Raw genomic sequence first — 55,936 nt, forward strand, 5'->3', positions numbered from 1 at the left:
TGATCATCAAGCTCTTGAAGACCACAAACGTTGAGCAAACAGATCGAAATCCGGTCCAGTTCCGATAGGCATTACCTTGAGAAAGGGCTACATTAGGGTAACGCGTTATAATAAAAGCAAGGCATGGACACTCCCAAACGTCCCCGCGGCCGCCCCCGCAAACCCGACGCGCTGAGGCAGGCGGAGAGACAGCGGGCCTATCGGACCCGACTGGCAGCGGCGGGCAAGGCGGTTCGAGTCGTTCAAGCGGGTGTCGCTCCAGGTTTCGATCCAAAGCTTCATGTCATCATAGATCGCGCGTTTTTCGAAGAGCAGCGCGAGAATTATCGTCACGCGATACTGAAATTAGAACTGCTTGAAGAACGGTGGGTCAGGTTGGAGGAGCGCAATAGCTATCTGGAAAGCGAACTGAAGCGCGTCGAACAGGTGCATACCGCGACGCTGAAGGAGCTTATCGGCTTGAAACAAATGACCAAAAAAGGAAGAGAGTATGAGGAATCGTGAGGGGCAGGAGCCAAATCCATGTCGTCCGAAGCGCCGTCTCAATCGACGTGGCATCGGTCAGGCGGATCCTCTCGCATGCTTCAAAGGCCAGCGGCCTTGGTGAGGTTGACGCGGAAACGGTCGCGGCGGCGCTGGTATTTGCGGGTCATTTCGGCGCTGGCGTGGCCGAGCTGCTTCTGCACATGGCGCTCTTCGACCTCGGCCGACGAGGCGAGACCCGCACGCAGCGAATGGCCGGCAAAGAGCTTTCCGCGCTCACCTTCAGGCAGGTCGCCGCGGACGCCGGCCGCCAGCGCGGTCCGCTTGACGAGGCGGGCGACCTCCTGGTCGTTGAGCCGATCGGCGCCGACCGCCTTGCCCTGGCCCGTGACGCGCCGGAAGAGGGGGCCGTGACCGATGCGGCCGAGCTTCAGCCAGGTCTCGATCGCGACGACAGGGCAGGTGGCATCGGATGAGCCGCGGCCGATCTCGACCTCGCGCCAGCCAGTCTTGCCACGCAGCGTCACCAGCACGCCCTTGTCCAGAATCTCGATCCAGCCGCGGCCGTCTTCGGTCTGGTCGCGGCCGCAGTCCAAGCCGACGATCTCGGAGCGGCGCAGCCCGCCGGCAAAGCCGATCAGCAGCATGGCGCGATCGCGCAAGCCGCGTAAGGTTCCGCGGTCCAGCGTCTCCAGCATGGCGATCAGATCTTCGGGAAGGATCGCCTCCTTTTGCCGGGGCGGCGATGCGTGCTTGTTGCGGATGCCGGCCATGACGGTGGCGATATGGCGGTCCTTCCTGTCGAGCGGCTGGCCGCGCTGGGCACAGTTCCACGTCAGCGAGGACAGCCGGCGTTCGATCGTCGCCACGGAGTTCGGTTTCTTGTCACCGGTCGCTTTTCCCGAGGCGCAGGCGGTGATGTAGAGGCCGACCACCTGCGGATCGGGCGGAAACATCTCGACGCCTTGTCGACGGCACCAGCTCGCAAACTGCTTCCAATCCGACGCGTAGGCCCGACGTGTGTTGGCCGAACTCGCCGCCTCGACATAGTCTCGGGCGCGATCGGCGAGTTTTTCCAGATGCGCTGGAAGGCGCGGCTTCGGCCCGACAACGGGAAGGGGAGGGGAGGGGGCTTCGGCCGGCAGCTCCTCCGGAGCGCGTCCCATCTCCATGACCACATCGATGATGTGGGGAAAATCGCTCTCTCCAGCCGGTGATCCTTGACCTTCGTCAGCCATCCTTATGCCGCCTCCACATCCGTCTGGGAGAAGTCCTTGCCGATGAACAGCAGCGGTTCGTCTGCGCGCTTGGCCAGAGCGTAGGAAAGACAATCGGCAAAATTTAGCGCCGCCGGATGGCGGCCCTTGCCGTAGGTCAGCCAGGCCTGGGTGGCCAGATCGACCAGCTCGGAGTCGACAGGAATGACGTCGGCCTCGATCTTGCGGAGCCAAAGATCGATCTCGGCCAACGCGTGTTCGCCGCGCCTGCTGACCAGCACCATGCGCGCCTCGAGAACGCAGGTTGCCGGGACCAGGCGGATTGGATCGGAGACCAGCGCTCTTTCAAGCCTTTCTGCCTCGGGCTCGCTACGCAGGATCGCCACAACGGCCGAGGTGTCGATCACCATCAGTTCGGAATTCCATGCTCGTCGTAGCCAATGATCTCCTCGTCACTGCGACGATCAAGTTCAGGCAATCGCGCGACTCGTTCTCGGATGCCGCGCAATTCTGCAAGCAGACGCTCTTGGGCGGTATCACCGAAGCCCATGCGATGCAGTCGCTCGCTCAGGGCCTGATGAATGGCTGCCGTCTTGGTGATACCCTGACGACGCGCGAGTTCGTCGGCGAGCGCGACAGTAGCCGGATTTTTGATGTTCAGGGACACGAGAGGCTCCGAATTTCTACCTTTCTGGCATTTTCTACCTGCGTTTTTGAGTTCTGTCAAATAAGAACGATAATGCAAGATTATCAGTCATAATGCGCTCAAGACAAGCTGTGCGGTTATAGTCGATAAAAAGGCGATAACCGCACATTTCATTTGCGCCCCAGATAATGAATCGGTCCGTTTTGCAGTCCACCGGCTCGGTCCAGAGCCGCTGCCAAGCCAGGCTAAGCAGTCTCAATTCAGCACTCGTTGACCGGCAGGGTCGCCGTCTCCAACTGGACAGCCCTTACAGCTTCCAGTGCCATTAACGCAGCGGCGACCTTAGCGCGCGCCTCCTCAATGTCGGCCATGACTAGACAGTCGTTCCGCTGGATGGCCGCCAGGAATGCAGCGAGCACGGCGGGGCAGTTTGCTGCCAAGCCTAGAAAGTGATCCCCGCTCGGCGCGCGCTCGCCGGAAAGCCAGTTTTTCACGGTCCGCTCGTTCGCGCCGGTCCAAAGAGCTACCGTCTTGATTTTGGACGACTGCCCCTTGAGCGAGCTCCGTAGGGCTGTCGACACCAGCCTGGCGAATGAGAGCTTGCTCTGCTTCCCGCGCGGCCGATTGGGCAACATGTTGCCCGACTTTGGAAAGGACATTCCACCACCTCCGCACTGTAGTGTTGTTCGAATGCGCCGACACGGCGCAAAGAGTGGAGCGTAGGCGTTTGAATGGGCATCACGGACCATCGCGGACGGCTAGAGGCGGCAAGGACTGGTCTAACCGTGCTGCCGCCTATGTGCGGATGTCGACCGACCATCAGCGCTACTCAACCGAGAACCAGCTCGCCACTATCAGACGGTTCGCCGAGGCTCGGGACATCGAGATCGTGCGGATCTACGAGGATGCCGGCAAGAGCGGCCTGAACTTGGAAGGACGCGAAGCATTCCAACGCTTGCTCGCTGATGTCGAGCGCGGTGCCGCCGACTTTGGGACGATCCTGGTCTACGATGTTAGCCGCTGGGGACGCTTCCAGAACGCTGATCACGGTGCGCACTTGGAATTCCTGTGCTCCCGGGCCGACATCGTTGTCCATTACTGTGCCGAGCAGTTCGAGAACGACGGCAGCATCGGATCCAACCTGTTGAAGACCGTGAAGCGGGTTATGGCCGGCGAGTACAGTCGAGAACTTTCCGTGAAGGTCTTCGCCGGTCAGTGTCGCCTCGTTGAAAAGGGGTATCGCCAAGGCGGGACGGCTGGCTACGGCCTGCGGCGGCTGCTAGTCGACGAGAACCGCGAGCCCAAGACTGAGCTTTCGATTGGCGAGCGCAAAAGTCTCCAGACCGATCGCGTGATTCTTGTCCCCGGACCAATCGAGGAGGTAGAGGTCGTCCGGAGCATCTATCGCCTCTTCGTCGAACTCGGCATCCAAGAGGCTGAGATTGCGGCCCGGCTCAATCGCGAAGGTGTGGTAACCGACCTGGGGCGGCCTTGGACGCGCGGCACGGTCCATCAGGTTCTTACCAACCCAAAATACATCGGTGACAACGTCTTCAACCGCGTCTCCTTCAAGCTGAAAATGCGCCGGGTCATCAATACCCAGGAACATTGGGTGCGCGCCCGTGGCGTGTTTACGGCGATCGTCGACGTCGCAACCTTCGAGCACGCCAGGAGGATCGTGGAAGAGCGAAGTCGAAGGCTCGGCGACGACGAACTCCTCACCTTGCTCCGCTCGCTTCTGGAGGTGCAGGGGTCCCTTTCCAGCATCGTCATCGATGAGCGCGACGACATGCCGTCGAGCAGTGTCTACAGGAACCGCTTCGGCAGCCTGCTGCGCGCCTATCACTTGGTCGGATACAGCCCGCAGCGTGACTACCGCTACATCGAGATCAATCGGCGCCTGCGGGCTATGTACCCTGACGTCGTCGCCACTGTGATTGACGGCCTGCGCGCCGCCGGCGGCGACGTCCGCGTCCATCCCGAAACGGGTCTGATCGACGTCAACGACGAGTTCACCGCTTCGGTCGTCGTAGCCCGCTGCGGTGAGACGCAAGCGGCTTCGCCACGGTGGCGCATTCGGCTTGACGCTGGCCTGGCGCCCGATGTCACCGTCGCCGTCCGCATGGACCGCGGCAACGTGTCCCCGCTCGACTACTACCTGCTCCCGCGTCTCGACATGACCGAGCCGAAGCTTCGGCTCGCCGAGAGCAACGGCCTGTCCCTGGACGGCTATCGTTTCGAGACGCTGGAGTTCCTATTCTCTCTTGCGGCTCGAGCCCAGTTTGAGGAGGCAGCATGACTGAAGCGAAGCACACTCATGTAGAGATGATCCCGATCGATCGGATCGTCATCCTGAACCCGCGCGCCCGCAATCGGCGTAAATTCCTGGAGGTGGTCGAAAGCATCAAGACGGTCGGGCTAAAACGCCCGATCCGCGTTAACACCATGATCGGCGCAGACGGCCAGCGATCTTACGGACTCGCGTGTGGCCAGGGGCGCATCGAGGCCTTCCGCGAGCTCGGCCGGACCGAAATCCCGGCCATAGTCACGGAAGCATCGGAGGAGGAATGCCTCGTCATGAGCCTGGTTGAGAACTGTGCTCGCCGGCAACACCGCTCCATCGACCTTCTCCAAGATGTCGCGACACTGCGCACACGCGGCTACAACGACCGACAGATCGCAGAGAAGATTGGCACTTCGCCGGAGTGGGTCAGCATGATGGCCACGTTGATCGAGAAGGGCGAGCAGCGCCTCATTGAAGCCGTCGACGCGGGAACCATTCCCATCTCGGTTGCTATTGAAATCGCCCGCGCGGACGACGAGACAACCCAGAAGATGCTGGCTGAAGCCTACACCGAGGGCAAGATCTCCGGCCCCCGACTGATAAAGATGCGACGCCTGATCGAGCAGAGGACGCGTCGCGGCAAGCACATGTCCACGAACCCTTTCGGTAAGAAGCTCGGTAAGGCCAGGACGTCCGAGGCTTTTGTCCGCGTCTTTCAGCAGGAGGCAGACAAGCAGCGCCTGCTGGTGAAGAAGGCCGAGGTGACACAGACCCGCCTACTCTTCGTTGTGGAGGCCTTGAAGAACCTGCGGGCCGACGAGAACTTCGTCACACTCCTTCGGGCTGAACGTCTTGATACCCTGCCTAAGGACTTGGAAAACCGCATCGCGGGAGAGGCAGCATGACAGACGTTGAAACCTTGACGAGGATCGCCTTCGAGCCCGATTGCATCATCGTGCCAATCGGCTCCCTCCTGCCTGTCCGGCCGCCTCGGGCGACGGTCAAGGCTAGCCACAAGTATCAACAGATCCGCACATCAGTTATCGAGATCGGGCTGGTCGAACCTCCCGTGATCGCTAGGATCGACGGCAATCCTAACAGCTATCTCCTGCTCGACGGCCATGTCCGCGTCGAGATCCTGAAGGACCTTTGCACGACCGAGATAGAATGCCTCGTCTCAACCGACGACGAGAGCTTCACCTTCAACAAGCGTATCAGCCGCCTCTCCGCTGTCCAGGAGCACTCCATGATCCTGAAGGCGATCGCCCGCGGCGTCTCCAACGAGAAGATCGCTCGAGCGCTCAGCCTCCATGTCAACAGCGTGCGACGGAAGGCGACCCTGCTAGACGGCGTCTGTCATGAAGTCGTGTCGATGCTGAAGGACACGATGTGTCCGATGGCCGTGTTCGAGATCCTCAAGCGGATGAAGCCGCTGCGCCAGATCGAGGCCACCGAGCTGATGATTGCTGCGAACAACTATACGTCGGCCTACGCCACCGCGCTTCTCGCTGGTACGCCGACCAATGAACTTGCCGGCGAGAGGAAGTCGAAGAAGGTGCGTGGGGTCACGCCGGAGGCGATGGCTCGGATGGAGAAAGAACTTGCCCGGCTCCAAGAATCCATGGCTGCGATTCAGGATACCTACGGCAAGGAGCATCTCCAACTGACCGTCGTAAAGGGCTATCTCAGCAAGCTGCTCCGCAATCCGCGTGTCGTGCGTTACCTTCTTCAGCACCGACCGGAATACCTTGAGCAATTTCAGGCGATAGCCGATGTCGCCTCCTTCACTGATCAGGCGGCATGATCTGTTTCGCGCGCCGCTCAGCCGTCTGCGGATGGTCCGGTTTCGGCCGATTGATTGCTGAACCGGACCACCAAGCGCTTGGCGCAGGGCATGTCAGACGTATTTTGACGGCCAACGCCAGTCAGTCTGCGGCTTGCCATAACAGTTGGTGTCGTAGGTAAAGCGACCGGACGCGACCTCTCGGCAAGCCCAGACAATTTGACCATACTGGTTGTAGAAGGCATCCCAATCAGCGCCTTGGTAATAGCTGGGGCGATAACCCCCTCCACCCCCGCAATCGTTGTTGGCGCACACCGCCACCGCTGCGCCAACCGCCGCAATTGCGACGCCCGCTGCGATAGCGTTGTTTTGGTTGTTGACCATCTCCACGCGCTGGAGGGCCGTGGCCTGCTGCAGGCCAACCAGGGGCCCTCGCATCAGCGCACCGAAGGCCAGCGTGTCCGAGGAATCGGCCAGGACCCGCAGCAGGGCAAGAATGTCCTGCGTTTCCTGCCGTCGCATCAGCGTCTGGCCTGCTTGCGAGGATACCGCGAGCCCGCGCTTCTCGAGCGCTCGCTCGTAACGCCATAGCTCCGTGTGTCCAGGCGAAAGCAGTGCGATGTCGCCAGCCTGGAGCGGCGTGCATGTCTTGTCTGTCCGTTGTATCGACACGTTACCGATCAAGGCCGCGCAAATGTCGGCAACCCGCTCGGCCTCGGCATCTCGGGACATTTCCGCGTAGATGCGCCCGTCGGTCGCGACCTCGATGGTGAAGCGCGCCACGCAAGGGAGTGGATGTGACGTCTCGAACAGCGTGGGTGCGAGCGCGACGTATCGGGGCTGCGAGGGCTTGGCAAAGACCGACTCGAAGCAGGCGTTCACATGATCGATGATCGGGCTCAGCGACCTGAAATTGGCGGTGATCTCGATCACCGCGCCATGATCCTGGCCGTCGATCAACTGGCGACAGAGTTCGTAGGCTTCGATGTCGGCGCCGCGAAAGCGATAGATCGCCTGTTTCGGATCGCCGACGAGGAAAAGCGCTCCGGGCCGTAGCTCCGACTTCTCCCATTGTCCTGGCCGCGTTTCGGTCGCGGCGATCGAGAACAAGATCTCGTTCTGGATGCCGTCCGTGTCCTGGAACTCGTCGACCAGGATAAAATGATAGCGCTGGCCGATGGCCTGACGCACCTCTTCATGGTCGCGGACCAGGGTACGAACGTGGATCAGCAGGTCGTCGAAATCCAGGACGGCGGCAGCCCGCTTGCGTGCCTGATAGCTTTCCAGCAAGTGGTCGAGGGAGACCGACAGCGAGCATACCAGCGTGCTGGCGATATGACCTACGAGCTCGCTCCAGGCGATGACGACGGTTTCGTAGAGCGTCCGGCCGTCACCGGGACCAGCATCATTGCGGTGAGCGCCGAAGCCCCGCGCCGCCTCATAGTAGGTTTTCAGCTGCAGGCCCTTGCGCTCGAAGAGGCGACCGGCTCCCGGATTGCAGAGCCGCCACAGGGCTCGGAAATCCCCTTTGCTTGCGAGACAGTCCTGATAGCGCTCTGCAAGCCCGCGCAGTTCATGTGCGATGTCGGAAAGCCATTTGTCGGGTTCGGCATTCGCCTGCCACCGGTCGAAATCGGCGACCGCTTGGACAAAATCAATGTCGGGCCGTGCGTCGGCAGACGGACGGATCGGTTGCGCATCTGGGTGTTTGCGCCGGAGGTTCGCGAGTTCGCGAATAAGGCCCACCACCTGAAGCGGGATCTCTTCCGCCAATACAACAATCGGTCGTCTTCCGCCGCGTCGGCCGCAAGCCGTTGCGAGAACCAGGCCGACAGCTCGGCCATGAACAGATTGTCCGCGACCGTCGCGTCGACCACGCGGGCGCCGGGGTCGAGCCCAGTCTGCACGCCATGGCTGCGGATGATTGCTTGGCAAAACCCGTGAATGGTGGTCGCTGTCAGCTCATCAAGCCGGGGAGAGGCGGCGATCAGCGCCTCGCGCTGTTGCTCCGAAAGCCCCTGCGGAAGAACCGTCTCAAGAAAAGCGGGAACATCCCCCGACAGCAGCGTGTCGAGCGTCTCCCTGATCCGGCGCGCGAGTTGGCTCGCCGCAAGCTCCGTGAAGGTGATGGCGGCGATCTCGCCAGGCCGGCGGCCGTCCGCCAGCATCATCGCCACGCGACCCGCCATGAGCGAGGTCTTGCCGGTACCTGCGGCCGCCTCGACCAGCAGAATCGAGGAAAAATCGGTCATTGCCCGAAAACGGGCGTCCTGATCGACGAGCGTCATGTCGAGGCGCTCCAGAGCCGGTTGAGCGGCTGATTTGCCGCCCGGAACTCGGAAGCCTTGCAGCGCAAATAACTCTCGCGATCGGCCGGCATCGCGAGGCGCATATCGTCATAATCGGCGTCCTGCTCCCAACGCGGCGCGATCCGGCCGCTGCGCAAGATCGTCATGGCAGCCGACAGATATGGGCGCCACGCCAGCCAGCGGGAGGAAGGCGAGCTGTCCGCGCAACTCATGGGGTTCCTCAACGCCTCGCTCGCAAGCACCGAGACGACCCACATCTGGCTTCAGCGCTTTTCTCGTGAGCTCGTTACGTCGTGGCGCAAGATTGCGCGCAACTCCGAGCAGGAATGGGACGTCTGTGCGGAAATGATCGCCAATACCGATCCAGCCCGCGACCTGGATCTTTCCCTTGCGCACTTCACGGGGCGCATCGAGGGTACGCCTTGCGCTTCTGCGACAGAAATGGCGCGGAAAAAACATCAGATAGCGCCAAACTGGTCGCAGGTTCAATGAACTGACTTCAGTAGAAAGTCTCGGAAGCACCGTGCGGCAGGCGAAAGGGAACGCGTCCGTTTCTGGATCAGGCTGACCTCGCGCTTAATGTGCGGCTCGGTCGGTGTGCGAACAACGAGGCCCATCGAGGTCGCAAGGCGCGTGACGGCCGAGGTCATGATCGCGACGCCGAGGCCGCCTTCAACCATGCCGATGATCGTCAGCGGCAGCGCCACCTCTTGCATCGACTTGTCGAGCGGCAGAACGATGCCGTTGCGTGCCAGTTCGTTTTCCAGCCGGTCGCGGATCGGGTTGCCCCGCTGCGGGCCGATCAGCTTGCACTCGGCAAGGTCGGTCCAGCGCAGTTCGGGACGTTTCACCAATGGGTCCTCGGCATGGAGCACCACCAAAAACTCATCGGTGGAGAGCCGTGTGCCGACGAGTTCCGGATCGTCTTCCGGTACTGTGCCCAGTCCAAGGTCCACCAAACCATTGGCGACCTGCTCCAGCACGGTCTTCTCTGCGACATCGTGCAGCTCGACAGTTATCTCGCTGTGGAGCTTGGTGAAGGCGTTGACGAGCTGCGGCAGCATCAAAGCAGCCTGAACCGTGCCGGCGGCCATCGTGACCTTGCCGCGCCGCAGCGCATTCAGTTCCCGCGAGCTCTCCACCATGCCCTCGATATCGGCAACGGCGCGGGCTGCGATCGGCAAAATATCCATGCCCGCCTGAGTGAGGCGCAGCAGACGGGTGTGCCGGTCGAAGAGGCGAAGATTGAGATTTTGCTCCAGCTGCCGCACCAGTGTACTGACGGCCGATTGCGACGAGCCGAGCTTGTCGGCGGCTAGGGTGAACTGCCCAAGATTGGCCACGGTGACGAAGGCCCGAAGCTGTTTCAGCGTGATGTCCATGCTGATCCATTCATTCAGTTATTAGATGAATAAATATCATTATGCCGATTGTTTGCTGATTTGCCCAGCCGCATGATCCCTCTTGTACGGCGTGCGGTGTTAAAACATGAGGCCAAGATGCCCCCCACCGCGCCGGAGCACTATTCGCTGGGAGGATAGCGAATGTCCAATCTTGATACGACGGATCCCGTCGAGAAGAAGTACCCGTTCCCGAGCCTTTTCGCTCTAGGTCTGCAACACGTTCTGGTCATGTATGCCGGCGCTGTCGCCGTGCCGCTCATCGTTGGCAGTGCGCTGCATTTGCCCAAGGATCAGATCGCGATGTTGGTCAGCGCGGATCTGTTTTGTTGCGGCATCGTCACCCTCATCCAGGCCCTTGGTTTCGGCCGCCACGTCGGCATCCGGCTGCCGATCATGATGGGCATCTCGTTTACCGCCGTTCCCTCGATCATCGCGACGGGCACCAATCCGGACCTCGGTATGCCCGGTGTCATCGGAGCGGTCATCGGCTCCGGTGTCTTCACCGTCATCGCCGCGCCCTTCTTCGGGCGGTGGGTGCGGTTCTTCCCGCCGGTCGTCACCGGCACGGTCATGCTGGTCATCGGCCTTTCGTTGATGCGCGTCGGCGTGAACTGGGCCGCCGGCGGCCAGCCGATGCTCCGGGGGCCGGAAGGCATGATCCCCAACCCCGCCTATGGCGCACCCTTCGCGCTCGCCGTCGCGGCTATCGTGCTGCTGTCGATCCTGCTGCTCACACGAGTTCTCAAAGGCTTCTTGTCCAACCTTGCGGTGCTGATGGGCATAGGCATCGGCTTGCCATCGCGATCGCATCCGGCAAGGTTGATTTCCATGGCGTTGCGGACGCCGGCTGGGTGCGCATCATCCACCCGCTCGCCTTCGGCTGGCCGGTCTTCGAATTCTGGTCGGTCCTGTCGCTCTGTGCGGTCATGACCGTCATGATGATCGAATCGACCGGGCAATTCCTGGCGGTCGGCGACATGGCCGGGCGCAAGATCACCCAGGCCGAGCTTACCCGCGGCCTCAGAACCGACGGCGTGGGTAACATCATTGGTGGCTTGCTCAACACCTTCACCTACACGACCTATGCACAGAATGTCGGCCTGCTCCAGATCACCGGCGTCTTGAGCCGCTTCGTGGTCGCGGCGGGCGGCGTCATCCTGATCCTGCTCGGTTTGCTGCCGAAGGTTGCCTTCATCAGCGCGTCGATCCCGAGCTATGTCGTCGGCGGTGCCGCCATCGTCATGTTCGGCATGGTCTCGGCGACGGGGGTGAAGATCCTGGCGAAGGTGGATTTCGTCGCCAACCGCCGCAACCTCTACATCGTCGCGGTCAGCGTCGGCCTCGCCATGGTGCCGGTCGTTGCCGACAACATCTTCGCCCAGCTTCCGGTCGCAGTCGGAAAGTTCCTGCACAGCGGCGTGCTCGTCGGCACGTTTGCGGCAGCACTCCTCAACATCCTCTTCAACGGCGTGCCCGCGAAAGAGCCTGAGGACAGCGAGCTGCAGAACCATACGCCGGCGACCGACCTCGCTTGAACAGCAACAAATATGAGTCCGGCGGCCCTCGCGCCGCCGGAGCCCCGAGCCGCGCAGCCCAAGAGGCCAAGCGGCCAGAATCCAAGAGGAATGCCATGAGGCGCTTTGAATACCATCGGGCGGACACGCTGGAGCACGCCTCCCGTCTTCTCACCGACCTCGGAGACGACACCTTTTTGTTCAACGGTGGTACGGACCTTCTGGTCGAAATCCGCGAACGGCTGCGCCGCGTACGCAACGTCGTCGACATCAAGCAGATCCCGGGCCTGTCAGACATCACCTATGACGAAACGCGCGGCCTGACTTTCGGCGCGCTGGTGACCGTGGGCCGGCTGGAGCGCCTGGCGCTGGTGCGTCAGCGCTACCCGAACCTGTATGCGGCCTTCGCCTCGCTCGGCTCCATCCAGGTGCGCAACCGTGCAACGGTGGTAGGCAATGTCTGTCGTGCCTCGCCGTCGGCCGATACGATCCCACCGCTGATTGCCGATGGCGCGTTCATCCACATCTACAGCCGCACCAACATGCGCGTCGTGCCGCTTGCCGAATTCTTCACCGGCCCCGGCAAGACGGTGCTGGCCAAGGGCGAGATCGTCACCGGCATCACCGTGCCGCCCGCCAGCGACAACTCCGGCAAGGCCTATCTCAAGCACGGCCGCCGCAAGGCAATGGAACTCTCCACCGTCGGCGTCGCTGTCAGCCTCACCATGGAAGATGGCCTTTGCAACGACATCCGCATCGCGCTCGGCGCGGTCGGTGCAACCGTGCTGCGCGCCCCCGAAGCCGAGGCCATGCTGCGCGGCACGTCGCTCGACGCGGCAACAGTCAAAAACGCCGCCAACAAGGCGATGGAAGAATGTACGCCGATCAGCAACGTGCGCGCCAGCGCCGATTACCGCCGCGACATGGTGGGTGTGCTGACCGGCCGCGCCATCAAACAGGCATTGGAGGCTTTCGCATGAAGCGGATCGTTGAACTCACCATCAATGACGAGCCGCGCGACATGACGGTGGATAGCTGCCGCTCGCTGCTCGATGCGCTGCGCGACGATGTCGGCCTGACCGGCACCAAGAAGGGCTGCGATGTCGGCGATTGCGGTGCCTGCACCGTCATCGTCGATGGCGAGCCGGTCAATGCCTGTCTGATGCTTGCAGTGGAGGCCGAAGGTCGCTCGGTCGAGACGGTGGAGGGGCTTCAGCCGGGCGTCGATACCCTGCATCCGTTGCAGGATGCCTTCATGCGCCACGGCGCCTCGCAATGCGGCTTCTGTACGCCGGGTATCCTGATGATGGCCAAGAAGCTGCTCGACGACAATCCGCGACCGACGGACGAGGACATCCGCTTCGGCCTTAGCGGCAATATCTGCCGCTGCACCGGCTACACCAAGATTTTCGACGCGATCAAATCCGCCGCGACCGAGATGGAGGCTGCAAGATCATGAATGTGACGACCCCGATCGAACAGCGCGATTTCAAGATCGTCGGCAAGAGCGTTCGCCGCGACGACGTGCTCGAAAAGGTGACGGGCGAGGCCGAGTATACCGGCGACGTCAAGCTGTCGGGCATGCTGCACGGCAAGATCAAGCGTTCTGCCGTCGCCCATGCGCGGATCAAGAGCATCGATGTCAGCAAGGCGCTCGCCTATCCCGGCGTCAAGGCGGTGCTGACCCATGAGAACGTGCCGCGCGTGCTGCATTACGGCTCGCCGCACCCGCGTTCGGCCTCCTGCACCAAGGACCAGTATATCCTCGACGACAAGGTGCGGTTCTGGGGCGAGGGCGTCGCCGCCGTCGCCGCCATCAGCGAGGAGATCGCCGACGAGGCGCTCGACCTGATCGAGGTCGAATACGAACCCTTGCCGGCCGTTTTCGAGCCGGAGGATGCAGCCCAGCCGGGTGCGCCGCTGATCCATGAGGTCGGGCCGGGCGGCAACCTGGTGATCGATCCGGTGCGCATCAATCGCGGCGATGTGGACGCAGCTTTTGCCGAGGCTGATTTCGTCCTCGAAGGCACCTTCTCCGGAGGGCGGCCGCATCCGGCCTATATGGAGCCGAATGTCTGCATTGCGGACTGGGACGGCTCCAACAAGCTGACCTTCTGGACCTCCACCCAGACCTCTTTCATGGTGCGCGGCATCCTTGCCGAAGTGCTCGGCCTGCCGCTCACCAAGGTCCGCGTACTCGTCGACCATATGGGCGGCGGCTTCGGGGCCAAGCAGGACCTGTTCCAGCACGAATTCCTGTGCGCGCTGCTCGCGAAGGAAACGCGCCGGCCGGTGAAGATGGAGTTCACCCGCCACGAGACCTTCGTTGCCGGCCGCTCGCGCCATCCCTGCAAGATCTGGCTGAAGCAAGGGTTCAAGAACGACGGCACGCTCGTCGCTCGTGACATGAAGCTGGTCTACGACTCCGGCGCTTATGGCTCGCATGGTCCGGGTGTCACCATCGTCGGCACGACGGCTGCCACCTCGCTCTATCGTTGCGAGAACGTGCGGCTGGAAGGGCGGTGCGTCTACACCAACACGCCGATCAACGGTGCCTTCCGCGGCTATGGCGTGGTGCAGAGCTACTATGCGCTCGACATCCAGATGGACGAGGCGGCCGAGCTGCTCGGAATGGACCCGGCGGAGCTGAAACTGAAGAACGTGGTCCGCGCCGGCGATATCGCGCCGTCGGGCCATCCGATCCTCGGCCACGGCCTGGAAATCTGCCTCCAGCACGGCATCGACGTGCTCGACTGGAAGAAGCTACGCAACCGCGACCGCATGCCGGATCCCAAGCAACCGCATATTCGAACCGGTTGGGGCATCGGCTGCGAAATGCACGGTTCTTCCGCCTATCCCGGCATCAAGGAACAGGGCAACGCCACGGTGAAGGTCAACGAGGACGGCACCGTAACGCTGCTTACCGGTGCCGCCGGCCTTGGCACCGGGGCGCACACCGCGCTGGCGCAGATCGTTGCCGAAGAACTCGGCGTACGCTTCGAGGATGTCGGCACGATCCATGGCGACACGGATGTGGTGCCGTGGGACATCGGCGCCTTTGCCAGCCACACGACCTATCTCGTCGGCACGGCCGCCAAGATGGCCGCCGGCAAGGTGCGCGCGGCTGTTTTCGATCGCGCGGCGATGAAGCTGCAGGTCTCTCCGGCCGAGATCGACCTTTCCGAAGGTAAGATCTTCGTCATCGGCGATCCAGGCCGCTGCATGACGGTCGCCGATGCGATGGGGCCGTCGCGTGGCATTCCCGCCGCCAACATCGTCGCGAACGGCACATACGAGCCGACGAAATCCTATTCCTTCGCCGCGCATTTCGCTGAGGTGCATGTCGATACGGGAACCGGCATTGTCGAGGTCAAGCGCGTCATACCCGTTCACGATGTCGGCCGGGTCATCCACCCGATCGCTGCGCAGGGCCAGATCGAGGGCGGAATCCAGCAAGGCATCGGCCACACGCTGACCGAAGACTACATCATCGACAAGAAGACCGGTCGGTCGCTCAACGCCGGTCTCGTCGATTACAAGATGCCGCTCTCCATGGACATGCCGGATATCGAGACGATCATTCTCGAGGCGGCACCCGATCCGGGTGGCCCCTGGGGCGCGAAGGGCGTGGGCGAGGATCCGATCATCGCCATCGGCCCGGCCATCGCCAATGCCATCCACGACGCCATCGGCGTCCGTTTCCGCCACTATCCGATCACCCCGGAAGACATCCTGAAAGCCTTGAGGGAGAAGGGCGCATGAACATGCAAGTCGAACCTGTGAGCCAAAAACTCCCTATAACGATCCTGACCGGCTTCCTCGGATCGGGAAAGACGACGCTGCTCAACTACATCCTCACCGAACGCCACGGCCACCGCATCGCGGTGATCGAGAACGAGTTCGGCGAAGTCGACGTCGACAGTGACCTGGTGCTCGCCTCCGACGAGGAAATCTTCCAGATGCAGAACGGCTGCATCTGCTGCTTCGTCGACGTGCGCAACGACCTCATTGACGTGATGAAGAAGCTTTTGAGCCACAAGGACAAGTTCGACCACATCATCGTCGAGACTTCGGGCCTGGCGGACCCGACCCCAGTCGCAACCGCCTTTTTCGTCGACCGCAGCGTCGCCGACGAGGTCGAGCTGGATGCCATAGTCACCCTGGTGGATGCCATGCATATCGACCAACACCTCTACGATCCGGTACTGGACGGCAGTGACAACCAGGCAGTCAACCAGATCGTGGCGGCCGACCGCATCATCGTCAACAAGATCGACCTTGCCGGCGAAGAGGCGCTAGGCTCGCTGCAGGCGTCGCTGCGCAAGCTCAACCAGACAGCGCCCATCCTGCGTTCCAGCTACGGTGTGGTCGATCTTTCCAACATCCTCGGCGTCAAAGGCTTCCGTCCCTCCTACGTCCGCGAGCGGGCGGAAATACTCGACATCGACATGGACAATGATCATGACGCGCATGGCCACCACGAATGCCACGATGCGGCCTGCGACCACCTCGACCATGACCACGGGCACCACCATGACCATGGTCAGGGCCACGCGCCTGCACCTGCCCTGCGCCCACACAGCCATGACGCAACAGTGAAGTCCCACTCCTTCGTCTACCCGCATTCTTTCGACGGCGAGAAGCTCGCCACTTTCCTGAAAGATTATCTCGGCGAGCGCGGCGACGACATCTTCCGCACCAAGGGGATCGTTTCGGTAGCCGATGACGAGCGCTTCTTCGTGCTCCAGGCAGTGCACAAACTGGTCGATTTCCGCCCGGACCACAGCTGGGGCGAGGACACGCGGAAGTCGAAGTTCGTCTTCATTGGCCGCAATCTCGACCGTGACGGCATAGACAGGAACCTGCGCGCATGCCTGGCGGCCTAGCAGCGCTTCTCCCGTCCTAATACGCCCGCTCAATTCCTGTGTCCAACACGCCCGCGCATTTTCCCGCGCGGGTGGCCGCCGCCGCTCGCTATAAAATATCGTTTAAAAAGAATTGGTTAGTGGCTTTTTCCGTTGACAGAAAGTCGGACTCATGGTTTCTTCAGAGTTGAGTAGAAGCGCCGACAATTGCTCACCGTCTGTTGGACGATGAGGCCGTGATGTCGATGCTCGCTACGGAAGAAACATCTGTCGGTTGCAGCCGCCCTGCGGCATCCGCACCGACTTTCCTTCCCTGTCATCGGCATTTCCTGAGATCGCGCATCCGTGCCGGCTTTTGGCAGGCATGGGGTCCATCGCGCGGCCCCGCATCGACCGGACCCTCTACGACAGGAGAATAAGGATGATCATTGATCTAAGCTGCTACCCCACCGATCTGGTGGACCTGGCTTGGCGCCACGACGGACCGCCGTTCACTGGCGACAAGCTTTTGAAGATGATGGACGGCCCGTATTATGTGAACGGCAAGCCGCGCCGCATCGACAAAGCCTTCATCCAGCCGCCGCAAGGCAACACCATCTACACCCATGAAGTCATGGACCTGGAAGGCAAGGCCGCCATCCGCCAGTACATGGCCTATACGGAAAAGATGGTGACGGAGCACCCCGACCGTTTCCTCGGCTGCTTTGTCTACAACCCGCGCTACGGCACGCAGAACGGCGCCGAGGAAATCGAACGCTACGCCAAGGAGTTCGATTTCAAGATGGTGCAACTGCAGGCGAACATGCACGCCTATCGCCCCGACCGCGCGCTCGACTGGCTGCGTCCGGCCCTGAAGAAGTGCGCCGAGCTCGGCCTGATGGTGAAGGTGCACACCGGCGACGGCCCGTACTCGATCCCGACGGAGTTCTATCCGATCATCCGCGAGTTCCCGGAAGTGAACTTCATCCTCGCGCATTTCGGCGTGCAGACCGGCGGTGTCTACGTGTTCGAGCCGATGCAGATGGCGCTCGACACGCCGAGCGTCTACGTCGAATCCGGCTGGTGCCTCCAGTCGCGCATCGTCGAATTCGCCAAGGTTCTGCCCAAGCACAAGATCCTGTTCGGCTCCGATACACCGCCGAACGAGCCGGGCATGTGGATCAACCTGCTGGAAGTCCTCTGCCACGAGCCACCGCAAGGCCTCAACCTCGATGAGGATACGCTGGAGGATTACCTCGGCAACAACACCGCCCGCATGATCGGCCTCGAGCCGACCAGGCCTCCGGCGAGCGTCGAGGAAGCCGAAGCGTATCTGCGCCAGCACGGCGTCGCGCTTGCCGCGTAAAACTGAACGGAGTGAACAATGATCATCGATACCCATCTTCACCCGACGAACCTCGTGGACGAGGCGTGGCGTCATACCGGTTCGCCCTTCACGGGTGAGCGCATGCTGAAACTGATGGACGGCCCCTACATGATCAACGGCAAGCCGCGCCGGATCGACATGGGCTTCATCCAGCCGCCACCGGGCAACACCGGCTACCGCGACGGCAACCGCAAGGGCCGCGACGGCATTCGCGACTACATGGCCTACTGCGCCGAGCTTTGCCAGACGTACCCGGACCGCTTCATCGGCAACTTCAACTACAACCCGCGCTGGGGACCTGAGAACGGCGCGGCGGAGCTGGAATTCCACGTCAAGGAATACGGCTTCAAAATGCTGAAGCTGCACGCCAACATGCACGGATATCGTCCCGACCGCGCGCTCGACTGGCTGCGGCCGGCGATGAAAAAGTGCGCCGAGCTCGGCGTGGTCGTGCTGATCCACACCGGCGACGGCCCGTACACGATCCCGACGATGTTCTACCCGATCATCCGCGAATTCCCGATGGTCAACTTCATCATCGGCCATTTCGGCATCCAGACGGGCGGCAACTACTCGTTCGAATCTTTCTGGATGGCGATGGATACGCCGAACGTCTATTGCGAATCCGGATGGTGCTTCCAGTCGCGCATTGTGGAGTTCGCCCAGCAACTGCCAAAGAACAAAATCGTCTTCGGCACGGACAGTCCGCCGAACGATCCGGGCATGTGGCTGCGCGAGCTGGAAGTGCTTTGCAAGGATCCCCCGCATGGCATCAACCTCTCCGAAGACGACCTGGAAGGCTACCTCGGAAACAACATCGCCAAGCTCGTCGGCATCGATCCTTCGCCGCCGCCGCGTGACGTGAAGGACGCCCAGGCACGCCTGAAGGACTCTTACGCCGGCGTCGATCGCGTCACCGGCAGGCATCTGGAATTCGCCTGATCTGACGACTGCGGCGCCCTTCGGGGCGCCGCTATCCACGCGCAGCAACCCGAGGCCGAGATATGACCCAGTACCACAGGCAAGACGTCCGCTGCTTCCTGGCCGACTACCGGGCACAGCATCCCGAGGACGTCATCACCATCGACCGGCCGGTCTCGGACGATCAGGACGCAACTGCTCTGATATGGAACCTTGCGGACAAGGGGCAGCATCCCATGCTGCATCTCAAGAATGTCAGCGGTATCGGCGCGGAAGTCGTCTGTAACATTTTTGCCTCGCGCGACCGCATCGCCCGTCTGCTCGGCACGACCGCCGACAAGCTGCACGAAGCCTACCAGGCCCTCTCCAACCGTCCGTTCACGCCGGAGATTCTGGAACGCGGCCCGATCACCGAGGAGATCATTTCCGGCGATGCCGTCGACCTGCATGCATTGCCGATGCTCAAGCATTTCGACACCGACCGTGCGAAGTACATTACGTCAGGCATCATCATAGGCGAGCACCCGGAAACCGGTGCTGGCAATCTCAGCTATCACCGCGCCATGATCCATTCGAAGAATTCGCTCGCGACCTCGCTACATTCGCGCGGCCATTTCTGGCGCCTGATGAACATGGCAAAGGAGAAGGGCGAGCCGATGCCGGTCGCCATGGTGATCGGCGGCCATCCGCTGTTCATGATCGCCGCCTCCGCCCGTCTTGCCTTCGGCGAGGACGAGCGCGATGTCGCCGGCGGCCTGATGGGCGAACCCCTGCAGGTGGTGCGCACCCCGAAATACGGCATCCGCGTGCCCGCCCATGCCGAGATCGTGCTGGAGGGCGTGCTGGATCCCGAGGCCCATGTGGAGGAGGGGCCGTTCGGCGAGTTCACCGGTTATTCCTCCGACCGTTCGACCAACAACCTCTTCACCGTGGAAACCATCATGCGCCGGCGTGATCCGATCCTCGTTTCCGTTGCCGGTGGCAATTCGGCCGAGCATCTTAATCTCGGCCGCGTACCGCGCGAGGCAGAGGTAGTGGAAAAGCTGAAGGCGCGTTTCCCCTCGATCACCGCCGTGCACTACCCGTCCTCTGGCACCCATTTCCACGCCTATATCGCGATGAACCAGACGCGCGAGGGCGAGGCGCGGCAGGTCATGCTCGGCCTGCTCGGCTGGGACCAATACCTCAAGACCGTCGTGGTTGTGGACGCCGATGTCGACATCACCCGCGATAGCGAAGTGCTCTGGGCGCTTGCCACCCATTTCCAGCCGCACAAGGATGTAGTGATCATCGAGGGCCTGCCGGGCAACGCGCTCGATCCTTCGGCGAGCGGCATCGGCACGACCTCGCGCATGGGCCTCGATGCGACACGCGGCCCGAACTTCCACGGCGTTCGCGCCCGCATCAGCGACGAGGCCTCCGCCCGCGCTGCCGCACTCCTCAAAAGCGTGGGATAGGTCATGACGACGCGGCCAAGACGCATGATCGTCGGCATTTCGGGCGCTTCCGGCATGGTCTACGGCAAGCGTATCCTCGAAGTGCTGCGCGACCTCGAGATCGAGACGCACCTGATCATGTCGCGCGCCGCCTGCATCACGCTCGCGGCCGAGGTGGATTTCACCAAGCAGGATCTGGAAGCGCTGGCGACGACCACCCATTCCAACAAGGATATCGGCGCGGTCTGTTCCTCCGGTTCCTACAAGACACTCGGCATGATCGTCGCCCCTTGTTCGGTGAAGACCATGGCGGAAATTGCAACGGGCACGACTGACAACCTCCTCTCCCGCGCCGCCGACGTAGTGCTGAAGGAGCGCCGCCGCCTCGTCTTGATGTTGCGCGAGACACCGCTGCATCTCGGCCATATCCGCAACATGGCGCAGGTCACCGAAATGGGCGGCATCATCTATCCGCCGGTTCCGGCCTTCTACGCCAAGCCGCAGAGCCTTGAAGAGATGGTCGACCATACCGTCGGCCGGGTGCTCGACCTCTTCGATCTCGACCCCGGCATCGTACGCCGCTGGCAGGGAACGCAGGGAGGGGAATGATATGGCTACCCGCATTGCCAGCGAGCTGAAAACGCTCGCGCCAGAACCCAGCGCCGCCTTTCTCTCGGATGATGCCATGGATGTACTGGCGTTCGCCGCTGAGGCGCTCGAACAGGGCCAAGACGCAGCCCTGGTCACGCTCGTTGAAATCCACGGCGGCGCTGCCCGCGCCATCGGCGCGCAGATGGCGGTGCGCGATGACGGCCTTTATTGCGGTTTCGTCTCCGGCGGCTGCACCGAAGCGGCCGTGGCCGCTGACGCCGTAACAGCTCTCCAGAAAGGTAACGATCGCAAGCTTCGCCTCGGCGAAGGCTCGCCCTTCTTCGACATCGTGCTGCCCTGCGGCGGCGGCATCACGCTGGCTACCCACGTCCTGCGAGATGCCATCGCGCTCCGCCACATGCTTGCAACGCTGCACCGCCGCGCACCCGGGCGCCTCCGGTACCATCCTGGCAGGCAGGCTCTTTTCTTCGAGCCAGGGGAGGGCTTGAGTGGCTGGGAGGGAGAGGAATTTGTGCGCGTCTACCACCCGCGGCAGCGGATGCTTCTTGCCGGCACGCCCCTGGAGGCTGGAGTGGTGGCGCGTGTGGCGGAAGTATCCGGTTTTGAGATCGTCAAGGTCGAACGGGGCCAAGCTCCATCGCCGGACCAGCTGGACGCGGACACGGCAGTCGTGCTCCTCTTCCATGACATCGACCGTGAATTGCCGCTGCTCGAGGCCGCGCTCGCCTCACCCGCCTTCTACATCGGCGCTCTGGGAAGCCGCCGTACCCACGCAAAACGTTGTGAGACCTTGCGCGAGCGCGGTCACGGCGAAGCCACGCTTGCCCGGATCAAGGCGCCTATCGGTATCTTCGACAAGGCGACAGATGCAAACTCGCTTGCCCTTTCGGTGGTCGCCGACCTCGCGCGGGCAAGATTGTTCCACATCAAGGGCAAGATCCCGACCGACCCGACGGTCGCCCGGACGCTTGCGCTCAACACCATCAACAACTGCTTAGACCCCGTCCACACACGTGGACGCATCACAAATGCGGTGGTCGACTAGCGATACGTCCGGGCTTTCCGCGGGCCGCAAGCCTCCCAGCTTGTCCAGCGTGTTCCCAAAGCCCGGCGTAGGCCGGCGACGCATTCGGGGGCTCCCACAAGGCTTCCTTGCGTCGCCGGCTCCTTATCCTGCCCTGCCTGCAGTCACAGCCAATCGTTTTGAAAGGCGAACCGATGAAGAGCGTTTCCACGCTACGAGCGAACGGCAGTATCCAAGGTGCCTGTCCTGAAGGGGCGGAGCTGTCCTTCTCAAATCGCATCGAACTGACATCTCGCGCGCTGATCAGGGATGAGCGCGGCAGCGTCCTGCTGGTCAGGTCCAAGAATTCGGCCGACTGTCTATGGCAGATGCCTGGTCGCCAGATAGGGCACGGAGAAAGCTGCGCCATGTCGATTGTTCGATGCCTTCACGACGATCTGGGAATCCTGGCATGGCCAGTCTCGGCAGTTTTCATAAATGACCAGTTCGACAACGTTGCCGGCCACCACACACTTTCGATCACCTATGCGGTTTCCATACTCTCCGGAGAACCGCGTGTGACAGCCTCTGGGCAATTGGATGAGGCGCGATGGTTTGGTCAACCGCCCGAAGGTGTCGCCGAAGAGACTGTCTGCGCGCTGGGGAGTCGTGACATCGTAATGTTCAGAGCGTCCTGACAGGTCGAGGCCAGCCTTAGGCTCAACGAAAACCATGTGACGACGCCTGGATCGTACACCTAAGTGTGACCGAGCGTGCTTGCGCCAGCATTTTCGGTTTGCATCGCCGCCACGAAGGCCGCTTTCAAATGTTCTGCTGCCGGCGACAGGCTGTGATGGCGCCGCTGCAACAGGGAGACATTGCGCATTACGGTCGGGTCGACGAGATCCACGGTGGTTACGCGCACCGCTGACGCCAGTTGGCTGGAATTCTCCGGCAACACGGCCACGCCCATGCCGGCGGAGATCATGCTGATGGCGGTGGTCGAGAAGCGCACTTCGTATTTTGGCTGGAAATTGGGCACAACACGGATCAGGTTGTGCTCGACAATGCTCCGAAGCGGATTCGCGGCTGCGAGTGTAATGAGAGTCTCGTCCTTCAACTCGGCCCAGCGCACGGATTTTTGCCTGGCGAAACGATGGTCTTCCCGGCAGACCAGCATGAGCTTGTCGCGCATGAGAGGCGTAGCGGTGATTTCGGGATCGTCTTCCGAGAGCGTGCCGATGGCGATATCGACCTCGTTACGCTTGAGCGCCGGGCTGATTGCCTCTTCCGGCATGTCGCGGATGCTGACCAGGATTTCGGGATGCATGCTCACGAACGCTGCGATGATAGGCGGCACAATGGTGGCAGCGAGCACGATTGCGGCAGCGATTGTCACCTGGCCGCGCTTCAACGAGGCGTTGTCGCGCATGTCGCCAACCGCAAGCTCCAGGTCTTTCAGTATCTTGCGGGCCTGCGGCAGGAACTCCTGGCCCACGAGGGTGAGCGAAACCATGCGGGTGTGGCGGTCAAACAGGCGGACGCCGATCTCCGATTCCAGGTCTCGAATGACTATGCTGACGGCCGACTGCGTAAGGTGGAGGCTTCGGGCGGCAAGATTGAATTGGCCGAGTTCGGCCACGGCGATGAAGGCCCTGAGTTGCCGCAGCGTTATGTTCATTTAGAGCCACTCACCTTTCGGGACTCGGAGGGTCCGCTACCCATGTCGAATGGTTTGTTGTCACCGAACGATGTCATAGCCCTCCTGTCTAGCTGGCATGTGTCGGTAGTACTACATTCGCCGTCTCGCCGGCCATCAGCAGGCCAAGTTCGTCAAGGCGGGTGCGGTCCGGCGGCAGTTCGCCGAGGAGTTCGCCGTGGAACATCACGAGGATGCGATCGCAGATCGCGAAGAGTTCCTCGAGTTCAGTGGAGATGAGCAGAATGGCGCGGCCGTTGTCGCGCTGTTTCAGCATCTCCTCCATCACGAATTCCATGGCGCCGATATCGATGCCTCGGGCGAGCTGGTTGACGAGGATGAAATCCGGGTTGCGGGCAAGTTCGCGCGCTACCACCAGCTTCTGCTGGTTGCCGCCAGAGAGCGCGCCGATCGGCTGATCCTCGTCGCGGCTTTTTATGCGAAACCGCTTGATGAGATCGCGAGTGTGTTCGCCGATGACCCCACGGTTCAACATACCGTGGCTGGCGAAAGGCTTCTGATCGTAGCGCTGGAGGATTGTGTTTTCGCTGAGCGACATCGAGGCCACGATGCCGTGTTTGTGCCGGTCCTCTGGGATGTGTGAGAAGCTGCTGGCATTGATGCGGGCCGGGTCGAGGCCGGTAATGTCCTTGCCGTTCAGCATCACGCGGCCGCTGTCGACCGGCAACAGACCGGAAAGCGCTAACGACAGTTCCGTCTGACCGTTGCCGGACACGCCGGCAATGCCGACGATCTCGCCGGAGCGCACGTTCAGGCTTACGCCGCGCACGGCGGGAAGGCCGGTCTCGGCGCGGCAGGTGAGGTTGTCGACCGACAGCACAATGTGGCCGGGCGGTTCGGGGCTACGCGGCAGCTCCATGCGCACGTCGCGGCCGACCATCATGCGGGCAAGCTCGCGCGCATTCGTCTCGCCGACATTGACCGTGTGCACGACACGCCCATCGCGCATGACGCTGATGCGATTGCTGACGCGCATCACCTCATCGAGCTTGTGCGAGATGAAGACGACCGTCTTGCCGTCCTTGGCGAGGTCTCCCATCAACGAAAGCAGGCGGTCGGTCTCCTGTGGGGTGAGCACGGCTGTCGGCTCGTCGAGGATGAGCAGGTCGATGCCGTGGAACAGGACTTTCAGGATTTCCACTCTCTGCTGCTCGCCGACCGAAAGGTCTTCGATGACGGCGTCCGGACGCACGTCGAGGGCGTAGCGATCCGAAAGCTCGCGGATTTTTGCGTGGACCTCGTCCATGTCGTTAATGACACGCAACGGAGATCCCTGGCCGAGAATGTAGTTTTCCGCCACCGTCAGGTTCGGCACGAGCATGAAATGCTGGTGCACCATGCCGATGCGCTGGCGGATCGCCTCGCGCGGGCTGTCAAAGCGAACTAACTGGCCCTTGAAGACGATCTCGCCTTCGTCGGGCCGAACCATCCCGCAGATCATGCTCATCAGAACGCTCTTGCCCGCACCGTTCTCGCCAAGCAGCGAGTGGATCTCGCCCTCCTCGATTTCCAGTGACACGCCATCGCTGGCAACGATCGGCCCGAAGCGCTTGCGGATGTTCTCGACGCGCAGGAAGGGTTTCTGAGACATATCCGTCACCTCATCTCGTAGGGCTGGCCGAGTTTGCTGGGCGCAGCGCCTTTGCCACGGACCACGACGAGCGTGACGATCGTCATGATGTAGGGAAGCGCCTGCAGCAGCTGATAGGGCACAACGATGGATGCCTGCGCCTGGAGCATCAGCTGCAGCGCGTAGAACAGGCCGAAGAGCAGCGAGACGAAGAACGCTCCCATCGGCGACCAGCGTGCAAAGACGACCACGGCGAGCGCGATGAAGCCGCGGCCGGAGGTGATGCCCTCGACGAACTGATTGGAATGCCCGAGCGTCAGGAAGGCCCCGCCGAGGCCAGCGAGCCCAGTGCCGACCAGCACCGCGGCATAGCGGTAGCTCGCAACATTGCGACCGGCGACGTCGACGGCTTTGGGGTGTTCGCCGACGGCGCGCAGCGTCAGGCCGAAGGACGTGCGGAAGAGCACAAGGCTGGCCAGGATCGTGACGAGGATCGTCGAATAGACGATGAGGTTCTGCCGGAAGAAGGCTTCGCCAAGAAAGGGGATATCGCTCAGGAAGGGGATTTGCACGGGCTGCGCGATCTCGATGCCCTTGCCGGTCGAGACGTAATAGGTACGGAACAGGAATGCTGTGAGGCCCATGCCGAGCAGGTTCAGCGCCGCACCCACAACGATTTGGTCCGCCTTGATGGTGATCGTAAAGAAGGCAAAGATTACCCCGAACAGCATGCCGCCCGCGATGCCGGCCAGTAAGCCAAGCGGGATACTGCCGGTGGCGAAGGCTGCAGCGAAGCCGCAGAAGGCACCGACGAGCATGGTGCCTTCCAGCCCGATATTGAGCACGCCCGCTCGCTCGGAAAATATTTCGCCGATCGAGGCGAAGATCAGGGGCGTCGCAAGCCTCCAGGCGGCGCCGGCAAGCGTCGCGAGAAAGGTGAGAAACATCATGTCGTCCATGGAGATACCCCTCAGGAAGGTCGCCTAGAGCAATTCCGGCAAGGTGCGCGAAGTGGTCCTGCCCGGGAATTGCGCAAATGCTCCAAAGTTTTGTTTTCCCTCAGGGCTCAGTCGCCTTGCGGGAGTTTCCATTCTTCAAGCCACGATCCTGCGGATGTCGCGCAGCCTGGTGAAGGCGACGACCGAGAGAATGACGATACCCTGTATGATCAGAACGAGGACCTGCGGCACCTGCGAGGTGATTTGCAGCACCTCCGAGCCGGAGCGAAGAGTCGCGAAGAGCCCGCCCGAAACGATCGCCGCCAGGGGGTTGTTGCCGGCAAGCAGCGCGACCGCGATGCCTTCGAAACCGTAGCCCGGCGAAATGTTCTGGTAGAGGCGGTGCGTGACACCCGCCACTTCGAAGGCGCCGGCCAGCCCCGCCATTGCACCGGAAATGCACATTGCGATCATCACGTTGCGGGCGACCTGCATACCGGCATAGCGGGCTGCGTATGGATTGAGACCAACGACGCGGAGTGCAAAGCCGCGGCTGCTGCGCTGCAAGAAGATGTAGAGCGCGACTGCCAAAACGACGGCGACGATGATACCGATATGGAGGCGCATGTCGGAGACGATGCGTGGCGTCCAGGCTTCGCGGATAAGTCGGGCAGATTGAGGATAGGCAGCACTTGCATCGCGCATAGGGCCGGTGACGAGATAGCTCGTCAGGATCAGCGCGATGTAGTTGAGCATGATCGTTGTGACGATCTCGCTCGCCTGGAAGCGTACTTTGAGATAGCCGGCAACGCCTGCCCAAGCGGCACCCGCCAAGGCGCCGGCCAGCATGACAAGCGGCGCATGCACCCAGACGGAAAGCCCGTCAAAACTGGTGCCGACCAACGTGGCGGCAATCGCGCCAGCATAGAGCTGGCCCTCGGCGCCGATGTTCCAGATCGAACAGCGGAAGGCGACGCAGAGGCCGGCGCCGATAAGGATCAGCGGCGTCGCCTTCAGCAGGATTTCGCCAACCGAGCGCATGTCCTGAAAGGAGCCAAAGATCATCACCGTGACCACGTCGCTCCCATTGAAGCCGTTCAGCCACAAAAGGGCCGCGCCGCAGGCAAGCGCGACAAGGACAGCTGCGGCCGGCGTCACGGCGTTTATCACGGCTTGCCTGAGCGTTCGGCCGAAAGCTTGGGCTGCTTGAGGATACACGTTCTCACGCACTCCCTGGTTTACCTGTTCCATGGGTCCGGTCCGAATGTTGGTATGAGGCGTAGCAAGGCGCTGCGGCCGAAGGGCCGGCCGCAGCGCTCGCCAGTCACTGGGCGTCGGTCTTGATCTCACCGGCAGCGATTTTGGCGCTGATCGCCATCACCTGGGCGCGGATATCTTCGGGCACGGAGACCGGGCCGTCATCGCGGAAGGTGAATGAGATGACTTTCGGATCCTTCAGGCCAAAGATGATGTTTTCCTTAGGCGGGCTGCCGTCTTTTATCGAGCGCACGACTTCCACCACGCCCTGGGCGTAATCGGCAACGTAGAGGCCGAGAATGTTGTTGGGTGCGACCTGGGTAAAGTCGCTGAAGATCGAAAAAGAGCGCACAGCCGACCCGGATTCCGAGATCGCCTGATAGCCGCCGACGGTTGCACCCGAAGCATTCGGCACGACGAAATCCGCACCCTGCGAAATCATGCTCAAGGCTGCTTCCTTGGCAGCGGTCGTATCGGTGAAGTTGCCGATATAGGCCTCGCTGATAGGGAATTCCGGATTGACGCTCTTGGCGCCGTTCTTGAAGCCGACAAAGGCCTGCTGGATCGGCGGGATTTCCATGCCGCCGACGAGGCCGGCCTTTTTGCCCATCTTAGCTGCGATGACGCCCATGAGGTAGAAGGGCTGGCTCGTATCGGTGTTGAGGCCGATGACATTGCCTTCGTGAATGCTGCTCGACGAGATCAGGAAATAGGTGTCGGGATAATCGAGCGCGACTTCCAGTGCGGCGTCCTGGAATTCGAAGCCATGGCCGAGGATGACCTTGTAGCCCTGGCTGGCATAGTCGCGGAACGCCTTTTCGAACGAGGCCGGATTCTGTTGCAACTCGACATAGCTGATCTTGGCACCGAGCTGTTCTTCGACGCCCTTCAGCGCATTGAAGCCGATCCGGTTCCATCCCTCTTCCGAAACGCTGCCGGGCACGAGAAGGCCCATCTTGAAGTCTTCGGCCTGTGCCATCGCCGGAATGGACACGGCGATGGTCAGCGCCGCCACTCCTTCCACGAACGTTCTGCGTGAAAGTCTCATTGCTCTTCCTCCCATTTGATAATTTCCCAGGGACCGCGCTTATTTCGCGCGTGTCTGGATCTCGCCCGCAACGATCTTCGCACTCACTTCTTCCAGGTGATTGCGCAGGTCTTGCGGTATCGATCTGGCGGCTTCGTCATTGAAGGTGAACTTGATGACGTCCTTATCCTTCAGGCCGAAATCGACATTGCTTTGCGGCACGGCGCCGTCCCGAATGCCCGAGACGATGCGTACGATGCCTTGACCGTAATCGGCGATGAACGTGCCGACGATGTTCTTGGGGGCGACCTCGGTGTGGTCGCTATAGACGCTAAAGGTGCCGGACTGCGTGCCTGATTCCTGCGCGGCGTGGATGACGCCCAGTCCTGCGTCGTTCGCATTGGGAACGACGAAATCGGCGCCCTGGGCCATCATGTTCACTGCGGCTTCCTTGGCGGCGCTCGCATCGGTGAAGCTGTTGATGAAAACCGTGGACACGGGGAAGTCCGGGTTCACGCTCTCGGCACCTTTCCGAAAGCCCTCGAAGGCATGCGCGATGGGCGGAATTTCCATGCCACCGATAAGGCCCGCGCCCTTACCCATCTTCGCGGCGATCACACCCATGAGGTAGAAGGGCTGGCTGGCATCGGTATTGAGGCCGATGACTTTCCCTTCATGTACGCTGCTCGACGAGATGAGGAAAACGGTGTCGGGGAAATCCTCAGCCGTCGTGAGGGCGGCGTCCTGGAACTGGAAGCCATGGCCCAGAACGACCTGATAGCCCTGGCTCGCATAGTCGCGGAACGCCTTTTCGAAGGCGGCTGGGTTCTCGGCCATCTCGACATAGCTGATCTTGGCGCCGAGCTCCTTTTCCACTCGCTTCAGCGCGTCATAGGCGATCCGGTTCCAGCCTTCCTCCGCGATACTGCCGGGCACCAAGAGGCCCATCTTGAAATCTTCAGCATAGGCATGGCCAAGCCAGATCATGCCGGCAAAGGCTGACCCGAGAGTGGAGGCAAGCAGCGAACGACGTGAAAATGCAGTGCTCTTCATCCAATACTCCCATTAGATTGAAGTCCAATCCCCCGGAGTTGCTGCTCGGCTTATGCGTCCTCCTTCAAGCGAACGGTGCCGGTCGTGCTCTGTGAGACGAGACGACCCTTCGAGAAGACGAAGGCCCGGTCAGGCCCGCCAGCAACCAGCGTATCGGTATCGACGCAGTCGGTGACGACGAAGTCTGCGCGGGCGCCAGCCTTGAGGCCGTGCTCCTTGCCGAGGCCCATCAGGCGGGCAGGCGCTGTCGTGATCATGCGGTGGGCGGCAGCGAGTTCATCGCCCCGAAGATGGCCGGCGAGCAGTGTCCAGCGCGCGATCTCCAGCATGTCGCCCGAACCGGTCGGCACGAAGGGGTCCTGGATGTTGTCCGACGCTGTGGCGATGGTGACGCCGGCACGATAGAGCTCGGCTACACGCGTCAGGCCGCGCGGCGGCAACATCTCGGCGTCGCGGCCTTGCAGGTAGAGGTTCGCCGCCGGCAATGTGACGACGCCGACATCAAGCGCCAGAAGACGTTCAGCGACATGCTGGAATTCCTTGCGGGGTAGGGCACTCAGCACGGAGACGTGGCTGAATACGGTGCGGCCCTGCATGCCGAAGCGCTCGACCCGCTCGAGAGCTGCATCAAGCAGATGCACATCGGCCTTGAGGTGTTCATCGAGATGCAGATCGACCGGTTTTCCCGCCTTCACGGCGGCGGAAAACAACATGTCGAGGTAACGTGGTGGGTCTTCCGAGACAGCAGGTGTGCCACCCACTGCATCGGCGAGTGCCACCGCACCGTCGATTTTCTCAGTCAGCCAGTCGAAGTCCTGGCTGGGATGCGGTGTCATGAAGGCCACGAGTTGGAGAACAATGTCGTCTCTTACTTCGTCGCGGACACCTGCGAGCGTCTCGATGCCATGGAAGCCCGCATCCTTGTCGATGTTGACGTGGCTGCGAATGGCGGTCGTGCCGCGGGAAAGACACCGCCTGATGGTGCGCATCGCCCGCTTATGGATGTCATCGGGACCGGCGGTTCGGGCATATTTGGCGAATGCCTCGCGGGCGCCTTGGAGCGTGCCGGAAGGATTGGGGGTAAAGCGCAGCACTCCGGTCTTGTCGAGGTGCTGGTGCACATCGATGAAACCTGACGAAACCAGCATGCCTGTAATGTCGACGCAGGCGCTGCAGGACCTGGTGTCCAGGGACGGCCCGATTGCGACAAAGCGCCCATCCGCCCCGACTATGATGTCGCTGACCGCTTGCGAGCCGTCCGCCTGAATGACAGCTCCCCCGGTGAGTGCAAAGGGCTGTCCAGAGACGAGGTCTGCTATGGATGCAGTTGGAATATCGCGCACAGCTTGTTCCCGCATTCTTGTTATGACGGAAAGAGAGCACGGGCGATTAATTTAGACAAATTTATTATTTCAATCATTTGATGACCAAAAGATAATAATCGGTCGCTCGCAAATGGCCGGTTCAGCAAGCCGATTTTGTCGAAGGCGACCATTCCCGAAAGGGGCGAAAACTCCGACGGCATCTGCCTCGAAATCACGGAAAGCATCACCATTTTGGCTCACGCCTTCGTGTTTGAATGTCAACGCCATCAGCCTGCTGCCCGACCTGGAACTGGCATAGACGTCTACTGCCGCTATACAGGGCGGGCGGACCCAAGAAAAATCACCAACCGCCCGGCGTCGTTGCGCGACATATCCTGGCTGGATCCCGTGCAGGTTCATGTCATCGATCAGCTGCAGGCGTAGCCGACTGATCGGAGCACAGGATGTCTCACCGCGCCCATCCCGCGCAGCGGGGCCGGTCCGCCCTGGGTGGGCAGGATTCTATCAGCGATGTGGTGCGGTGGCCGAGGCCGGAACGGGCACTCCGTGCCCGCACAACTCTGGTGCCAGGACCTAACCTAGCATCGGCGGGATTCCGATCGGCGCGGCCTCCTGGATGGCTGCCGCAATGGCAAGGACTGCAGGTTCGCTCAACCGTGGGCCGACAATCTGCAGGCCGACGGGTAGGCCCGAGCGGCTGAGCCCCACGGGAACCGAAACGGAGACCAGGCTGACCAATGTGATGAGAAAGCAAGGCGCCATCCAATCCGTATAGCTGGCCAGCTTCCGACCACCGATTTCGGTCGGAAAGTTCTGCGTCACCGGAAACGGTTCTACAGGCGAGGTCGGTGTGATCAGGAAATCATAAACGTTGAACAGCTCGCGAAAACGCTTCAGCGCGACGTCACGCGCATGTTGCGCCCGGGCGAGATCCAGAACAGATTGCCCTAATCCTAGCTTGACGTTTCCGGCAAGATTGGGATCGACCTGGTCCACCTGGTCCATCTGGTCCATCTGGTCCATCTGGTCAAGACGGTCTAGCTGTTGCTCCACCATCCACTGCGCGCGGAGGACCCGATAGATATCTATCGCTTCGGGCACGCTGAATCCGCACTCCTCGACGTATCCGCCTGCCTCGGACAGTAAAGCGGCAGCGGAGCGGCAGAGGCGGTCGATCTCCGGCTCGACACCAATGCCAGCCAGATCGGGCGCAAAAGCAAATTTCTTGCCCTTAGGACCGCCTGAGCGGCGCATAGCGTCGAGTGCGCTGTCCCATGGTGCAGGGATCGATATCGGCCAGGTACCGTCGAATCCCGTCATGCCGTCCAGCATAAGCGCGGCATCTTCTGCTGTTCTGGCGAGCGGTCCATGGACCTGGCCAGGGTCCCAGGACGCGACCATTGGTGCGTTGGGGATCAGGCCAGGTGTCGTGCGCAACCCGACAACCCCGCAGAATGATGCCGGCATGCGCAGCGAGCAGCCGAAGTCGGTGCCGTGACCGATTGGCACCATTCCGGAAGCCACTGCGACGGCGGAGCCCCCGGAAGATCCCGCCGGGCTCAACTCCGTGTTCCAGGGATTGCGTGTAGCACCAAAAACCGAATTTACGGTGTTGGCGCCGGCCGCGAATTCAGGCGTGCTCGTTTTTCCAAGGATAATGGCTCCGGCCTTTCTGAGACGGCTTACAGCCTCGCAGTCGGCATCAGGAACATTTTCGCGATAAAGCGGGGAAGCGTAAGTCGTCCGGATGCCCGCGGTTTCGGAGATGTCCTTGATGACGATGGGGAGCCCGTGTAGCGGCCCGACCCGATCCCCCCTTGCCAGCGCGCTGTCTGCCTGCTTGGCCGCGTCCAGGGCCGCTTCGTCTGCAAGCGTGACAATTGCGTTCAGCACAGGGTTGAAGCGCTCGATCTGCGCGATGCATGAGCTCACGAGCTCGACCGAACTCACTTCGCGAGAAGCGATGAGCTGGCGCAATTCAACAGCCGGCATTGCCGAGAGGATTGGGTCGGACGCCATTGGAGCTATTCTCCGAGGTCGACGATAGCGATGGTCGGGCCACCGCCGTGCGGCCCCTGGTGCATGGCATCGACCGAGACGAACACGGCGGGGTCGCCGATCGCTGCTGCGGCGACCCCGCCGACAGCCGCCTTGGCATGGTGGTGATGATGGACATCTGAATCGTCCAGCATGATTTGGCGGCGATTGCGCAGCGTGCCACGCCTGTCCGCTTCGCATTTCATGAAGCAGTTGACGAGGCGGCCGTTGAGATCTTCCGGGCGCGGGCGTTCGGGAAGTTCCAGACCAGCGTTCCGGATTACATCGTAGATGCCGTCGATATCGAGCGCGTCCCTCATCACGGCATGGCCGATCCGGTAGCGGCCGCCGGCACCATCGCGATTGCCCATAAGGACGATTTGTGCCTGATCGAGTTCCACGCCCGACGAGCAGGACGCAACCGAGGAATAGAGGTCGAGGTTACGGCAGATTTCCTCTGCCTTTGGCATACTGATCTCACCGAGTGCGACCGCGATGCCGAGTCCTGTGGTGCCGTTCGAAACGCCCATGGAATCGTGCACTTCGCAAGCCACCGTGTGCCCGCGACCTTCGGCTGCCTGGACCGATTCAATGGTCAGGAGCGGCGTTTTGGTCTGCACATAGTGGACGTCGGCCGGATCTTCGATACCGGCACCTTCATCGCGGCGCGGACGCCCTCGGCTACCTTCTCCACCATGGCGATGCGACCGATATCCTCGGGCAGGATTTCCGGGCTCAACGCCCGACCGACGACGCGCCGCGAAATGCCCTTCGTGCCGGTCTGATCATTCCGCGAGAAATCGGTTGCATGCGGCGTGATGAACATTCTGGTCAACAACGCAGGAATCTACAACGAGACAAAGCTTATCGACGCCCCAGAGGGGGTCTGGCGCAAAACATTCGAGATCAACCTCTTTGGCCCGATTCATTGCATGCAGGTGTTTGGCCGCGCAATGGTCTCCTCAGGATGGGGACGTATCATCAACCTAGGTTCATTGGTCAGCGCCACGGCATTTGGGAGTGACATGGCGTATGTGGCGAGCAAGACAGCAATAGTCGGCCTTACCAGATCCGCAGCTGCGGAGATCGCCTGCAAAGGGGTAACGGTCAACACCATCTGTCCAGGCAACATTCTAACCGACATGCTGCGAGATCTTGGAACGAAGGTCGAGACCCGTGACGGCCTCGAGCCTGGCGCCTTTATTGGCAATCGTGCCTCGTCGATACCTGCAAAGCGACTTGGGGAACCGGACGACATCGCTGCCATGGCCGCTTTCCTTTGCCGTGACGATGCAGGTTACGTCAACGGCCAGTCGCTGCACGTGAACGGCGGACTGTTTTTCAATTCCTGACTCCCTAGCGGCATCGGCAGCGAGCGACGGATCCACCGCGACCGCGCACTGCCAAACGAAACGCATCGTCCGGGCGGCTCTCGCTGGACAGCGGAGAACTTGCAGTTATGACCAGGAATTGGAGCGCTATTGGATCGGCCCGCGATCAACTAGCGACCGCCTCGAAGGACGGTCGCTACGTACTTCGCAATGTGCGCGTCAGCCCATCCCTTTGTGCGACCGACTTGAAGGCTGCGGCGGAGGCTGAACTGGTCGCCGTCGACATGCTTGTCGAGAACGGAAAACTGTCAGCAGTCACGCCGAAGGAGGCCGGCCTCGTGTTCGGCGACGCGCGCTGTATCGAAGCCGGCGGTCGCCTTGTGCTGCCGGGCTTCGTGGATTGTCACACCCATCTCGACAAAGGGCACATCTCGCCTCGCACGCCGGGCGCGGATGGTTCCTTTGCTGGTGCCATGTCCTCGACCATTGCCGATCGCATCGCCCATTGGACAGCTGACGACCTCAGGGCCAGGATGGATTTTGCACTCCGTTGTGCTCATCACTACGGCACGGTCGCCCTGCGCACACATCTCGACTCGCAGCCGAACCAGGATGCCATCTCATGGCCTGTTTTCGCGGAGTTACGGTCCGAGTGGCGGGGGCGGATTGACCTACAGGCGGCATGCCTGGTCGGCATCGACTTCGCGCGTGACGAGGATGCGCTCGAAGCCATGGCGTACCGCGTCGCCGCGGCCGGCGGCGTGCTGGGGGCGGTTGCCTTCATGGTGCCGGACATTGATCCACTGCTGGAGCGCATGTTCGTCGCAGCAAAACGGCACGGGCTCGATCTTGATTTCCATGCTGACGAAACCGCCGATCCCACGGCGAATGCGCTGCGGCGGATCGCCGAGACCTCGCTGCGGACGCGCTTCGAAGGTAAGGTTCTCGTTGGCCATTGCTGCTCGCTTGCCCGGCAGGAGCACCAATCGATCGATGAAACGCTGGACGCGGTTGCGGCCGCCGGCCTTGCCGTCGTTTCTCTACCGATGTGCAATCTCTACCTGCAGGATCGTCGCCACGACGCCACCACACCTCGCTGGCGCGGCGTCACGCTTGTGCATGAAATGAGACTTCCTGTGTCAACCACTGGTGAGAATGGCGCGAGCGGCGGGATGTTTTTGGGGGTCGTAGGGCACGGCGTTTTGCCATGCTCTCCAAAGGATACGCAGCCACGCGCGAGCGAGTATTCGTACCGCATGAGGGTGTCTGCATCCACGCTGACGGGCCTTGCGATAGACGTTGGCAGCCCATGGGCTGGCATGCCGGGAGTTGTCAGCGAAGCAGGTGATGGCAGTACGCAGCCGTTTGTTGCAGGCCCATCGCCAACCGACGCCGCGGGATCGTCCGCTTTGATAGGTGACGGGGGCGACGCCGGCCTCAGCGGCGAGGTGATCCTCGCTTTGGAAGCGGGCGCGCACATCGCCCAGTTCGGCGGTGATCTGGGCGGCGCAGATTTTTCCGGCACGCGGAAACGACATGACGATGCGTCCCTCCGGCAGCTGAGCAACGGCATGCTCGATACGGCCGGAGAGCTTGGCGATCTGGCTGACGAGGCTCTCGAGAATGTTGGCGATGGCGTTCACGAGTTCGCCCTTGGCGTCGGCCTCGGCCTCTTCGGCGCCGCCGGGCGGAGCCGACCGGAGCCGGCCGAGCACATCGGCGACGCTGCGCCGGCCGCAATACTTGTTCTGGGCGAGGAAGGCGGCTATGCGCTTGTCACCGAGGCGGCTGGCGCTTTCCGGCGTTGGGTAACGCCGGATGAAAGCCAAAGCGATAGGGCTTGCAATGTCGGCGAACAAGCCGATGGGACCAGGCCAGAAGCTCTCAAGCAGCGCGCGAAGCTGGTTTGTAAACATAACCTTGCTGGCGACGAGATCGTCGCGGCCGCGCACCAGCGCCCGCAGGGCCTTTATGGCGTCCGACTGTGGCCTGAGCGGCGTCAGCCGGTGGCCGTCGGTGCGCAGGATGTCGGCAAGGATGTACGCGTCGCCGGGGTCGCTCTTGGCGGCCACGGCGCGGTAGCGGGGTCGGCATGCTTTGACGACATTAGGATGAACCGGCGTGACGACGAACCCGGTCTCGACCAGCACATCGACGAGAAGCCCACTGGGTCGCTCGATGGCGACTGGCGTCTCGCCGGGCAGGCCGTGCCTGCGCAGGCGAGCAACGAGATTGGCAAGTCCTGCCCGATCATGGGTAACGGCAAATTGGTCGAGGATCTTGCCGGCAGGGTCGACGACACAGATAGCGTGGCTCGAACCGCCCCAATCGAGCCCGACGAAAATGGTCATGGATGCACCTCAGCGAACTGGAGTATGGTGCCCGGTGCCGGGAGCCCTCACGGGGTGCTCATCAATCGGCGCTCTGGACGCATCTTGGTCGAGTTGTCCGTGGCGCATCTTCCTGTAGCCCGTCTGGAGCTCCCGGCCACCGCAACGCCGCAAGTCTCATTTGGGCCCTCGAGGGGCGAGCATACTTGGCGGTCGTCACGGTGGCGCGGGACCAACGCCCAATCAGCCCTTAAACTGATTCAGCGCAATCGTGAGGTTGCCTGATGAGCAGGCGTGGCATCCCGGTCGCCCTGGCGTCCGACAACACGCGCGATCCGTTCTATGCCTATGGCGACCTTGACATGCTCGAGACCTATCGGCTGGGCACCCGCATCATGCATCTCGACCACGTTATTGGTGATTGGCCGCTGGCGGTAACCAAGACACCAGCCAGTATCATGGGACTGAAGGATTCGGGCAGCCTGATCGCGGGCGGGAGTGCAGACTTTATATTGTATGAGGGACGTTCCTGTTCCGAGCTGCTGTCGCGACCCCATAGCGATCGTATCGTGGTCCGCGCCGGCATCCCGACGGATACGAGCTTGCCATCCTATGCCGAACTGGACGCTATCCCCAGCCTATTGCGGCTCTGACAAGCATTGGCGACCTCGATCAATCATCGTATTAACATCGAGTTGAACTTAAGTCTCTCCTTTGCTTCGCGCTACGTGCAGGGCGCACATAGTATGTGTGGATAGCGAGGATGTCGGCGGAACCGCCATTTCTAATGACCTATATGCGGCATATGGCCTCAGGAATTTTGATGACAGATATTCTTGAATAGTCGCCACCGAAGCTGGGAGAATCAAAGCGCCTTTTCGAGCTCGGGCAGGAGGGTGAACAGGCCGCCGACGATGCCATCGTCGGCCACCTGGAAGATGGGGGCCTCTTCGTCCTTTTTGATGGCGACGATGACCTTGGAATCCTTCATGCCGGCGAGGTGCTGGATCGCACCCGACATGCCGCCGGCGATGTAGAGGTCGGGCGCGACCACCTTGCCGGTCTGGCCGACCTGCCAGTCCTCATCCTCACCGTTGCGGGCCGCTGCGACGGCAAGGCTCGGCGTTAATGCAATCGGGAAGTTCGCACACCCTGGCGCCATAGCTCTGTTGGCGTTCAATAGCTCGCGCCTACGAGCCTGCCGATGCAACGGTACGCCGACCAGCGCGCAGCCGACGAGACTGAGCGAAGACAAGGGGAGCCAAGTCTGCCTTACAACACCGGCAATTATCGCCAAGGGCAGTGCCAGAAAGCTGAGCAGGTTACCGCCCGTCACCGCCCCGCCGAACCAAAATATGCCTACTATCGTCCTCTGGCGCCGGCGCGTGAGCCGATGAATGCGTACCCGACCGACCCAGCGATGAGTATGCGCCGACCGCGAACGGCGCGCACGCGTTCAAGATGCAGAATCTTGGAAGAGCATCTAATACTGGCCTGACCGGCCGGCCGAAGGTTCGCAATGGGACAAGCTCTTTGCCGAAGGTGAATAATTCTTTGTCAGCTACATACCCGTGAACTGTCTTCGCCCGAAGACAGGGCAACGTGGGGAAATAAACACCGGTTACCTTTCACCTACAAATCGGCGTAGCCTTCATAGTGGCGGACCGGTGGTGCCGGCTGTTGGTGCTAAATGTTAGAAGCAGCATTTCTCGCGCGCTCCAGTAGCGCCTCGGCTTTACGGCCAAGTCCTAACTCCTTGGCAATCCGAGAGCGAAGCGCAGAATAATTGGGTGCGACCATAGGATAATCAGACGGCAACCTCCACTTTGCCCGATATTCTTCCGGAGAAAGCTTGTAGTTTTTTTCGATGTGATTTCTGATAGATTTAAACTTACGCCCATCTTCCAGGCAAATAATATAGTCTCCCGTCACAGAGTTTTTGATCGGCACAGCTGGTTGCAGAAATCGAGAGGTTGAAGATTTCTCTTTTAGCGACGTCACATCAATAAATGATCGATGGACAATTCCTATTAATTCGCCAATATCTCTTAACGCGACCGAATTGTTACATACATATGCGGAAGCGATTTTCGCGGTGAACTCAACCGGAGAATTAGCTACAGTGCGATGAGTAGACAATATTCTGATCATTCTGCTCCCGCTCTTTATGATTAAGGCAAGACTATATGCACGTATCTCCAATATCAAGATATACTTGAAGTTGAATGTTTATCTTGAAGCAGACCTCAGCGTGTGCGGCCGTGTACGGCATCGCGCGGATAGTTGACCGGGTCGGAGCCCGCGTGCCTACTTGACCTCGTGTTAGGGCTGGCTAATGTCCGGCTCAAGCTCAACCCCCTGCCGCCATTCCCGCGCCGGGCTGGCTGATGAGCCCAGCGCCCGCGCTTGAGCCCCCCTCAAAAGCGCGGGCGCATCCTTTGTGATCTCTGATTGATTAGCTTAACTCTTGCCCACCATCTCATTTTAGTGCTGACTTATATTTGTAGAAGCATTCAGGCAATGGCGGAGAGCACGGCCAATGAGATATCGCGAGGTCCAAGAGCAGCTCAGGCTTGTCGGAATTCTGATTAGCAAGAGAGGCGACAGCTTTCGGGTCAATCATTTTTCTGGGGGTCCCGCGACCGCATACGTAACATCAGACTTGGAAGAGGCACTTCGGGCAGGTCTCGCTATGGCCAGGCCGCAACATTTGCCCGCGAACTGGTGCGCGCATCGCAAGGCATAATGACAAAGCCCCGCCAACTCACAATGACGGGGCACACTGCCTTGGCGCTTTGCGCGTTGCGGTAGTCACGCCCGCTTGATGCTCCTCTCTTGCCCCCGGCCCCCTGAGCGATCTTTCCAATGTCTCCGACAGACATAAGGCAGTGCCGACTGGGCACAGAAGGTCGGGCCGCTCTTGCTTCAATGCATGTGCGGCCTTTTGAACGCCTGCGCTTGCGGAGCCAAGTCAAAAGTGCTGCGGCTGATAGAGCCGGATTTATCACCCGCATCCGCGAGACCATCACGTTGATGAAGAATTCTTTGAATTGGTCCGCCGGAAGACACTGCTATCGACGGATTGTCGCCGATCCCGGCTGGGAGAGACTTCAAAGGCTTTCCTGTAGGTGCGGGAGAACACTTCGAGCGAGGAGAAGCCACAGGCCACCGCAATCTCGGTGATGGTCAGGTCTGTCTGCTGGACCAGCTGATGCGCCCGCTCCATCCGCAGCATATGATAGATTTGCGACATGCCCGAGCCTAGCTGCTGTTGAAACAGGCGCTGGAGATGTCGTTCAGAAACGCCGACCATCGCAGCGATGTTCGCACAGGACTTGGGCTCGTCGATCGTCGACGCCATAATCTGGCTTGCGCGAGCGACGGGGTCACGCTTCGCTGCACTTGGATCCTTGACATCGAGGGTCTGCTGGCGGGAGTTGCCCTGTCGTTTCTGCAGCAGCAGATGTTGGGAAACCTCGTTGGCAAGCTCCTGCCCAGCCGTGCGGCCAATGATCGCCGCCATCATGTCGAGGGTCGCGCTTGCGCCTGCCGAGACGGGCCGCCGGGCTGAAAGGCTATAGAGCGTGTCAGTCACGTTCATGCCGGGATAGCGTTCCCGCATGCCTTCGATATTGTACCAATGGACGGGCACGGTGTGGTCTTCCATCATGCCGGCCGCCGCCAGTATCTCGCTGCCGGTCTCGATCGCGCCGACTTCAGCGCCCGTACGCTCGGCCCAGCGCAACCATTTGAGCAGGCGGCTGTCGGTTGTGGCAGAACGGGCGTCGAAGCTCGCCAGCACAAGCACTACATCGAAATGCTCTGTCGTCCCGAGCGGATAGTCGACGGGGGTCTGGATTCCACTGCTCGCCGTCACCGCGAACCCGTCGGTTGATAGAGTGCTCCATCTGAACAGCTTTCGTCGGGCAATCCAGTTGGCGATGAACAGCGGCTCGATCGCCATCGCCATCGCCAGATGAGAGAAGCCCGGTGCGAGCACGAGACCGAAGCGGTGAGACTTGGGATTTTCGAGGGTCACGAAAAGCCTCTGATGATTTCGGACGCCGGGTGTCAGATTACGTCAAATCGTTGGAGATTTGAGCTCCGAAGCCTGGGTGGTTGTCGTAAAGCACTAAAATTATTGTTGATTTTTGACAACTGGCAATAGCGACGACCCGCAGAGTATGGCGGATATCGTCAAACTCTTCCATTCACTCCACCATAGCATCCTCCTGTAGCCGGTCCCTTCTGAGGGCCGCATCGGCACGGAGGAGGTAGGCATGACAATAGCGCAATTGACCTGGGACTATAGTGATCCGCGCACGTGCACGTCGATGCCGGCGCCGTTCTTCTTCGATCAAGGCGTATTCGACGAAGAGAAGGCGAAGATCTTCATGAACTGCTGGCACGTCGTTGGCCATGTCAGTGAGTTTGCCAAGCCCGGCGATTTCGTTGTGCAGCACATCTTCGAGCAGAGCATCATCGTGATGGCTGGCAAGGATGGCGAAATCAATGCCTTTCACAATGCTTGCCGTCATCGCGGCAACCGGCTGATCGAGGAGCGGCGCGGCAACAAGATCGGTGTGATCCGCTGCATGTATCATTCGTGGTGCTACAATCAGGATGGCAGCCTGCGCGCCGCGCCGCGCACCGAGAATCTTGATGATTTCGACAAGAAGGAATGGGGCCTGAGGCCTGTCCGGCTGGAAATCTTCGCGAGCTTCGTCTTTGTCACGCTCGACCCGAACGCCGCTCCGGTTTCCGAAATCGCCAACGGCGCCGAAGCAGAAATGCGCCGCTTCCTGCCCGACCTCGACAACCTCGTACTGGCCTCCGAGACGGATGTTATCGTCGAGGCGAACTGGAAAGTCATTCAGGAGAACTCGATCGAGGGCTACCATTTTGACCTGTCCGGACCGGTCCACAAGGATCTGGCGGCGCTAATCAATTTCGAGGGCTACACGCTGACGCCCTACGGACACTGGTGGACCTATATCGGCCCGCCGAACAAGGGCGCCAAGCAAGCTTACGGCGTGCCACTCGAAGGTTCGACCTGGCAGACGGATTGGTTCTTCAACGTCGGGATCTTCCCCAACACGACCTTCTACTCGTTCCCCTACACCGACATGGTCGGCACCTTCATCATGATCCCGCTCACCCCGGAGAAATCTCTACTCCGCTTCGGTTACTACACGCCAAAGGGGCGTGAGATGCCGCCGGTGACGAAGGCGGCGATCGAATGGATGAACAAGCAGCTCGGCCCCGAGGATATCGAGCTGAACATCACCAACCAGAAGGGCCTGCATTCGCTGGGCTTCGGATCGGGAAAATACCTGATCGACCCCGCCCGTCCGCACCAGAGCGAGAACCTCGTGCATCATTTCCACACGCTTTGCTACAAGGCCATACGGGAATGACGGGAAGCGCCGACAAGTCCTGGGACTATGTGATCGCTGGCGCCGGGTCAGCAGGATGTGTCTTAGCGGCACGGCTGTCGGAAGACCCATCATGCCGGGTCCTGCTGCTGGAGGCCGGTCCAGAGGACCGGTCCATCTGGATGCGAATGCCTGCGGGCATGTCGCGCGTGGTATGGGGTAACCGCTACAGCTGGGCGTTCACTTCGGCGCCCGAGCCACATCTGGAAAACCGGCGGCTCGGCCATCCGCGCGGCAAGGTAATCGGTGGCTCCTCGTCGATCAACGGAATGGTCTGGTTGCGCGGCCATCCCCGCGATTTCGACTGCTGGGCGCAGCTCGGCGCCCGCGGATGGAGCTACGAGGAAGTGCTTCCCTATTTCTGTCGGTCGGAAACCGCGCCAGCCTCGGACGACGCCCTACGAGGAAATGACGGACCAGTCCGGATCACACGCGGCGAAGTCGACGCCTCGGCTCTTGCCAAGGCCTTCGTTGCGGCCGGGATCGAGGCAGGGTATCCGAACACGAGTGATTTCAACGGAACCCAACAGGAAGGCTTCGGCGCAGTCGAGCGCAGCACCTGGCGCGGCCGCCGCTGGAGCGCCGCGCATGCCTATCTGAAACCTGCACGCAAGCGACCAAACCTGACCGTGGTCACCGGAGCGCATGCCCTGGGCGTCAAGCTCGAAGGGCAGCGCGCGACGGGGCTCCGTTACGCCAAGGGTGGACGCGAGCATCTTGCTGCTGCATGCGAGGTTATCCTGTCTGGCGGGGCCATCGGCTCCCCGCACATCCTTCAGCTGTCAGGGATTGGTCCGCAGAAGTATCTCGAAGCCGCGGGCATCAAGGTGCGCCACGCTCTTTCCGAAGTCGGGGAGAACCTGAACGACCATCCGGACCTTGTCATCCAGCATGCCTGCAAGCAGTCAGTCTCACTGTATCCGGTAACCCGCGCGCCGCGCAGCTGGCTTGCCGGGGTCGAGTGGATGCTGAAAGGCTCCGGCCCGGCGGCGACCAATCATTTCGAGGCGGGAGGTTTCATCACCAGCCGCCCCGAGCTGGACCAACCGGATATTCAGTTCACTTTCATGCCGTTGGCGGTCGTGCCAGGGGGAACTGACGTACTGGCCGAGCACGCCTTTCAGGTCCATATCGACCTGATGCGGCCGCGCAGCCGCGGGCATGTGCGCGTAGTGAACAGCGATCCTTACCAGGCGCCAGAAATCCTCTTCAACTATCTGAATGATCGCCAGGATCTCGCGGATCTGCGCGCTGGCGTTCATCTCCTGCGAGATGTGCTTTCCCGGCCTGCGCTCGCTCCCTTTGCCGGTGCCGAGCTTTTTCCAGGGCCGGCCGTGCGGACGGACGAAGAGATCGATCGTTGGATTCGGCAGACGCTGGAGACCTGCTATCACCCCGTCGGCACCTGCCGGATGGGCGCCGCGGATGATCCTGGTGCCGTCGTCGATCCGGAATGTCGCGTGCGCGGGCTCGAAGGGCTGCGCGTCGTGGATGCATCCATCATGCCGGCCATCGTCAGCGCCAATACCAATGCCTCGACGATCATGATCGCCGAAAAGGCTTCAGACATCATCCGTGGCCGGCCACCGCTGCGTGCCGTTCAGGCCACGAACGAAGACCACGCATGGAGGACCAGAGCGTGAATGCCATAGAGGCCCAGCCGACCATTGCGCCTGAAAACCTGCCGGACAAGGACACCCTAGACACCATGCGGCAAGACCTTGCGGCTGCTTTCCGGTGGTTCGCGCGGCTCGGCATGCACGAATCCGTGGCCAACCATTTCAGCCTCGCAGTGGAACCGAGCGGGCGGTACTTCCTGATGAACCCGCGGGGGCGGCATTTTTCGCGGATACGGGCTTCGGACCTCATCTTGTTCGATACCGCGGACGCCTCGACGCTCGATCGGCCCGATGCGCCCGACCCCACCGCCTGGCACATTCACGGCCGGATCCACGCACGCTGCCCCCATGCTCGCTGCGTCATGCATCTGCATCCGCGCTATGCGACGGCGCTCGCCTCGCTTCAGGACAGCCGTATGCCCCCGATCGATCAGAACACCATGCGCTTCTTCGGTCGGCTCGCCATCGACGAAGGTTTTGGCGGGATGGGTCTCTCCGACGACGAAGGTGACCGCCTTGCAGGCCTCCTCGGGAGTGGCAACGTCCTGCTAATGGGAAATCACGGTGTGCTGGTCGCGGCCGATACCGTCGCTGCCGCGCTGGACGAGATGTACTATTTCGAGCGGGCCTGCGAGACGCTGATGATCGCCTATGCGTCGGGCCAGCCCTTGCGGGTCGTATCGGACAATGTTGCCACGGTGACGCAGCAGCAATGGGCGGAATACGGCCAGCTGGCGATCGACCACCTCGCCGAGGTGCGGGCCATTCTCGACGTTGACGAGCCAGATTATCGCAATTGAGGGCAATCTATTACGGGGAAACTTGCCTTAGACGCAAGCGAGACTGCTCCTGAGGCATGCACTCATTGATGAGGTTCGTACGATGAGACCTATCAATAAAAAAGAGAGACTGTTGATTGTCGGCGCAGGCCAGGCTGGTTTCGCCGCCGCAGCGAAACTGCGGGCGCTGAAGGACGACCGTCCGCTCACGATAATCGGAGCGGAAGACGTCCTGCCCTATCAGCGGCCGCCGCTGTCAAAGAAATATCTAGTCGGCGACATGACCTTCGACCGGCTGCTGTTCCGCCCCGAGCAGTGGTATGCCGACAACAATGTCGAAATCCGCCTGTCGACACGTGTCGAGCAGATCAGGCGCGACGAAAAACAGGTTGTGTTGCAGGACGACACGGTTGTTGATTACGGGACCTTGCTGCTGGCAACGGGATCGACGCCCCGCCAGCTACCTGCGTCGATCGGTGGTGCGTTGAGCGGCGTCTATGTCATGCGCGAAAAGCGCGACGCCGATCTCCTGGCGGAAGCGATGCTGCCAGGACGCCGCGTGTTGATCATCGGTGGCGGCTATATCGGGCTCGAGGCCGCAGCGGTGGCGCGCCATCGCGGGCTCGAGGTGACCGTGATCGAAATGGCTGACCGCATCCTGCAGCGGACAGCCGCCCAGGAAACCGCCGATATCATACGCGCCATCCATAAGGCCCATGACGTAGAAATCCGGGAAAAGACCGTTCTCGATCATCTCATTGGCAAGGACGGCTATGTCAGCGCCGCAAAGCTCACCGACGGCACGGTGATCGATGTCGATTGTGCCATCGTCGGGATTGGCGTCGTTCCGAACGATCAGATCGCCCGCATAGCTGGCCTGGATGTGCAAAATGGTATTGTCGTCGACGAGTTCGGCCGGACATCCGATCCGTCCATCTTTGCTGCCGGCGATTGCGCCTCGTTTCCCTGGCAGGACGGACGCATTCGCTTTGAATCGGTCCAGAACGCGGTGGATCAGGCTGAGGCCGCAGCCGAGGTCATCGGCGGCGCGGGCGCACCGTACCGGCCGAAACCATGGTTCTGGTCGGATCAGTATGACGTCAAATTGCAGATTGCCGGCTTCAATCTCGGCTACGACCAGACGTTGCTGCGCCCCGGCAGCCGCGAGGGCGCATACTCCGTCTGGTATTTCAAGGAGGGCGCGTTCGTGTCAGTCGACGCGATCAACGACGCCACGGCCTATCTGGTCGGCAGGAAGATGCTCGAACTGGGCATCAATCCGCATCCGACAGTACTCGCCGACCCACTCAGCGATCTGAAGCAGTTGCTCCGTACATGACCGGAGCACGAACCTACCAACGGGAGTAGAGCATGCGAAGACTGCCTTTTGCCGCCGCTGTGACCGGCGTTTTGTGTTCTGGCTTTGCGGCCGCTGCTGACCCGGATTCCTGCAGCAAGGTACGCCTCTCCGACGTCGGCTGGACCGACATCCAGGCGACGACGGCGACCGCCTCTGTCGTACTCACCGCCTTGGGATACAGGCCGGAGGTCAAGCAGCTTTCGATACCGGTGACCCTGGCTTCGCTCAAGAACAATGACATCGATGTCTTCCTCGGCAACTGGATGCCGTCGATGACCGCCGACATCAAGGACTATACCGCGGAGGGTTCGATCGAAACCGTCAGCAAGAACCTCGATGGCGCCGGCTACGGCCTCGTCGTTCCGAACTACGTCGCTGAAGGCGGCGTCAAGACGCTGACCGATCTCGGCAAGTTCAAGGACAAGTTTGGCGGCAAGATCTACGGCATCGAAGCGGGTAATGACGGCAACCGCATCATCCTCGACATGCTGGGCAAGGCCGAAAACAACCTCGCAGGCTTCGAGCTGGTTGAATCGTCCGAAGCCGGCATGCTCACCCAGGCTGAGCAGGCGATGAAGGGTAACCAGTGGATCGTCTTCCTCGGTTGGACGCCACATCCGGTCATGGGCGAGATGAAGATCACCTATCTCGACGGCATGGGCGACTCCGGCTTCGGCGCTGCCACCGTGCACACCAACGTGCGCAAGGGGTATCTGCAGAAGTGCCCCAACGTTGGCAAGTTCATCTCCAACCTGAAGTTCGACCTGTCGATGGAAAACACCATGATGGATGCGATTCTCAAGGGCGGTAATGCCAATGACGTCGCGAAGGACTGGCTGAAGGCAAATCCCGATGCCGCCGCCAAGTGGCTCGACGGCGTCACCACCTTCGACGGCGGCGACGCTTCGGCTGCAGTGAAGGCTGCGCTCAAGTAAGTCCGGTCCGTCGGCTTGCTTCACGCCACATGCAGAGCACGCGTGGGATGCGTGCAAATTGTCCAGATCGAAGAGCAAGAGCGAAGGCGCAGCCCAGCCCCTCAGGCTCTCTTCCTCCCGGAGGTCGCCACGGCCGATGACGCGCTTCCAATATGTCTTTTCTATAGGAGGCTTCTCCCACCAGAGGCTGGAATTTCAAGCTCGAAGCGTTGGTGGCTGGTGACCTGAGCTGCAGGAAGCCGACATTGACATCGCACTGCCGCGGCATGTCGATTTCAGTCCGCATATCGCACAGCGAGGACTGGCGGCCGAACACACGGGAGGCGCCTAAAGGAGAGATATCGTCAGTGTGCGCGTGGCAGGAACAGATGAACGCTCGTTCCCTTTCCGATCTGACTCTCAATCCGAATGTGTCCGCCGGACTGGTTGACGAAACCATAGACCTGGCTGAGCCCGAGCCCGGTCCCTTCGCCGTTACCCTTGGTAGTGAAGAAGGGTTCGAAGACCTGAGCGAGGACCGCCTTGTCCATGCCGTGGCCAGTATCGCTGAGGGTGACGCGCACGAAGGACGTGGCGAGGGCTTTCACGTCTTCCAGATCGTCTGGAGCATCGTTCGTCTCGATCGTAAAGGTGCCGCTGTCCGCCATCGCATGCCGAGCATTGACCGCCAGGTTGAGAATCGCGACGTCAAGCTGGTTGGCGTCAATAAGAACCGGGCCGAGCGTAGGATCAAGCTGATAATGAACTGCGATGCCATGGCCAAGGGTCTGCTCCAGAAGAGTGGCAAGCGATTCGATCCGTTGATTGAGGTCGACCGTCTCCAACCGGCACCACCTTGCACGATCCGGGCGACACCGTTAGCCACGCTTACTTTCCTCGCAGGTCGAGCCTGATTTCGTATCTTGTGGTCCTCGGTGACGGTCGCGCGATCGAGACAGCGTTGATTGGCCGCGAAGGCGCCATCGGTGGCATCGTCAGTCAGGGCCGGCTCCCGGCTTATTCCCGCGCAGAGGTTCAGCTTGGCGGCGATTTCTTCCGTATTGATCTGCACCACCTCGAGGAGGCGAAGGTCCGTTCGATGACATTGCGGCATCTGTTTGCCCGCTATGCCGATTGCATGATGGCGCAGGTGTTTCAGTCGGTCGCCTGCAATGCAGCGCATTCGATCGAACAGCGCACCGCGAAATGGCTGCTTGCTGCGATCGAGCGCACCGGCGCCCCGGATCTGGCGCTGACGCAGGAGCAACTCGCGGCGATGTTGGGCGTGGGGCGCAGCTATCTCAGCCGTGTTATCCGTGATCTGAAGGAACGAGGCGTCATTGACACTGGACGAGCTCGGTTCGGCGTTCGCGACATCGACGGCCTGAGAGCCCTCGCCTGTGAGTGCAATGCCGCAACAAGCCGACATTTCGACGATGTCCTCAAGGGTGTCTATCCAGCCGAAGAAAACGGGCTTGCGTCAGCCCGTAAGCCTCTTTGACGCCGATGGCGGAACAAGTCGCAGAGCGCTGGCCTGATAGGCCGAAGCTTTGCGGTGTGTTGATGCGGCCCGCTGGAAGCGGCTTCAGAAGCGTTGTCGTCTCCAAATTGACGAGATCAACCGGCCCCCTCCGTCGCCAAACGAAAAGCCTTGCGGCGCCGCTTGCTGCCATCTATGCGAGCGGCCGCGTGTTCATTCAGGCCAATGCTCATCATACCTTCGATCACTTCGCCACCAACGCTCAACCGAAACGCGAAGGCCGTCAGTTCGCATGTAGGACGTACGGTCGAGCTTGGCCGTCAGTTCGATGCACCGTAACCGCATTCAGCAGAAGTGACCCCGACTACATTCTCGATCTGCGGAGCAAGAAGGTCATGTCTCCGGGCAAAGGCGACAAACATGCCGCGGGCGGTTTCCGCTTCGATCTCACCGGCGAGCGCTGCCTTGCAGGCGTGGAAAGCAACCACATGCGCCGGATCCCTTCTTGACGGTGGCCATTCGTAAAGAACTGCGATGGCTTCAGTCACGGATTTGACCTCTGTAGGGAAACCGAGACCGACGAGGATGGTGACAGGACGTTCGAACAGGTTGTGTTCCATTGGTTTCCTCCTTTCGTCATCGGACGCTTTGGTAAGCAGTATTGTCTGTAACTCGCAGCGCTCGGACATTTCATGCACGTTGCCAAGCGGGGGCAAGGCGCTGTAGCCTTCACCAGTGCCTCGCGCCATGCCGTCAAGGCGCAGCGGATGCTCGCGACCGTCTAGCCGGAAGGCGCCGAGGCTATGACTAAGACGCGTCGACGTCATGCCCTGACCTCCTGGCGTTGGAAGACGACATAGGCAATGGTGAAGAGCAGGATCATTGCAGCGACGAGCCCTGAGATCTGTGGCCATACGATCAGAAGGCTCTGCATTGTGGGTAGCGGCGCGCCGACGATTGCACCCTGGACCTGATCGAAGAACAGCGGACCGACGGAGCGGGCGGCTGGGTCGAGCAGCATCGCTGTCACTTCACCGTAGAGCATCTGTGGCGACAGTCTTGCAACAGCCTGCTGCGTCTCAAACTGCGTGATGACACTCGTCGGGTCGAGCGGATCGATCGGAGTAACAGCATTTGCTATCAACGGGGCGATCATTCCCCAGAACACTGTCAGCACCAGCCAGACCGACAGCGCCGCCAGCGCAGAAGTGGCGGGCGAGCGAATGACCGTTGAAAACGTGATCGCAAGCGCCAACCAGACGCCAGCGTATGCCAGTGTCACCCCCAGATATGCGATGCCGCGAACGAGGTCTCCAGCCAACGGCGGAAGGCCAAGGAAAAGGATGCCGAGGCCAACCATGAGAAGCCATAGCGTCAGCAGCGCGATCACAATGACCAGCAGTCCACCCAGGAACTTTCCGAAGAGTACAGCGTCCCGATAGATCGGCTGCGAGAGGAGCCGACTCATGGTCCGGCGCGAGTGCTCGCCGTTGATAGCATCGAAGCCGAGCGCGATTGCCACGAGGGGCAGCAGAAAGCCGAGGAATGCAGCGAACGACGGTAGGGGCTCTTGCGCGACGGTCAACAACTTGAGGAACAGGTAGGGATCCTCAGCCGTGGTTTGGCTGATGCGACCGATCGCGCCATAAACAGCGCCTATGGCGGTTAGCAGGACAAGCAGCATGATCAGGTGCATGCGTGCGCTGGTCATGTGATCGGCCGCTTCCTTGAGGGCGATCGTCGCGGCCCCTTTGAAGGGTGAGCCTTCACGCGTCATGGCCAACCTCCTTGAAATAGCGGGTGTAAGCCTGGTCGAGACTTGCCCGACGCAAATCGAGGTTCTTCAGCGCTCCGCCGCCTTCAACGACGAAGCGAGCGAGCTCCGGTCGAACGTCGCGCTCAGCCTCGACCAGCCAGTGTCCGTGGCGTCCCGGTACGACAGATTTTATCCCTTGCGCCACCCCGGCCGCCTTTGCCAGATCGATGCCGTCCGCCTCAACGTCCACGACAAAGGCACCGCCCCCAATTTGCGCTGCCAGCTGCTCGATCGTGCCCAAAAATCCGATCTTGCCTTTATTGAACAGTGCGATGCGGTGGCAGATCGATTGAACAACATTGAGCATGTGCGACGACAACAAAATGGTCATGCCGTCCCGGCTTAACGCCTGGATCAGATCGAGCAGTTCCTGGGTCGACTGGGGATCGAGACCCGAAGTCGGCTCGTCGAGGATGGCAACGCTGCACCTGCGCATGAGGAGTTCTGCAATGCCAAGGCGCTGCCGCATGCCACGGGAATAGGTACCGACCTGCCGGTCGGCGACATCAATCAGGCGCACCTTGTCAAGTGCCGCGGCGATCCGTTCACGCGCAAGATCTTTCGACATGCCGGCGAGACGGGCGGTGTAGGCCAGGTTCTCGCGGCCCGACATGGCATCGTAAAAGCCGACGGCGTCCGGCAGGTAGCCCACCTCGCGCTTGACCTCAAGCGGCTGACGCAGTGGGTCCTTACCGAGGATTCTTACGCTGCCTTCACTCGGCTCGGTCAGGCCGAGCAGCATCAGGATCGTGGTTGTCTTGCCGGCGCCGTTCGGTCCGAGCAGGCCGACAACTTCGCCGGCGTCAACCGACAGATCTATTCCTGCAACCGCGGTTGCCGTGCCATAGCGTTTGACCAGTCCAGTTGCTTTTATGACTGTGGTATTCATCGCCGCCCATACCTCATCACAGCCATGCCGAGGACGAGCGCCGCAGCAGCAATGACGCCGAGCCCGGCAACACCCCACATTGTCGAGGTGTTGACCGTCACGCGGAACTGCGCCGATTCCGACACGCTTCCACCGCTGGCGCGAACATTGATCATGTAGTCGCCGGCGATAGCACGCTCGGACGGTGTGATCTTCACGTTGACTTCGCTTGTGGCGTTTGGCGCAAGCGTGCCAACGGTCTTCGGCTCGAATTCCACCTTCCAGCCAGTGGGTGGCGAGGCCGAAAGTTCGACATCCGTCGCTGGCGCAGTCCCAGCGTTGGCAAGCGTAAAGGGAAAAGTCGTTTCCTTGCCAGCAACCGCTTGGCCCGAAAGCCGTTCCTGGGGACCGCTCAACGCGACCTCCGGTTGACCCGTCACCTCGATGCTGAGTTCTGTCGCAGCGTTGGCGCCACCCCCCGCAACTTCCATGGCGATCGGATAGCTGCCAGCTGGCGCGGCGCGTGCCGGCGTGACCTCGAGCGTAATGTTTTGAGTGGCGCCGGCTTCGATTGGCAAGCCGGTGATTTCTTCCGAGCCATACCCGCGCTTAAAGCGTGTCTGGAAGCCTTCGGGGGCAGTGGCGGCCAGGTTGACCAAGCTTTCCTCGGCGCCGTTGTTGGTCACTTCGACCTTGAAGCTGAAGGTCGAGCGCGCAGTACCCCGCAGCGCCGGCAATTCCGGCTTCAGTTCCAAGCCGCCCTCGGATGCATCCGATAGTTTCACGGTAATCGGCAAATCGGCCGTTTGATTGCCGTAGCGAGCCTTGACGTCGATCGGCACGCTCGTGCCGGTCGCACCTTCCGGTGGCGTCAGCTCGAGCTTGACCTCTTCCGTGGCATTGGGCGACACAATGACGGCCCCAACCTCGCGGTTGCCACCCTTGATCGACCATTTCCAGCCATCGGGAATGCCTGACACCTCCAGCGACGCACGCTGAGGCGGCAGATTGTCGTTACGCAAAGTCAGCGGGATCGACTCGGTCTCGCCGGGTCGGATCGCCAGGTCAGGATGCGGTGTCGTCAGCCAGAAGCCGGTTAACTCTTGAGGATTTGCTGGTTGATACTGCGCGAGCGCCGGAACCGGGATCAACGCCGCTGCAATGGCCGCTCCTGCGGCGATTATCCATCGAACAGATTTTTTCATCTCCTTCTCCCAATCGATGAACACGTTGCTCTACTCGGATGGTGCGCTCCTAGCGGATAACCAGGAAGAGCTTCGCCCCACCGCGAAACAGATCCAGCGCGATCGTGCCGGCGGTGTTGCGCAGTGCCGTGGCCAGTTCGACCGTGGTTGTGACCGGCTGCCGGTTGACCGCGACAATCACGTCCCCAGCTCGCAGGCCGGCGCGGGCTGCGGCGCTGCCTTCGTCGACGCGGGAAACGAACACGTTTCCGGCGGCATCTTCGATTTGCGCGCCCTCCAAACGATCGGGCAGCGCCGCCGTTTTTGCTCCCTTTTCAGGTTCGATACGCACAGTGACAGACTTTCGCGCGCCGTCGCGCAGGTACTCGATGCCCACCTCCGATCCGGCGGGTGCCAGGCCAACCCGGTTTCGCAGATCGGCTGAGCCGGAGATCGGGTGCTGATCGACACTGACGATCACGTCGCCGGCCAGTAACCCGGCTTGGGCAGCAGGCGAGCCGTCTTCGACGCTGCTGACAACGGCGCCGGAATTCTCGGCGAGTTTGAGCGCGTCTGCGAGGTCCGGCGTCAAATCCTGGATGGCGATGCCGATACGACCCCGCCGCACCTCGCCATGCTCAATGAGTTGCTTCATCACAGTCGACGCCATCGCGATCGGGACAGCGAAACCAATGCCGATATTGCCGCCGGCCGGCGCGATGATGGCAGTGTTAATGCCAACCAAACGCCCGTCATGTGTCACCAATGCGCCGCCGGAATTGCCCGGATTGATCGAGGCATCAGTCTGGATAAAATCTTCGTAGCCCTCGATGTTGATGCCGCTGCGGCCAAGCGCACTGACGATACCAGAGGTAACGGTTTGGCCGAGACCAAATGGATTGCCGATCGCCACCACCGGTTCGCCGACGCGAAGCGCATCGGAATCACCAAGGGGGAGGGCCGTAAGCCGGTCGCCCTTGATCCTGAGCAACGCGACGTCGGTCGCCTGGTCGCTGCCGATCAATTCAGCTGTGAAGCGGCGCCGATCCTTCAGCGTCACCGTGATCTCGCTGGCGTCGGCAACAACGTGATGGTTGGTGAGGACGAACCCCTTTTCGGCGTCGACGATGACGCCCGATCCGGCGCTCAATCTCGGCTGCGCATCGGGCATGTTGAAATAGCGCCGGAAGAACGGATCATTGTAAAGCGGATTGGTCTGGGCTGCGGAGCCGGAGGTGACCGCAATGTTGACGACAGCCGGCGTCACTTCTTGCAAAACATCGGGAAGAGGGCGCTCGGCGCTGGCGCTAATAGCGGGCTGCGGTGCGGCTGCCAATGCGGGCGCCGACGCCAGAACAAGAAAGATTGCCGAAAGCGCAGCAAGATAACTGGACGAATGCGTAGTCATTTTTCGGCCCCGAACTCTAGTTTCCTCCTTTCGACGCCACCGGCTGGCCATCGGGTCTACCGTGAACGGACGATATTGTCCGTTCCTCTCATTTGCCGGCGAACGCCAGTTTCAGTTGCCCGTCAAACATCCGTTTTCGCATCCGTCTTCGGGTTCGCTTTTCCGTCCGACAACTGCCGCGCCGCCAAGAACATCACCGTGTACGCTGCCTTCCGTCGGTCCCAGCCTACGGATTCAGTCATGTCGAGCACTTCGGTCAGTACTGGCTCCAGCACGGTTTTCAGATCGGCCTCATAACTCAGTTCGGACGCCGCACGTTGCGGCGGCGCAATCTTGTTGATGTTGATCGTATCCATGGCATCACCCGTCTGGGGCCGTGTCCGCGCCCGGATGGACGCGGACACGGCCTCTCTGTCTCTTAGAAGTCCATGCCACCGCCGGGCATCGCCGGCAGCGGCGCGTCCTTCTTCGGCTTCTCGGCCACCATCGCCTCGGTGGTGACCAGCAAGCCAGCGACGGACGCAGCGTCCTGAAGTGCGGTGCGCACCACTTTCACCGGATCGATGACGCCCTGGCTGTAGAGGTCGCCAAACTCATTGGTTTGTGCGTTCCAGCCATAGCCGAACTCGGCCTTGTCACGCAGTTTGCCGACGATGATCGAGCCTTCGGCGCCAGCGTTTTCCGCGATCTGTCGCACCGGCGCTTCGAGGGCGCGCCGCACGATCTCGACACCATGTTTCTGGTCGGAATTGTCGGCCTGGACATTGTCGAGCGCCTTTACCGCGCGCAGCAGGGCCACGCCGCCGCCCGGCAACACACCTTCTTCAACTGCGGCGCGGGTGGCATGCATGGCGTCATCGACGCGATCCTTGCGCTCCTTCACCTCGACCTCGGTCGAGCCGCCGACGCGAATGACGGCGACGCCCCCGGCGAGTTTGGCCAGGCGTTCCTGCAGCTTCTCACGATCGTAGTCCGAGGTGGTCTCCTCTATCTGGGCCTTGATCTGCGCAACACGCCCCTGGATCTCGGTCCTGGAGCCGGCGCCGTCAACGATGGTGGTGTTTTCCTTCTCGACGACCACCTTCTTGGCGCGGCCCAGCATGTTCAACGTCACGTTTTCAAGCTTGATGCCGAGATCTTCCGAGATCGCCGTGCCGCCGGTCAGTATGGCGATATCTTCCAGCATCGCCTTGCGGCGATCGCCGAAGCCAGGCGCCTTGACGGCAACGACCTTGAGGCCGCCTCGCAACTTGTTGACGACAAGGGTAGCCAACGCCTCGCCCTCGACGTCCTCCGCGATGATCAGCAGCGGCTTGCCGGACTGGACGACCGCCTCAAGCACCGGCAGCAAAGCCTGCAGGTTGGACAGCTTCTTTTCGTGAATCAGGACATAAGGCTCTTCCAACTCGACGCGCATCTTGTCCTGGTTGGTGACGAAATAGGGGGACAGGTAACCGCGATCGAACTGCATGCCTTCGACGACTTCGAGTTCAGTTTCGGCGGTTTTTGCCTCCTCAACCGTGATAACACCCTCGTTGCCGACTTTTTGCATCGCCTCGGCGAGGAAACGGCCAATTTCGGCGTCACCATTGGCCGAAATCGTTCCGACCTGGGCGATCTCGTCGTTCCTGGTGACCTTGCGAGCATTGACCTTGAGTTCGGCGACCACGGCGTCGACGGCCTTGTCAATGCCACGCTTCAAATCCATCGGGTTCATGCCGGAAGCGACAGCTTTGGCACCTTCCTTGACAATCGCCTGGGCAAGCACCGTCGCCGTTGTGGTCCCGTCGCCGGCGATGTCGCTGGTCTTGGACGCGACCTCGCGCACCATCTGTGCGCCCATGTTCTCGAATTTGTCTTCAAGCTCGATCTCCTTGGCGACGGTGACACCGTCCTTGGTGATGCGAGGGGCGCCGAACGACTTGTCGATCACAACGTTGCGGCCCTTGGGGCCGAGCGTGACCTTCACAGCGTTGGCGAGAATGTCGACACCGCGCAGCATCTTCTCGCGGGCTTCGGTATGGAATTTGACTTCCTTAGCAGCCATTTTTCTTGCTCCTTCTTAAACGCCGGGTGCCACTCAGGCGGCCTTCCTGGCCTGGGCCGCGGCATCGATCACGCCCATCACGTCGGACTCCTTCATGATCAGGAGATCCTCTCCATTGAGCCTGATCTCGGTGCCGGACCATTTGCCGAACAGGATGCGGTCGCCAACCTTGACGTCGAGCGGCTGCAACTGGCCGCTGTCGTCGTGGGCGCCCGGACCAACGGCGATGACCTCGCCTTCCTGCGGCTTCTCCTTGGCTGTGTCGGGGATGATGATGCCGCCGGCCGTTTTTTCCTCGGCCTCGATGCGGCGGACCAGGATACGGTCGTGCAATGGACGGAACGTCATGTCGTTCTCCTCATGGACAAACAGATTTTTGAGGTTCCTCCGCGCTGCATCCGAAGCGGTGCGGCGCGGGGTGCGCGACCCTCTTCGGCATCGCGCGCAATCGATCTGGGTGAGGTGTTTTTGAGTTTCAAGAGGTGGCCGCAAAATTTTTAGCGCTCGGGCTTGCCGAGTGCTAGCGCGCTGAATTCATGCAGCTATCCGCCGCGACGGCGTGATTCTGGGGGCTTGAAATTTCGTTCGAATCCTCC

54 protein-coding genes and 3 pseudogenes are annotated in these 55,936 nt (G+C 61.2%); 26 read left to right on the plus strand and 31 right to left on the minus strand.

Translation table 11 applies throughout. The features are described from left to right. The first annotated feature begins 123 nt into the window (after window positions 1–123). Window positions 124–504 (plus strand): hypothetical protein, encoded by a 381-nt coding sequence (locus PV773_RS17570; RefSeq protein ID WP_347967603.1) that lies wholly within the window; start codon window positions 124–126, stop codon window positions 502–504. 80 nt (window positions 505–584) lie between these two features. Here the strand turns inward: PV773_RS17570 and PV773_RS17575 are convergent, their stop codons facing one another. From PV773_RS17575 to PV773_RS17590, 4 genes are all read right to left on the minus strand, one after another. Then, window positions 585–1,721 carry a site-specific integrase gene (locus tag PV773_RS17575; RefSeq protein ID WP_347967604.1) on the minus strand — a complete coding sequence of 379 codons (1,137 nt, stop codon included), beginning with the start codon at window positions 1,719–1,721 and terminating at the stop codon, window positions 585–587. A 2-nt stretch (window positions 1,722–1,723) separates the two neighbouring features. Next, window positions 1,724–2,110, minus strand: a complete 387-nt coding sequence (locus PV773_RS17580) for a type II toxin-antitoxin system VapC family toxin (protein ID WP_347967605.1) — start codon at window positions 2,108–2,110, stop codon at window positions 1,724–1,726. Continuing rightward, window positions 2,110–2,367, minus strand: coding sequence for a type II toxin-antitoxin system VapB family antitoxin (locus PV773_RS17585; RefSeq protein ID WP_347967606.1), 258 nt, complete (start codon window positions 2,365–2,367; stop codon window positions 2,110–2,112). Before PV773_RS17585 ends, PV773_RS17580 begins: the two co-directional genes overlap by 1 nt. A gap of 239 nt (window positions 2,368–2,606) precedes the next feature. Then, window positions 2,607–3,005: a hypothetical protein gene (locus tag PV773_RS17590; RefSeq protein ID WP_347967607.1), complete on the minus strand. Its 399-nt coding sequence runs from the start codon at window positions 3,003–3,005 to the stop codon at window positions 2,607–2,609. 68 nt (window positions 3,006–3,073) lie between these two features. Between PV773_RS17590 and PV773_RS17595 the strand changes: the two genes are divergently transcribed. Genes PV773_RS17595 through PV773_RS17605 form a run of 3 tightly spaced genes read left to right on the plus strand, consistent with a single transcriptional unit; the run spans window position 3,074 to window position 6,434 of the window. Next, entirely contained in the window at window positions 3,074–4,645 is a 1,572-nt protein-coding gene (locus PV773_RS17595; RefSeq protein ID WP_347967608.1) for a recombinase family protein, read from the plus strand. Beyond that, window positions 4,642–5,535 (plus strand): plasmid partitioning protein RepB C-terminal domain-containing protein, encoded by an 894-nt coding sequence (locus PV773_RS17600; RefSeq protein ID WP_347967609.1) that lies wholly within the window; start codon window positions 4,642–4,644, stop codon window positions 5,533–5,535. Before PV773_RS17595 ends, PV773_RS17600 begins: the two co-directional genes overlap by 4 nt. Beyond that, on the plus strand, window positions 5,532–6,434 hold the full coding sequence (locus PV773_RS17605) for a plasmid partitioning protein RepB C-terminal domain-containing protein (RefSeq protein WP_347967610.1): 903 nt from the start codon (window positions 5,532–5,534) through the stop codon (window positions 6,432–6,434). Before PV773_RS17600 ends, PV773_RS17605 begins: the two co-directional genes overlap by 4 nt. A 93-nt stretch (window positions 6,435–6,527) precedes the next feature. Here the strand turns inward: PV773_RS17605 and PV773_RS17610 are convergent, their stop codons facing one another. From PV773_RS17610 to PV773_RS17620, 3 genes are read right to left on the minus strand one after another with little or no spacing between them, the layout of a single operon-like run. Continuing rightward, window positions 6,528–7,925, minus strand: a complete 1,398-nt coding sequence (locus PV773_RS17610; protein ID WP_347967712.1) for a UvrD-helicase domain-containing protein — start codon at window positions 7,923–7,925, stop codon at window positions 6,528–6,530. Then, entirely contained in the window at window positions 7,865–8,701 is an 837-nt protein-coding gene (locus PV773_RS17615; RefSeq protein ID WP_347967611.1) for a UvrD-helicase domain-containing protein, read from the minus strand. The genes PV773_RS17610 and PV773_RS17615 overlap by 61 nt, the downstream gene beginning before the upstream one ends. Then, window positions 8,698–8,868 carry a hypothetical protein gene (locus PV773_RS17620; protein ID WP_347967612.1) on the minus strand — a complete coding sequence of 57 codons (171 nt, stop codon included), beginning with the start codon at window positions 8,866–8,868 and terminating at the stop codon, window positions 8,698–8,700. The genes PV773_RS17615 and PV773_RS17620 overlap by 4 nt, the downstream gene beginning before the upstream one ends. On the opposite strand from PV773_RS17620, the gene PV773_RS17625 reads away from it, so the two are divergent. Next, window positions 8,867–9,214, plus strand: a complete 348-nt coding sequence (locus PV773_RS17625; RefSeq protein WP_347967613.1) for a hypothetical protein — start codon at window positions 8,867–8,869, stop codon at window positions 9,212–9,214. The two genes, PV773_RS17620 and PV773_RS17625, sit on opposite strands and share 2 nt — an antisense overlap. On the opposite strand, the gene PV773_RS17630 is transcribed toward PV773_RS17625, so the two are convergent. Further along, window positions 9,208–10,104, minus strand: coding sequence for a LysR family transcriptional regulator (locus tag PV773_RS17630; RefSeq protein WP_347967614.1), 897 nt, complete (start codon window positions 10,102–10,104; stop codon window positions 9,208–9,210). The two genes, PV773_RS17625 and PV773_RS17630, sit on opposite strands and share 7 nt — an antisense overlap. Window positions 10,105–10,266: 162 nt before the next feature. Between PV773_RS17630 and PV773_RS17635 the strand changes: the two are divergent. The 11 genes and pseudogenes from PV773_RS17635 to PV773_RS17685 all read left to right on the plus strand — a co-directional run bounded on the left by PV773_RS17635 (window position 10,267) and on the right by PV773_RS17685 (window position 22,540). After that, a pseudogene (locus PV773_RS17635) lies at window positions 10,267–11,660 on the plus strand (nucleobase:cation symporter-2 family protein). A 95-nt stretch (window positions 11,661–11,755) separates the two neighbouring features. After that, on the plus strand, window positions 11,756–12,619 hold the full coding sequence (locus PV773_RS17640; RefSeq protein WP_347967615.1) for a xanthine dehydrogenase family protein subunit M: 864 nt from the start codon (window positions 11,756–11,758) through the stop codon (window positions 12,617–12,619). Further along, window positions 12,616–13,098, plus strand: a complete 483-nt coding sequence (locus PV773_RS17645) for a (2Fe-2S)-binding protein (RefSeq protein WP_347967616.1) — start codon at window positions 12,616–12,618, stop codon at window positions 13,096–13,098. Before PV773_RS17640 ends, PV773_RS17645 begins: the two co-directional genes overlap by 4 nt. Next, window positions 13,095–15,401, plus strand: a complete 2,307-nt coding sequence (locus PV773_RS17650; RefSeq protein ID WP_347967617.1) for a xanthine dehydrogenase family protein molybdopterin-binding subunit — start codon at window positions 13,095–13,097, stop codon at window positions 15,399–15,401. The genes PV773_RS17645 and PV773_RS17650 overlap by 4 nt, the downstream gene beginning before the upstream one ends. Further along, on the plus strand, window positions 15,398–16,525 hold the full coding sequence (locus PV773_RS17655; protein ID WP_347967618.1) for a GTP-binding protein: 1,128 nt from the start codon (window positions 15,398–15,400) through the stop codon (window positions 16,523–16,525). The genes PV773_RS17650 and PV773_RS17655 overlap by 4 nt, the downstream gene beginning before the upstream one ends. A gap of 400 nt (window positions 16,526–16,925) precedes the next feature. Continuing rightward, a complete protein-coding gene (locus PV773_RS17660; protein WP_347967619.1) occupies window positions 16,926–17,849 on the plus strand; it encodes an amidohydrolase family protein in 924 nt (307 codons plus the stop codon). A gap of 18 nt (window positions 17,850–17,867) precedes the next feature. Then, on the plus strand, window positions 17,868–18,812 hold the full coding sequence (locus PV773_RS17665) for an amidohydrolase family protein (RefSeq protein ID WP_347967620.1): 945 nt from the start codon (window positions 17,868–17,870) through the stop codon (window positions 18,810–18,812). Window positions 18,813–18,874: 62 nt separating this feature from the next. After that, window positions 18,875–20,248 carry a UbiD family decarboxylase gene (locus tag PV773_RS17670; RefSeq protein WP_347967621.1) on the plus strand — a complete coding sequence of 458 codons (1,374 nt, stop codon included), beginning with the start codon at window positions 18,875–18,877 and terminating at the stop codon, window positions 20,246–20,248. Between the two features lie 3 nt (window positions 20,249–20,251). Continuing rightward, a complete protein-coding gene (locus PV773_RS17675) occupies window positions 20,252–20,836 on the plus strand; it encodes a UbiX family flavin prenyltransferase (protein WP_347967622.1) in 585 nt (194 codons plus the stop codon). A 1-nt stretch (window position 20,837) separates the two neighbouring features. Further along, window positions 20,838–21,884 (plus strand): XdhC family protein, encoded by a 1,047-nt coding sequence (locus PV773_RS17680; RefSeq protein WP_347967623.1) that lies wholly within the window; start codon window positions 20,838–20,840, stop codon window positions 21,882–21,884. A 173-nt stretch (window positions 21,885–22,057) separates the two neighbouring features. Next, window positions 22,058–22,540, plus strand: a complete 483-nt coding sequence (locus tag PV773_RS17685) for an NUDIX domain-containing protein (RefSeq protein WP_347967624.1) — start codon at window positions 22,058–22,060, stop codon at window positions 22,538–22,540. 59 nt (window positions 22,541–22,599) lie between these two features. Here the strand turns inward: PV773_RS17685 and PV773_RS17690 are convergent, their stop codons facing one another. The 7 genes from PV773_RS17690 to PV773_RS17720 all read right to left on the minus strand — a co-directional run bounded on the left by PV773_RS17690 (window position 22,600) and on the right by PV773_RS17720 (window position 30,750). After that, window positions 22,600–23,523 (minus strand): LysR substrate-binding domain-containing protein, encoded by a 924-nt coding sequence (locus PV773_RS17690; RefSeq protein WP_347967625.1) that lies wholly within the window; start codon window positions 23,521–23,523, stop codon window positions 22,600–22,602. Between the two features lie 88 nt (window positions 23,524–23,611). Further along, window positions 23,612–25,153 carry an ABC transporter ATP-binding protein gene (locus tag PV773_RS17695; RefSeq protein WP_347967626.1) on the minus strand — a complete coding sequence of 514 codons (1,542 nt, stop codon included), beginning with the start codon at window positions 25,151–25,153 and terminating at the stop codon, window positions 23,612–23,614. Window positions 25,154–25,158: 5 nt separating this feature from the next. Then, window positions 25,159–26,091 (minus strand): ABC transporter permease, encoded by a 933-nt coding sequence (locus tag PV773_RS17700; protein ID WP_310322964.1) that lies wholly within the window; start codon window positions 26,089–26,091, stop codon window positions 25,159–25,161. 135 nt (window positions 26,092–26,226) lie between these two features. Further along, complete coding sequence (locus tag PV773_RS17705; RefSeq protein ID WP_347967627.1) at window positions 26,227–27,228, minus strand: ABC transporter permease; 1,002 nt, start codon at window positions 27,226–27,228, stop codon at window positions 26,227–26,229. A gap of 166 nt (window positions 27,229–27,394) precedes the next feature. Continuing rightward, on the minus strand, window positions 27,395–28,306 hold the full coding sequence (locus PV773_RS17710) for a BMP family protein (protein ID WP_347967713.1): 912 nt from the start codon (window positions 28,304–28,306) through the stop codon (window positions 27,395–27,397). A 108-nt stretch (window positions 28,307–28,414) separates the two neighbouring features. Further along, window positions 28,415–29,407, minus strand: a complete 993-nt coding sequence (locus PV773_RS17715; RefSeq protein WP_347967628.1) for a BMP family protein — start codon at window positions 29,405–29,407, stop codon at window positions 28,415–28,417. 50 nt (window positions 29,408–29,457) lie between these two features. Beyond that, on the minus strand, window positions 29,458–30,750 hold the full coding sequence (locus tag PV773_RS17720; protein ID WP_347967629.1) for an amidohydrolase family protein: 1,293 nt from the start codon (window positions 30,748–30,750) through the stop codon (window positions 29,458–29,460). Window positions 30,751–30,885: 135 nt separating this feature from the next. Here PV773_RS17720 and PV773_RS17725 point away from each other — a divergent pair, with 135 nt between their 5' ends. Then, window positions 30,886–31,155 carry a hypothetical protein gene (locus PV773_RS17725; protein WP_347967630.1) on the plus strand — a complete coding sequence of 90 codons (270 nt, stop codon included), beginning with the start codon at window positions 30,886–30,888 and terminating at the stop codon, window positions 31,153–31,155. A 150-nt stretch (window positions 31,156–31,305) separates the two neighbouring features. On the opposite strand, the gene PV773_RS17730 is transcribed toward PV773_RS17725, so the two are convergent. Genes PV773_RS17730 through PV773_RS17740 form a run of 3 tightly spaced genes read right to left on the minus strand, consistent with a single transcriptional unit; the run spans window position 31,306 to window position 33,595 of the window. Further along, window positions 31,306–32,751 carry an amidase family protein gene (locus tag PV773_RS17730; RefSeq protein WP_347967631.1) on the minus strand — a complete coding sequence of 482 codons (1,446 nt, stop codon included), beginning with the start codon at window positions 32,749–32,751 and terminating at the stop codon, window positions 31,306–31,308. A gap of 5 nt (window positions 32,752–32,756) precedes the next feature. Continuing rightward, window positions 32,757–33,389: a ring-opening amidohydrolase gene (locus tag PV773_RS17735; protein ID WP_347967632.1), complete on the minus strand. Its 633-nt coding sequence runs from the start codon at window positions 33,387–33,389 to the stop codon at window positions 32,757–32,759. Next, window positions 33,365–33,595: a ring-opening amidohydrolase gene (locus tag PV773_RS17740; RefSeq protein ID WP_347967633.1), complete on the minus strand. Its 231-nt coding sequence runs from the start codon at window positions 33,593–33,595 to the stop codon at window positions 33,365–33,367. The genes PV773_RS17735 and PV773_RS17740 overlap by 25 nt, the downstream gene beginning before the upstream one ends. On the opposite strand from PV773_RS17740, the gene PV773_RS17745 reads away from it, so the two are divergent. Then, on the plus strand, window positions 33,588–34,121 hold the full coding sequence (locus PV773_RS17745) for an SDR family oxidoreductase (protein ID WP_347967634.1): 534 nt from the start codon (window positions 33,588–33,590) through the stop codon (window positions 34,119–34,121). The two genes, PV773_RS17740 and PV773_RS17745, sit on opposite strands and share 8 nt — an antisense overlap. A gap of 107 nt (window positions 34,122–34,228) precedes the next feature. Continuing rightward, a pseudogene (locus tag PV773_RS17750) lies at window positions 34,229–35,170 on the plus strand (cytosine deaminase); the annotation flags it as partial. A 69-nt stretch (window positions 35,171–35,239) separates the two neighbouring features. Here the strand turns inward: PV773_RS17750 and PV773_RS17755 are convergent. After that, window positions 35,240–36,451: an IS110 family transposase gene (locus PV773_RS17755; protein WP_347967635.1), complete on the minus strand. Its 1,212-nt coding sequence runs from the start codon at window positions 36,449–36,451 to the stop codon at window positions 35,240–35,242. A gap of 272 nt (window positions 36,452–36,723) precedes the next feature. On the opposite strand from PV773_RS17755, the pseudogene PV773_RS17760 reads away from it, so the two are divergent. Then, a pseudogene (locus PV773_RS17760) lies at window positions 36,724–37,083 on the plus strand (amidohydrolase family protein); the annotation flags it as partial. Window positions 37,084–37,295: 212 nt separating this feature from the next. Here PV773_RS17760 and PV773_RS17765 read toward each other — a convergent pair. The 3 genes from PV773_RS17765 to PV773_RS17775 form a co-directional block, all read right to left on the minus strand. Beyond that, on the minus strand, window positions 37,296–37,592 hold the full coding sequence (locus PV773_RS17765; RefSeq protein WP_347967714.1) for an FAD-binding protein: 297 nt from the start codon (window positions 37,590–37,592) through the stop codon (window positions 37,296–37,298). Window positions 37,593–38,116: 524 nt separating this feature from the next. Continuing rightward, window positions 38,117–38,581: a MucR family transcriptional regulator gene (locus PV773_RS17770; protein ID WP_347967636.1), complete on the minus strand. Its 465-nt coding sequence runs from the start codon at window positions 38,579–38,581 to the stop codon at window positions 38,117–38,119. Window positions 38,582–39,455: 874 nt separating this feature from the next. Continuing rightward, the gene (locus PV773_RS17775) at window positions 39,456–40,469 is read right to left on the minus strand and encodes a GlxA family transcriptional regulator (RefSeq protein WP_347967637.1); all 1,014 of its coding nucleotides are present in this window, start codon (window positions 40,467–40,469) and stop codon (window positions 39,456–39,458) included. Window positions 40,470–40,710: 241 nt separating this feature from the next. Between PV773_RS17775 and PV773_RS17780 the strand changes: the two genes are divergently transcribed. From PV773_RS17780 to choX, 5 genes are all read left to right on the plus strand, one after another. Continuing rightward, a complete protein-coding gene (locus PV773_RS17780; protein ID WP_347967638.1) occupies window positions 40,711–41,847 on the plus strand; it encodes an aromatic ring-hydroxylating dioxygenase subunit alpha in 1,137 nt (378 codons plus the stop codon). Further along, window positions 41,844–43,508 carry a choline dehydrogenase gene (locus PV773_RS17785; protein ID WP_347967639.1) on the plus strand — a complete coding sequence of 555 codons (1,665 nt, stop codon included), beginning with the start codon at window positions 41,844–41,846 and terminating at the stop codon, window positions 43,506–43,508. The genes PV773_RS17780 and PV773_RS17785 overlap by 4 nt, the downstream gene beginning before the upstream one ends. Next, complete coding sequence (locus tag PV773_RS17790) at window positions 43,490–44,284, plus strand: class II aldolase and adducin N-terminal domain-containing protein (RefSeq protein WP_347967640.1); 795 nt, start codon at window positions 43,490–43,492, stop codon at window positions 44,282–44,284. Before PV773_RS17785 ends, PV773_RS17790 begins: the two co-directional genes overlap by 19 nt. An 82-nt stretch (window positions 44,285–44,366) precedes the next feature. Beyond that, window positions 44,367–45,602, plus strand: coding sequence for an FAD-dependent oxidoreductase (locus tag PV773_RS17795; protein ID WP_347967641.1), 1,236 nt, complete (start codon window positions 44,367–44,369; stop codon window positions 45,600–45,602). A gap of 32 nt (window positions 45,603–45,634) precedes the next feature. Further along, window positions 45,635–46,558, plus strand: a complete 924-nt coding sequence (gene choX, locus PV773_RS17800; RefSeq protein WP_347967642.1) for a choline ABC transporter substrate-binding protein — start codon at window positions 45,635–45,637, stop codon at window positions 46,556–46,558. A gap of 344 nt (window positions 46,559–46,902) precedes the next feature. Here the strand turns inward: choX and PV773_RS17805 are convergent, their stop codons facing one another. After that, window positions 46,903–47,382: an ATP-binding protein gene (locus tag PV773_RS17805; protein ID WP_347967643.1), complete on the minus strand. Its 480-nt coding sequence runs from the start codon at window positions 47,380–47,382 to the stop codon at window positions 46,903–46,905. Between the two features lie 116 nt (window positions 47,383–47,498). Between PV773_RS17805 and PV773_RS17810 the strand changes: the two genes are divergently transcribed. After that, a complete protein-coding gene (locus PV773_RS17810) occupies window positions 47,499–48,038 on the plus strand; it encodes a Crp/Fnr family transcriptional regulator (protein WP_347967644.1) in 540 nt (179 codons plus the stop codon). Between the two features lie 299 nt (window positions 48,039–48,337). Here PV773_RS17810 and PV773_RS17815 read toward each other — a convergent pair whose 3' ends face one another. The 8 genes from PV773_RS17815 to groES form a co-directional block, all read right to left on the minus strand. Next, on the minus strand, window positions 48,338–48,637 hold the full coding sequence (locus tag PV773_RS17815) for a DUF982 domain-containing protein (RefSeq protein ID WP_347967715.1): 300 nt from the start codon (window positions 48,635–48,637) through the stop codon (window positions 48,338–48,340). 203 nt (window positions 48,638–48,840) lie between these two features. Further along, on the minus strand, window positions 48,841–49,794 hold the full coding sequence (locus PV773_RS17820) for an ABC transporter permease subunit (RefSeq protein ID WP_347967645.1): 954 nt from the start codon (window positions 49,792–49,794) through the stop codon (window positions 48,841–48,843). Further along, window positions 49,784–50,722 (minus strand): ABC transporter ATP-binding protein, encoded by a 939-nt coding sequence (locus tag PV773_RS17825; RefSeq protein ID WP_347967646.1) that lies wholly within the window; start codon window positions 50,720–50,722, stop codon window positions 49,784–49,786. Before PV773_RS17825 ends, PV773_RS17820 begins: the two co-directional genes overlap by 11 nt. Beyond that, window positions 50,719–51,930, minus strand: a complete 1,212-nt coding sequence (locus PV773_RS17830) for an NEW3 domain-containing protein (RefSeq protein WP_347967647.1) — start codon at window positions 51,928–51,930, stop codon at window positions 50,719–50,721. The genes PV773_RS17825 and PV773_RS17830 overlap by 4 nt, the downstream gene beginning before the upstream one ends. A 25-nt stretch (window positions 51,931–51,955) precedes the next feature. After that, window positions 51,956–53,293, minus strand: coding sequence for a Do family serine endopeptidase (locus tag PV773_RS17835; protein WP_347967648.1), 1,338 nt, complete (start codon window positions 53,291–53,293; stop codon window positions 51,956–51,958). 122 nt (window positions 53,294–53,415) lie between these two features. After that, the gene (locus tag PV773_RS17840) at window positions 53,416–53,649 is read right to left on the minus strand and encodes a hypothetical protein (RefSeq protein ID WP_347967649.1); all 234 of its coding nucleotides are present in this window, start codon (window positions 53,647–53,649) and stop codon (window positions 53,416–53,418) included. Between the two features lie 62 nt (window positions 53,650–53,711). Next, window positions 53,712–55,340, minus strand: a complete 1,629-nt coding sequence (gene groL, locus PV773_RS17845) for a chaperonin GroEL (protein WP_347967650.1) — start codon at window positions 55,338–55,340, stop codon at window positions 53,712–53,714. 33 nt (window positions 55,341–55,373) lie between these two features. Beyond that, on the minus strand, window positions 55,374–55,688 hold the full coding sequence (gene groES, locus PV773_RS17850; protein WP_347967651.1) for a co-chaperone GroES: 315 nt from the start codon (window positions 55,686–55,688) through the stop codon (window positions 55,374–55,376). Between the last annotated feature and the right edge of the window lie 248 nt (window positions 55,689–55,936).

This window comes from Mesorhizobium sp. CC13 (assembly GCF_039907765.1).
GTDB lineage: Bacteria > Pseudomonadota > Alphaproteobacteria > Rhizobiales > Rhizobiaceae > Aminobacter.

Coding starts and splice junctions, on each gene's coding strand:
- PV773_RS17820 (WP_347967645.1), bottom strand. CDS start 49,794: ATGACGCGTGAAGGCTCACCCTTCAAAGGGGCCGCGACGATCGCCCTC.
- PV773_RS17755 (WP_347967635.1), bottom strand. CDS start 36,451: ATGACCATTTTCGTCGGGCTCGATTGGGGCGGTTCGAGCCACGCTATC.
- PV773_RS17655 (WP_347967618.1), top strand. CDS start 15,398: ATGAACATGCAAGTCGAACCTGTGAGCCAAAAACTCCCTATAACGATC.
- PV773_RS17835 (WP_347967648.1), bottom strand. CDS start 53,293: ATGACTACGCATTCGTCCAGTTATCTTGCTGCGCTTTCGGCAATCTTT.
- PV773_RS17645 (WP_347967616.1), top strand. CDS start 12,616: ATGAAGCGGATCGTTGAACTCACCATCAATGACGAGCCGCGCGACATG.
- PV773_RS17695 (WP_347967626.1), bottom strand. CDS start 25,153: ATGTCTCAGAAACCCTTCCTGCGCGTCGAGAACATCCGCAAGCGCTTC.
- PV773_RS17615 (WP_347967611.1), bottom strand. CDS start 8,701: ATGACGCTCGTCGATCAGGACGCCCGTTTTCGGGCAATGACCGATTTT.
- PV773_RS17710 (WP_347967713.1), bottom strand. CDS start 28,306: ATGGCACAGGCCGAAGACTTCAAGATGGGCCTTCTCGTGCCCGGCAGC.
- PV773_RS17650 (WP_347967617.1), top strand. CDS start 13,095: ATGAATGTGACGACCCCGATCGAACAGCGCGATTTCAAGATCGTCGGC.
- PV773_RS17630 (WP_347967614.1), bottom strand. CDS start 10,104: ATGGACATCACGCTGAAACAGCTTCGGGCCTTCGTCACCGTGGCCAAT.
- PV773_RS17600 (WP_347967609.1), top strand. CDS start 4,642: ATGACTGAAGCGAAGCACACTCATGTAGAGATGATCCCGATCGATCGG.
- PV773_RS17575 (WP_347967604.1), bottom strand. CDS start 1,721: ATGGCTGACGAAGGTCAAGGATCACCGGCTGGAGAGAGCGATTTTCCC.
- PV773_RS17660 (WP_347967619.1), top strand. CDS start 16,926: ATGATCATTGATCTAAGCTGCTACCCCACCGATCTGGTGGACCTGGCT.
- PV773_RS17690 (WP_347967625.1), bottom strand. CDS start 23,523: ATGAACATAACGCTGCGGCAACTCAGGGCCTTCATCGCCGTGGCCGAA.
- PV773_RS17740 (WP_347967633.1), bottom strand. CDS start 33,595: ATGTTCATCACGCCGCATGCAACCGATTTCTCGCGGAATGATCAGACC.
- PV773_RS17590 (WP_347967607.1), bottom strand. CDS start 3,005: ATGTCCTTTCCAAAGTCGGGCAACATGTTGCCCAATCGGCCGCGCGGG.
- PV773_RS17840 (WP_347967649.1), bottom strand. CDS start 53,649: ATGGATACGATCAACATCAACAAGATTGCGCCGCCGCAACGTGCGGCG.
- PV773_RS17605 (WP_347967610.1), top strand. CDS start 5,532: ATGACAGACGTTGAAACCTTGACGAGGATCGCCTTCGAGCCCGATTGC.
- PV773_RS17815 (WP_347967715.1), bottom strand. CDS start 48,637: ATGGAACACAACCTGTTCGAACGTCCTGTCACCATCCTCGTCGGTCTC.
- PV773_RS17685 (WP_347967624.1), top strand. CDS start 22,058: ATGAAGAGCGTTTCCACGCTACGAGCGAACGGCAGTATCCAAGGTGCC.
- PV773_RS17625 (WP_347967613.1), top strand. CDS start 8,867: ATGGCAGCCGACAGATATGGGCGCCACGCCAGCCAGCGGGAGGAAGGC.
- PV773_RS17825 (WP_347967646.1), bottom strand. CDS start 50,722: ATGAATACCACAGTCATAAAAGCAACTGGACTGGTCAAACGCTATGGC.
- PV773_RS17680 (WP_347967623.1), top strand. CDS start 20,838: ATGGCTACCCGCATTGCCAGCGAGCTGAAAACGCTCGCGCCAGAACCC.
- PV773_RS17785 (WP_347967639.1), top strand. CDS start 41,844: ATGACGGGAAGCGCCGACAAGTCCTGGGACTATGTGATCGCTGGCGCC.
- PV773_RS17640 (WP_347967615.1), top strand. CDS start 11,756: ATGAGGCGCTTTGAATACCATCGGGCGGACACGCTGGAGCACGCCTCC.
- PV773_RS17665 (WP_347967620.1), top strand. CDS start 17,868: ATGATCATCGATACCCATCTTCACCCGACGAACCTCGTGGACGAGGCG.
- groES (WP_347967651.1), bottom strand. CDS start 55,688: ATGACGTTCCGTCCATTGCACGACCGTATCCTGGTCCGCCGCATCGAG.
- PV773_RS17670 (WP_347967621.1), top strand. CDS start 18,875: ATGACCCAGTACCACAGGCAAGACGTCCGCTGCTTCCTGGCCGACTAC.
- PV773_RS17700 (WP_310322964.1), bottom strand. CDS start 26,091: ATGGACGACATGATGTTTCTCACCTTTCTCGCGACGCTTGCCGGCGCC.
- PV773_RS17770 (WP_347967636.1), bottom strand. CDS start 38,581: ATGATCAGAATATTGTCTACTCATCGCACTGTAGCTAATTCTCCGGTT.
- PV773_RS17745 (WP_347967634.1), top strand. CDS start 33,588: ATGAACATTCTGGTCAACAACGCAGGAATCTACAACGAGACAAAGCTT.
- PV773_RS17580 (WP_347967605.1), bottom strand. CDS start 2,110: ATGGTGATCGACACCTCGGCCGTTGTGGCGATCCTGCGTAGCGAGCCC.
- PV773_RS17570 (WP_347967603.1), top strand. CDS start 124: ATGGACACTCCCAAACGTCCCCGCGGCCGCCCCCGCAAACCCGACGCG.
- PV773_RS17675 (WP_347967622.1), top strand. CDS start 20,252: ATGACGACGCGGCCAAGACGCATGATCGTCGGCATTTCGGGCGCTTCC.
- PV773_RS17795 (WP_347967641.1), top strand. CDS start 44,367: ATGAGACCTATCAATAAAAAAGAGAGACTGTTGATTGTCGGCGCAGGC.
- PV773_RS17790 (WP_347967640.1), top strand. CDS start 43,490: ATGGAGGACCAGAGCGTGAATGCCATAGAGGCCCAGCCGACCATTGCG.
- groL (WP_347967650.1), bottom strand. CDS start 55,340: ATGGCTGCTAAGGAAGTCAAATTCCATACCGAAGCCCGCGAGAAGATG.
- PV773_RS17765 (WP_347967714.1), bottom strand. CDS start 37,592: ATGGCGCCAGGGTGTGCGAACTTCCCGATTGCATTAACGCCGAGCCTT.
- choX (WP_347967642.1), top strand. CDS start 45,635: ATGCGAAGACTGCCTTTTGCCGCCGCTGTGACCGGCGTTTTGTGTTCT.
- PV773_RS17730 (WP_347967631.1), bottom strand. CDS start 32,751: ATGGCGTCCGACCCAATCCTCTCGGCAATGCCGGCTGTTGAATTGCGC.
- PV773_RS17715 (WP_347967628.1), bottom strand. CDS start 29,407: ATGAAGAGCACTGCATTTTCACGTCGTTCGCTGCTTGCCTCCACTCTC.
- PV773_RS17780 (WP_347967638.1), top strand. CDS start 40,711: ATGACAATAGCGCAATTGACCTGGGACTATAGTGATCCGCGCACGTGC.
- PV773_RS17620 (WP_347967612.1), bottom strand. CDS start 8,868: ATGACGATCTTGCGCAGCGGCCGGATCGCGCCGCGTTGGGAGCAGGAC.